Genomic DNA, 57,671 nt, shown 5'->3' on the forward strand with positions numbered 1-57,671 from the left:
TCATGCCACCACCCATCATGCCGCCATGCATGGAAGCACCGGAAAATGGAATACTGCGTAAAGTCAATTCAGTACCCACAGGCTTATCACTGAAATCAACCCATAATTCGCGCCTTTCTGCAGGTGCCAACATGATATAAGGTAGGGTCTTCGGAGCTGATATCAGTCCACCATCGGTTCCAATAAGTGTCACTGGAGAACCATCATCCCAGGCCAGTTTGTAAATTCTGGAATTAGACCCATTTAATAAACGTAAGCGGTAAGAACGGTTTTCAACCGGCAGAACAAAATCAGGCTCACCGTTAATCATGATTCTATTGCCTAAAAACCCGTGCATACGCTGCATCATGTGATTCGAATAATGTAGCTGGTTATTACTGTCAAAACTACGATCTTGAATAACAAGCGGCACATCATAAGCGCCTTTAGGCAAACTGAGCGCCTGTTCCTCCGGGTCATTGACAATAATCAACCCCGCGAGCCCAGAATAAACCTGTTTAGCCGTCACGCTATGGGTATGCGAATGATACCAGTAGGTACCCGCTCGATTAAGAATTTCGAACTCATAAATGAAGGAATCGCCATGATGGATGGCATACATCGGATTACCGTCCATTTTGGAAGGAACATGCAGACCATGCCAGTGCAAAATCGTTTCGGCGGGTAAATTGTTTCTTAGATATATCCTGACTTTCTGTCCAGTCTGCAAATGCAGTGTGGGCGCAAGATAAGAACCGGGCAGATTCTCCAATGATTGCTGCGAACCTTTTAATACCTGCCCAAACACTTTCCAGACTCGGGTTTCAGGCCCCTTGAAAATGGGGATGCTCACCGGTTCTAGCTTGAATTCGATTTCTACATCAGGATGAAAATCAGGTGATGGCCTGTTACTGACGACCGGGTTCATCGCTTGCGTTAACCCCGGAAAAGCCGCTGCAGCGGTAGTGATACCTGCATACTGTAAAAAATGGCGGCGCTGAATATTGATCATGCGGCTCATAGGACTCTCCTTCTTAGACTATATAAGCTTATAATTATATGCCTAAATAGAAATATCTCTAGCACTTTATGCTTTACCGCGTCTAAAACAAAACCTGACTCCGTGCTTTCAAACCGGTCTTAGTACCTTCTCCGGCCGACAGAACAATACGATTTGTTCGAAGAATGTTTCCCAATAATCGCCGCCGCTTTGGCCTTTGATCTGGCGATCGGCCAGCGCACAGTTCAGCAAAATGGTTTCCATGTGCGCTTGGGACAAGCGCTGAATGGCAGATTGATAGAGACTTTGCTTTGATTCCCAGATTTGCAGTTGGCGGAACAAATGGCTACGGTTAGCGCTTTGCTGCCATCCCTGTTTGAGCTGCAACAGGATTCGCGCTTCCCGACTGATCGCCCATAATACGACCGGCGCGGCGACGGCTTCAGCCTTTAATCCTGCCAGAATCCGGGTTGCTTTGTTAAGCTGTCCGGCCACCAACGCCTCAGCCAGTTTAAAAACATCAAAGCGGGCATGGTCCACAACCTGTTGTTCCAGTTGTTGTCGGGTCACGCCTTCCGAGCCATGCAGGATATACAGCTTTTCAATTTCCTGCGCGGCCGCCAGCATATTACCTTCAATCCGAATAGCCAGCCATTGCAGCGCCTCGTCATTGAGTTTCAGCCCACGTTTGATGCTGCGTGTTTTCAACCATTGCACTAATTCCCGCCCCTGTAATGGCCAGACCTGAATCACCGCGCCGACCTTATCCAACGCTTGAAACCAACGCGATTTCTGTGCCGCTGAAGCGATTTTTCCCGCCGTAATCAGTAACACTGTCTCTTGAGGAAGGGCTTGGCAATAGGCTTCCAGCGCCTTGCCGCCGGTCACACCGGGTTTTCCGGATGGCAGACGCAAATCAATCAGCTTTTTATCGGCAAAAATGGATAACGAGGCGGCCTGTTCGTGCAACAAAGCCCAATTGAATTGCTCGTTTTCGACCGTCAGTACTTCACGCTGAGAAAACCCGGCCTGTTTGGCCGCCGCGCGAACGATGTCGGCGGCTTCGCCACTTTGTAACGGTTCATCACCGCAAATAAAATAGACCGGTAATAATTGGCGATTGATAGCTGCCTGGAGTTGATCGGGCTTGAGTCGCATGCGGTCTATTTTAAAATGGCTTGCGCCTGCGACAGAATCCGCTCGGCCGCCTGCCGGTAGAGCTCCTGCCGAATCACATTTTCTTCATTGCTTTTGGCCAGAATTTCCACTTGATCATTAAAATAAGTTCGATGCAATTCGGCCACCAACGGTTTATCGACTAGCGGCTTGCCTTTTGCATTCAACAGCTGATAGCGCAGCCGATAGGTCAATTCAAATTCATTGGCCCGCCCTGTCGAATCCAGTGATAATACACGCCGCTGCATATCTTCTTGTTGCAATTGAATGACTAGGCTGGCAGCAGAGGGCCGCGCGACCAACTTGGCCCCGCTACCCCGCAACAGTTGTTTCATGGCATTCTGAAGATTAGTAGATGCCGACTGCATCGCGACTCGTTCCAATTGCTCAGGCAGGTCGATACTACCACGTAAGTGATAGCCACAAGCCGTCAACCCGAATAGCATAACAAAAATAAACGCAGAAAATGTGTGGAGCTTTTGCATGGTTTTAAACCACAATGTTGACGAGTTTTTTCGGCACCACGATCACCTTTCTGATGGTTTTTCCGTCGATATACGACTGAATTTTGGCATCAGCCAAGGCCATTTCCTCAATCGCTTCACGACTAGCGGAAACCGGCGCCTGCAACTTGCTGCGTAACTTACCATTGACCTGAATCACCATCTCAAGGCTGTCTTGCTGTAACGCCGATTCATCGACCTTAGGCCAAGGTGCGACCACAATATCATCCGAGTGACCGAGCTGTTCCCACAATACCTGACAGACATGTGGCACAACAGGCGACAGCATCAGCACGATATTTTCCAGCGCTTCCTGTCGAATAGCTCGACCGTTATCGGAATCATCCTCGAATTTTGCCAACGCATTAAGCAGTTCCATATTAGCCGCAATGGCCGTATTAAAAATAAACCGCCGTCCCATATCATCGGTCACTTTCTGCACCGTCTGGTGCAGGCGCCGACGCATTGCTTTTTGACCATCGCTCAATTGGCCTTTATCCATATGCTCAGTCGGCAGACCTTGCGAGACATGTAGATAAACCTGACGCCACAATCGTTTCATAAAACGGAATGCACCTTCAACACCGGAATCCGACCATTCCAGCGATTGCTCTGGCGGTGCGGCGAACATGATAAATAATCTGACGGTATCGGCACCATAGCGGTCAATCAATTCCTGTGGATCAACGGTATTACCTTTGGATTTTGACATTTTGGCGCCATCTTTCAACACCATGCCTTGCGTCAACAAGTTTTTAAAGGGCTCATCAACCTTAACTAACCCTTCATCCCGCAATAGTTTGGTATAAAAACGCGCATACAATAAATGTAAAATCGCATGCTCGATACCGCCAATATAATGATCAACCGGCAGCCAGTAATTGACGGCTTCAGACAGCATGGCCTCATCGCTTGCGCCCGCATAGCGGGCAAAATACCAGGATGATTCCATGAAGGTGTCAAAGGTATCGGTATCACGTCGCGCAGGCTTGCCGCATTCAGGACAATCGACATGGGGAAACGTTGGATGTGCCGCTAAGGGTGATTGCGAACCATCGAGCACCACATCACGCGGTAATTCTACGGGCAAGTCCTGATCCGGCACCGCCACCGTGCCGCAATCATCACAATAAATCACCGGCACCGGCGCGCCCCAGTAACGCTGCCGGGATACCCCCCAGTCACGGAGGCGATAATTGGTTTTACGCTGCCCTTTGCCGGCTTTTTCCAGATAATCAGCAATCGCATCGACGGCTTGTTCAGATGTCAACCCGTCAAACGGGCCGGAGTTTTTCAAGATGCCTTTTGCAGTAAACGCCTGCTCTGCAATCGAGTCATCACCACCCTCGGCCGAAAAAATCACCTGTTTCAGAGGAATATTGTATTTTTTGGCAAATTCATAATCACGCTGATCATGCGCTGGCACCGACATCACCGCACCCGTGCCGTATGTCATCAGGACAAAATTGGCGATCCACACAGTAACCGGCTCACCCGTAATTGGATGAATCGCTTTAAAACCGGAATCAATACCTTTCTTTTCCATGGTTTCCAGCGCTGCTTCGGAGGTTTCCATGACCTTACACTCATCTAGAAAGGCCTGAATAGCCGGATTGTTTTCAGCTGCCGCCAAAGCCAATGGGTGTTCTGCCGCCACCGCTACATAGGTAACGCCCATTACAGTATCGGGGCGCGTGGTATAAATTCGGATAGGCTCATCTGTGCCTTCAACACTAAAGTCCATTTCCACACCTTGCGACTTGCCAATCCAGTTCGCCTGCATGGTTTTAACCTGCTCCGGCCAGCCGTCAAGCTTATCAAGATCGGCCAGCAACTCATCGGCATAGGCGGTGATTTTAAGAAACCATTGCGAAATTTCTTTTTTTACAACCTGGGTATCACAGCGCCAGCAACAGCCATCAATGACCTGTTCATTGGCCAGTACCGTCTGATCGTGAGGACACCAGTTAACCGGCGAGGTTTTCTTATAAACCAAGCCTTTTTCCAATAATCTGAGAAAAAACCATTGCTCCCAACGATAATAGGATGGATCACAAGTCGCCAACTCCCGTTCCCAATCGTAGCCAAAGCCTAAGCGTTGTAACTGCGCACGCATATAGTTGATGTTACGATACGTCCAGTCGGCCGGATGTACCTTGTTTTTCATGGCTGCATTTTCCGCCGGCAAACCAAACGCATCCCACCCCATCGGCTGCATCACGTTTTTGCCCAGCATGCGCTGAAAACGACTGATCACATCGCCAATGGTGTAATTTCTGACATGCCCCATGTGCAAATTGCCACTAGGATAAGGAAACATGGACAGACAATAATATTTTTCCTTGTCTGAATCCTCAGTTGCCTTAAAAATGCCGGATTGCGCCCAATGTTGCTGAATTTTTTCTTCAATCGCTAAAGGTTTGTAATTTTCTTCCATCCTGCTCGTCATTTGCCGCTCAAAAGCGTTAGAATAACCTAGACAAGCCTAAATCCAAAGCGTCATTTTAAGGAGCCTGACATGACCGAAAACAAATTGATTGAAATTTATAACGCCATCGTCAAACACTTGCACGAGGCATTAGACAATACCGCACACTCATTGGCCGAAGCTCTCGAAATCGCCAAACAAAAGACCGCCGAATCAACAGGCGCCAGCCAGAAAGACCTGGACAAAACCGGCGATGCCGTCATGCGTGACATTGAACATGCGGCCCAGCACGAACAGCCGGTTCAAGATGAAGAATCACTGACTGAATGGCTGAAATTTGATATTGAATTACTGGAAAACTTCGCTTTTGACGCCTTTATGGAATTGGCTGATAAAACTCGCGTACAACTGGCCAAACTAGACTACGAAGCCAAACAATACCACCCCTATCAAAGTGGCGATGTCACAGGTCCTGGCTCATTTACCTGCAATCAATGTGGCAAGGTGATCGCCTTCAAACGCCCTAGCATCATCCCTGACTGCCCGAACTGCGGCGGCAAAACCTTCAGTCGTATTTGATATTAAAGGTCTAAAGTCTGATAATGCCTATTTTCAACCAATTGCTTTTAGAGGAATAACATGCGCAGGGTCATCTTCAATCAAAAAGGCGGCGTCGGAAAATCCACCATCACCTGTAATCTGGCCGCTATCGCCGCTGTTGAAGGCAAAAAAACACTGGTGATTGATCTGGATGTTCAATGTAACTCAACCCAATATCTGTTAGGCAGTCGTGTGGAAGATGCCGACAGAACCGTTGCCCACTTTTTCAAAGACTGCTTGGGTATCGCCCTGTTTGGCGGCGGTAAGGCCGGACTTGAAGACCTGATTCATGAATCGCCATTTCCTAATTTATATGTCCTGCCTGCACACCCCGACCTGGAAGCCTTGCAAAGCAGGCTGGATTCACGCTATAAAATTTTCAAACTGAAAGAAACACTAGAACAACTCGAAGGTTTTGACCAAGTCTATATCGACACACCTCCGATCCTGAATTTTTACAGCCAATCTGCCCTAATCGCCGCCGAAAAATGCCTGATTCCGTTTGACTGTGACACCTTTGCCCGTGACGCACTCTACACCATGCTGAATGCAGTCGCCGAAGTCAAAGCCGACCACAACCCCGATTTACAAGTAGAAGGCATTGTCGTCAATCAATTCCAGAAACAAGCTAATCTACCACGACAATTAGTGGAAGAACTCATTGAGGCCGGTCACCCCGTATTGGACAGCAAGATTTCGCCCTCGGTTAAAATCCGCGAATCCCATAGTCAGTCATCCCCACTCGTTCATTTTGCGCCTAACCACAAACTGACCGACGAATTTAAAGCCTTATACGCCGAAATTCACCGTTAAAACATACCTTCCGCCAAAAAACACCAGCGTTGATAGCCTTTCCGGGTTATCAACGCTTGGCTTATGCTTTTTTACAAAGCCAGTAAAAGTAAGCCAGCAACATCCATCACTTAAAACTCATACTGTTATATGCTACATTCGAAAACTTGTATTACCGTTTAAAAAAGGGCCTGTATGGATAATGAATATAGCGAGATCAAACAGGATGTTAGTCTACTGATACGTCAAATAAAAAAATATGAAGCGCAACTGAATGAATTAAAGCAACGCAGCGATATTCAAGAAGCCCTGAATGAAATGCTCAATATTTCCCTACTGCCGCTTCCACTCAATGAACAAATGCAACGAATTTTATTGCTGGTGCTGAATATTCCTTGGCTCACACTGGAAAAGAAGGGTTGTGTGTTTCTTGTCGATGAAATGGAACGCGGCCTCATCATGGTAGCCGACCATAATCTAAATACCTCTTTATTAACACTCTGCCGTCATATCCAGTTTGGCCAGTGCCTGTGCGGTAAAGCCGCCGAAACACAACAACTGATATTTCGAGATTGTATTGATCAGGATCACAATATACGGCCGGAAGGCATGGCACCACACGGCCATTACAATATGCCGATTATCTTGGGTGACAAAGTATTGGGGGTACTCAATCTTTATGTCAAACATGGTCACCATTCTTCAAAGCTGGAACGGAACTTCCTTGAAGCAACGGCTGCGGCCATGGCCAATATTATTGAGCGCAAAAAGTTTGAAGAACAGTTGCATGCGTTATCCCATAAAGATGAATTAACCGGCATTGCCAACCGCCGACAATTTATGCAGCAATTGGCCGAAGAAACAAAGCAGACGAATAATATTTTTGCCTTGTTATTTATTGATCTTGATTATTTCAAACAGATTAATGACAACTATGGCCATGACTATGGCGACCTGATTCTTATTCATGTCGCACGCCGAGCCCAAAAACCCCCTATGTCAACATACCTGTCGCCTAGGAAATTTTAAATCAGGAGACAAAAATGAGCGTATTTAGCCAAGAATTTAAAGTACAATCAGTAGAAAAAGCATTATCCAGAAGACCAGAACAATCGCTAAAGCAAATTGCAGTTACTTTAGGTGTGGGTTACTCCACACTTCAAAAATGGATTCGGTTAGCTAAGAAAAATCAACTCGAAAAAACAGAGTCAAACATGTCAAAAGAAAAAAGCCCTCAAGATTGGAATACAGTAGAACGTTTTGAAGCCATTGTTCATTGTCATCATCTCACCGATGATCAGGCTAGCGCCTATTGTCGTGAACAAGGCATCTACTTACATCATCTAAATACCTGGAAAGCGGAATTTTTGTCAGAATCTAAATCAACAGAATCCGTATATAAACAGGCGCAAACAAAACTCAAACAAGAAAACAAGCGTTTGCATAAGGAGCTAAACCGCAAAGAGAAAGCGTTATCAGAAACAGCGGCTTTACTGGTGTTATCAAAAAGTGCCAAGCGATCTGGGGGAAAAGGCGGCCGATTAATCGCCTACTCAGATCGCCAACACTACAGCGCACTCATTGATGAAGCCGTTGACAATGGAGCGCGGCAGAAATTAGCCTGTGAACTGGTGGGTATATCAGCTCGAACCTATCAGCGTTGGAACCGGGGAGAAGGACTCTCAGAAGACCTACGACTGCACAATACAGCGCCTGTGCACAATCAATTATCCGAGGCCATCAAGCAAGAAATCATCACCGTGATTAATAAACCGGAATACAGCGCTTTAACGCCGCATCAAATCGTTCCGAGGTTATTGGATTTGGGCTGCTATCTCGCATCAGAATCAACCTTTTATCGTGTCATGAAAGCCCACAACCAGCTTAAGCACAGAGCTAAAGGAGCCGCAGGTCAGCATAATAAACCGCAGTCACTCAAAGCCACACAGGCCAATCAAATCTACTCGTGGGATATTACGTATTTATTAAGCCCCGTCAAAGGGCAGTATTTTTACCTCTACATGGTGATGGACATCTATAGTCGGAAAATCGTAGGCTGGCAAGTTCATGATGCCGAATCAAGCGCACACGCTGCTGATTTGATCGAAGATATCGCTCGCCGGGAAAACATCGACAAAAAGCAATTGGTGATACATTCTGACAACGGCAGTCCGATGAAAGGCGCAACATTAAGGGCCAAATTGGTCGATTTAGACATTGCCACGTCGTTCAGCAGACCTCGTGTCAGTAATGATAATCCTTATTCAGAATCGTTATTTAAAACAGTCAAATATCATCATACCTTTCCAGAAAACCCTTTTAAAACATTAAGCGAAGCCAGGAACTGGGTTGACTTTCGTTTGTTGGTTCAACAATGAACATCAACACAGTGCGCTCAAGTTTGTAACACCCAACCAACGCCATAACGGCTTAGACAGCGCCGTACTCGAAAAAGAAAACGAGTCATCGAGCAAGCAAAAAGAGACAATCCAGAGCGATGGAATGGACGACAAACACGAAATTTAACGCCCATTGGCCATGTTTATCTTAATCCGGATAAGGAAAATTTCAACACAACAGAATGTCAAGCAGCTTAATAAAATTCATTTCGTAAATTATTGCAAAAAATGCGACAGGTTGGTTGACATTTAGCGAAAATGTTTACAAAAAGCCGACCTGCTTGCCCGGCTAGGAGGCGATGAATTTGTAGTCCTGTTAAAAACCTTTTCTTCCCCTGAACAGGTTTTTGCATTTGCTAAAGCGATGATTCAGACCTTGTCAAAGCCCTACCACATCAAAGGAACCGTATTATCGATTGGCGCCAGTATCGGTATCAGCTTGTATCCACAACATGGTTCAGAAATAGAAGAGTTGCTTAAGAAAGCTGATAATGCGCTCTATACGGCTAAAGAAAAACGCGGTGAAGTTGTTATTTATACCTAAATCTGACTCCGGGTTTATGACCTATCTTAATCTCTGCATACCGATAACAAAGCCTAATATTAAGGTTAGCGCTATCATAATCTTCTCATTACCAATATTGGCAAAAGGCGTCATCCCAGTGCGCGGTGTAAAGCGTTGGGTCAATACCGCTTCTTTAAAGACTGGCAATTGCGCAACAATTTTTCCGTTAGGTGCTACAACACCGGTGATACCGGTATTGGTCACGCGCAATAAATAACGTCCTGTTTCCAGCGCTCTAGCGCGAGCGATTTGCATATGTTGCTGAGCTTCTATGGAATGACCGAACCAGGCATCGTTGGTGACATTGACCAGAAAGGTCGCAGCCGGCAAGGTGGGTAAAAATACAGAGGCGAATGCGTCTTCGTAACAAATCGAACTGGCGAAAGGATAACCTTTAACCTGAATGAGTGGCTGCAATCGCCCCCCCGGTGAAAATTTACCTAAATGCAGCCCTAATGCATCTAAAACCCAACCTGAAAGCGGTTGTAAGGGTAAATATTCACCAAACGGCAGTAAATGATTTTTATTATACGCCCCGCTATTCTCACCTAGAGCAATAAGCTTATTGTAATTTTGTCCTGTTTTCAGATTGCGGTCGGGCAAACCAGCGACAAGGGTAACCTGATTCTGTTTAGCCCATTCTGCCAAAGGCCGTAAATAAAAATCTTCGACTTGGGATTGATAAGCCGGAATCGCAGTTTCCGGCCAAATAATTAAATCTGATTCAGCATGTTGTTGTGTCAGCTCTCGATAGCGGCGCAATGTCTTGACTCGAACATCGGATTGCCACTTTTTATCCTGCGGAATATTGCCTTGAATCAAACTGACAGTCAGAGACCTTGCTGCCTCATGCGTCCAGTCAAATTGACGTAATACAAGAGCATTTATCCAGATAAACAATAAAAAACCCAACAACAGGCTCTGTTTACGCATATCCCGCATGATTTCAACCACCAATCCGGCTGACAACAGCAATAAACCACCAGCGCCATAACTGCCAAAAACCGGCACAAAACCTGCCAAAGGCCCATCTAATTGGCTATAGCCCACTTGTAGCCAGGGAAAGCCATTCAATAACCATTCGCCACGGAAATATTCAATCATAATCCAGACGATGGCAAAAATGAGGCTAACCAAAACCGGTACCGCTATTTTTTGCGTCAAATGATTAAACAGCCAAGCCGTCAACGCCGGAAACAAGGCCCAGAAACAGACGAATGCCCCGGTTAAAAGCAGTGCCCCAAAAACACTGCTACCACCATAATCATGAATACTGACATAAACCCAGGAAACACCACTGCCAAACAAACCCAGACCGAACAGATAACCGCGCAGAAAAGCCCGGCCAGGTGTAACATCTTTCCAACTAAAATAAGCAAAGGCTATGACAAGCAGCGCTAAGTAACCCAGTTCAAACGGCGCAAACGCCAGCGTTAACAGACAGCCTGCAATCAATGAAAAAATATGCCACGGCCATTCCGATGTTAATGTTATGCGCATCAGTTCTTCGTTATGAAAAAGCGGAAGCGTCCCCACAGTAAGATAACTGGAGGGACGATAAGAGATTAGCCCTGCCTTACTATCGCCGTGTCAGACAATGACGTATGGATAGCAAAGCCGGATTAAAGATTATGGTAGCCGGTTTCTTCGTGCTGGGTAATATCCAGACCCTCGGTTTCTTCTTCTGCTGTGACCCGCAGACCGATCAAGCTATCTAATACTTTTAATATCACATAACTAAAAACAGCACTCCAGATTATGGTCACCACAACGGCTAGCGCCTGCACTCCGACCTGTTCGGAAATACTGACGTCGCCAAGCCCCAAGCCGCCAAAGCTTTCTGCCGCAAACACACCCGTTAGAATTGAGCCAAAAATACCGCCAATGCCATGTACCGGAAACACATCCAATGAGTCATCAATTTTCAAGCGGCGTTTGACATACTGAGTAGCGTAAAAACAAACAAAACCAGCCGTCATTCCAATAACCAGTCCACCGACCGGTCCAACAAATCCTGAAGCAGGCGTTATCGTCCCCAGACCTGCAACCATACCCGTTACAATTCCTAATACACTCGGTTTTCCAAAACGCAGCCATTCGATCGTCATCCAGGTCAATGAGCCGGCCGCCGCCGCAATATGCGTCACCAGTATTGCCATACCGGCTGAGCCATCGGCCGTCAAAGCGCTGCCGCCATTAAAGCCAAACCAGCCAACCCACAACATACCCGCCCCGGTAACCACCATAGTCATATTATGCGGCGGCATGGCTGTGGTCGGAAATCCACGTCGATTACCCAACACTAATGCAGCAACCAAGGCTGCGACACCGGCATTAACATGAATGACGATACCACCTGCAAAATCCTTCACGCCCATATCGGCCAACCAACCACCACCCCAAATCCAATGGCAAACCGGCACATAAACCAGCAATAACCAAAGACCACTAAACCACAGCATGGCAGAGAACCGCATACGCTCAGCAAAACCACCGACAATCAATGCCGGGGTAATAATGGCGAAGGTCATCTGAAACATAAAAAATACGGTTTCAGGAATATCGCCCGCTAAGGTTTCGGTACCCAAATCCAACATCAACACTTTTGCAGCACCACCCAAAAACTTTTGCCAATCGCCACCATCGGCAAAAATAAAACTGTATGCTCCCAACAGCCAGAGCAAAGATACCATGCAAGTAATCGCAAAACATTGCATCAACACCGATAAGACATTTTTACTTCTGACCAGACCACCATAGAAAAGCGACAGGCCAGGTATAGTCATAAACAAGACCAGTGCTGTCGAGGTCAGGATCCAACTGGTATTCGCCTGATTGAGGTCGTCGCCAAATACGATACCCGGCATCATCGCCAGTGAAACAAGTATTAAGCCTGTTTTTAATTGTTTAAATAGCGTCTTCACCAGATTCCCCTGTCCGAATTCGAATAATTTGTTCCAGATTGGTCACAAAAATCTTGCCATCACCGATTTTTCCGGTGTTAGCCGCATCAATAATCGCTTCTATCGCTTGCTGTAACATAGCATCGGAAACTGCGATTTCCAGCTTCACTTTAGGCAAAAAATCCACGACATATTCAGCACCGCGATAAAGTTCGGTGTGGCCTTTCTGGCGTCCAAAACCCTTGACTTCTGTTGCTGTCAGACCGGAAATACCCAAATCAGACAATGCTTCCCTAACATCATCTAGCTTGAATGGTTTTATGATTGCGGTTATTAATTTCATTTTTCCCTCGCATTTGGATCTGTATTAGAAAATACGCTTCTGTGCAATTATACCTTAAACCCGCGTTGCTTCACGATAACGGAAAACCCAAATCATAGCCGGTCAAAATTTCGTGCATTACGAATCGTTTCATAGGCTTTACGGATTTTCTGGGTTTTCTCTTTTGCTAATGTCATCATTTCTTCCGGCAATCCTTTAGCAACTAATTTGTCCGGATGATGTTGACTCATCAGCTTACGATAAGCCCGTTTAACTTCCGCATCACTCGCATCCCTTTTCAACCCCAATACGGCATAGGCATCCGCCAACGCTGTCTGTGCACCGCGACCAAAAGGTTGTTGTTGGTGGTGCTGCTGTTGATAAAACCGCTGTTGTGCCTGAAACTGCATTTTCAAGGCTTCATATTCAAAGCGGGAAATTTTTAAATAATCACAAATTTTATGTAGCACGGCATCTTCGGCCTGATTGATCTGACCATCGGCAAACGCCGCCTGGATCTGGATTTCGATAAACATGTTCAATAAATTTCCCCGCCTACGACATTCCCGAGAAAACTGCTCCAACACATCATAAATCGGAAAATCAGCCTGCTTTCCCTGTCGAAACAAGTCAATCGCCATTTTCCGCATTTTTGTATCTAGCTGCATTTGCGCCATAACGGCTTCAGCCAGTTTGATTTCAGAGGGTGTCACGCGTCCATCGGCTTTGGCAATATGCCCCATTACTGAAAATGTGGCGGTAAAAAATGCCATTTGTACGCGTTGCTGACCTGAAAAACCAAATACATTACCCAAGTCAGGACTGTCCAAGCCCGCATCGAAATGATGTCCTACAGCAGCACCCAGAACTGCACCTAAAGGACCGCCTAACATAAACCCGAAAGTGCCACCGAGAGCTTTTCCCAGCCACCCCATTATGCAGCCTCCTTGATATTATTGTGTTGATTCATGTATTGTCTCGCTTACCGCCTTAAGAAGTCCATCCTGCCCATAAAACTTTGCTGTTAGCCCAATCTTGCCATTGCCGCGCCATACATGCAACCAATTGATTAGTATGATAAAAAACACACCATTCTTTAGGTTTGTCGTACCATAAAACTATTTATGTAATATTCATCAAGAGCTTATTATTTGTTGAGGGCAAAGCTGGGTTAAAATATCGAATCATTTTAGCAAATAGTAACAGACTCATGAGCGCACCCGATTCACTTTATCAATCCGACCTTCCTACATTAAAACTTCTGGCTCGAGGCAAAGTACGTGATATTTATGCTATTGATGCTAAACACCTGCTGATTGTCACCACCGACCGTATGTCGGCATTCGATGTCATTTTACCGGATCCAATTCCTGGCAAAGGTCGCGTCCTGACCGAGGTTTCTAATTTCTGGTTCAACAAGACTCGACACATTATTCCCAACCATCTGGCCGATGATTTAAACCTTGAACAGGTCATTCCCGACCCCGACCAACGTCAGCAAATTGAAGGCCGTGCCATTATTGTGAAAAAACTCAAACCCCTGCCGGTAGAAGCCATCGTCCGCGGCTATTTGATTGGTTCAGGCTGGAAAGATTATCAAAAAACCGGCTCGGTGTGTGGTATCCCATTACCGGAAGGCTTGCAATTAGCTCAACAACTGCCTGAAGCGATTTACACCCCATCAACCAAAGCTGAAATCGGCGACCATGATGTCAATATTCCATTTGCCGACACAATTCCATTATTAGGCCAGGAAATGGCCGAAAAAATCCGCGATATCAGCATTCAGATTTATACGCTCGCCGCCGATTACGCCCGTCAACGTGGCATTATTATCGCCGATACCAAATTTGAATTTGGCGTAGACGAAAACGGCGAACTGTATCTTATCGATGAAGCTTTGACCCCCGATTCATCACGCTTCTGGCCCGCCGATCAATACCGTGTCGGCATCAGCCCGCCAAGCTTTGACAAGCAATATCTGCGTGATTACCTGGAATCTCTGGATTGGGACAAAACCCCACCTGGGCCTCACTTGCCCGAAGCCGTTCAACGCCAATGTGCTGAAAAGTATCAGGAAGCCAAACAGATTTTGCTAGCCCAGCCTTGACATAAATAAATCACAGCTCAAGATTACCGGATGCCAGTTTAGCCCGGCTTTGCTGTCAATAAATATAAGCGACTGATAAAAAGGACATAGATAGTTTTGGAGCACACAGCATAAGGCCTTAGCAAAGCTGGGCTAGGCGAGTAACGCATTACAACAGGCCCTGTTCGGCAAAGGAATAGGGTCTGCCATCACCGATAATAAAATGATCCAACACCCGAATATCAAACAAGGCCAACGCCTGTTTCAGTTTTTCGGTAATCTGTCTGTCGGCCATACTCGGCTCGGTCATACCAGAAGGATGGTTATGTGCAAAAATAACGGCCGCCGCATTATGTGCCAACGCCTGTTTGACCACTTCGCGCGGATAAACCGCCGCGCCATCGATCGTACCTCTGAATAATTCTTCAAAGCGCAAAACCCGGTGACGATTATCCAAAAATAAGCAACAAAACACCTCATAACTGTAACCGCGCAATTGGCTGGCCAAAAACTGCCGTGTTTCTTGCGGACTGGTCAACACATCGCCTTGCATCAAGGTCTCTTCAAAATGCCGCTTGGCCATTTGCAAAACAGCTTGTAATTGGGCATATTTGGCTGCACCTAAGCCATTGGCCTGACAGAAGCGTTGCCGATCTGCACTTAACAACGCTTTTAAGGAGCCGAAATCATCCAGCAAATCCCGCGCCAAATCGACGGCAGATTTGCCTTTCACTCCAGTGCGTAAAAAAATAGCCAATAATTCCGCATCGCTCAATGCCTCTGCACCTTTCTGTAATAATTTTTCCCGCGGCCGCTCATCGACCGGCCAATCCCTGATCGCCATAATATTCCTGCTGCCTGTATTCTGATAAACTAAGCTTGAAATATAGTCGGAAACTGCCTATCTGTGAAACCTAATAACACCTCACTTCAAAAAATTCTGCTTGGCGTATCAGGCGGCATCGCCTGCTATAAAAGCTGTGCTTTAGTCCGTTTGCTAAAACAGCAACATATCGATGTCCGCGTGGTACTGACTGAAGCGGCCAGCCATTTTGTTACGCCACTGACATTTCAAGCGCTGACTGGACACCCTGTCCACCAACATCTTCTCGATGCGGATGAAGAAAACGCTATGGGGCATATTCGTTTAGCAAAATGGGCCGACCACCTACTGATTGCACCGGCAACAAGCAATATTATCGCTAAATTCAGCCATGGTATCGCCGATGACTTACTCACCACCCTGTATCTGGCGGCCGATTGCCCGGTAACCATAGCCCCGGCGATGAATCAAGCCATGTGGAAAAAGCCGGTCTGCCAAGACAATATCCGTCGCCTGCGCCAACATGGCGTCAATATCATCGGACCGGACAATGGCCAACAGGCTTGTGGCGACATAGGGCCTGGCCGAATGTCTGAACCCGAACAGATTTGCCAGTACCTTCTAGCACAAGAAAATCTGTATCTTAAAGACAAAAAAATTCTCATCAGCGCAGGGCCAACTCGCGAAGCCATAGACCCTGTTCGCTATATCAGCAATCGCAGTTCTGGAAAAATGGGCTATGCTTTAGCACAGGCCGCCGAAAAAGCAGGTGCCGAAGTCACGCTGGTGAGCGGACCAACCCACTTAGCACCACCTGAAAGGATACAGATGATTGCGGTAGAATCAGCGGAACAAATGGCCCAGGCAATCATACCGATTGCCAGCCAATTTGATGTGTATATTGGTGCGGCCGCCGTCGCCGATTATCGGCCCATTCGCGTCGAAGATAGAAAAATTAAAAAACAGGGTACAAACACCCATATTGAACTGAAACAAAATCCGGATATTATCGCCGCCGTTGCCAAACTGACGCCACGGCCGTTTGTCGTCGGGTTTGCAGCAGAAACGCATGACCTGGAAAACTATGCCAAAAATAAATTAAGCGATAAAAACCTGGATTTGATCGCCGCCAATATAGTCGGCCAATCGCGCGGTGGTTTCGATAGCGATGAAAATGCATTGCGTGTTTTCTGGCCAGGCGGCCAACATACTTTTCCCATGACGGATAAACGCCACTTGGCAGATCAACTACTGCAACTGATAGCAACTAAACTCGATGAATAAAATACAATTAAAACTCTTAGATGCACGACTGGGCAAGGAAATCCCCTTACCGGCTTATGCCACCCCTGGCTCTGCCGGTCTGGATTTAAGAGCTTGCCTGGAGCAGGATACAATCATCAACCCTGGCGAAACCATTCTGGTTCCCACAGGACTTGCCATTCATATCGCAGACCCCAAGCTTGCCGCCGTATTGCTGCCACGTTCAGGACTTGGCCACAAACAAGGCATCGTCCTTGGTAACCTGGTCGGTCTGATTGATTCCGATTATCAGGGGCAGGTCTATATTTCCTGTTGGAACCGTAGTCAACAACCTTTCACTATTCACATTGGTGAACGCCTGGCGCAAATGGTGTTTATTCCCGTTGTTCAGGTGGAATTTGAAACGGTATCGGAGTTTGATCAGAGTCACCGGGGTGAAGGTGGTTTTGGTCATACCGGACGCAACTAAAAATGGCGATTAACGACGAAAGGGAGTAAAAAATGGCGCGTATTTTTATTATTTTATCCAGCCTGGCATTGATGGCCGTACTTCTAGCCGGCGGCATCACCTACTGGTTTTCAGTAGCGGAAGTTAAAAAAGCACAGTCTGAACAAGTCAAAAACATGGCGCAAGGATTGGCCATTGCAGTGTCTGAACGCCTTAATATGCTGCAAAAAATGGTCGATAATGCCGCCACTCTCCCTGATGTGACCGAGTCCCTGGCCAATCGTAATAAAGACCTCATCCAATATAATGAACGCATGTTGGAAACCTTGATTCCATATAGCCTGAAAGTGCGTTTGCTCACACCCGATGTCAATAATACAGATGACTCCGCCATACCCCATATGAGCTTTGCCGATCTTGAAATGGTTCAGGCATCCTTAGCCCAAAAACAAAAGCCCTTGATTCAAGGCCAGGGCGAACATCGACACCTCGCCATCACCAGCGCAGTTCAGCACAATAATCAAACCGTCGGCGTGTTATTAGCCAGCATTGAACCTAACATCCTAAATGACATTGTCAGACAAATTTCATTACCTTATGGACATCTTGAAATCAAACAGGAAAGACTGACTCTAGCCAGTGCTGGTCAGGCTATCTCTGATAACCAAATCGCCAACGACAGTTTACCCATAGCTGGGAGCGATTGGAAAATAGCGATCTGGACGCCAAGTGATACAAGTGTCGGTTATTCGACTCTTGTCTTTGCTGCAATCCTTATTTCAGGACTTATCGCCTGCCTTGCCTTCTTCATTGGTTATAGAAAACTGGTCGAATATCTGCGCCGTGATCAAAGCACCATCATCAAAGCAGCAAAAGACATGATGGCCGGAAAAATCAGTGGCAACTATCCTGTTATTCTCGATGAAATGAGTCCTATCATCACGACCCTGGCACAATATAAACGTGCACTGGGTCATGACGAATCAGACCTTAGCCAATTAGCTTCAAGCGATAGTGATCTTGATGATAGCTTTTTTGATGAAGGTCTCGATACAGGCTTCCTTAATCTTGATCAAGGTATTGAAATTGAAGAAATTTCGTCACCTTCTGGAAATTCTTCATCGCCTGTATCAGCAACATTTGAATCATCATCGCCTGTAAAATTAAGCACACAACCATCCACCCCCCCTTTTAATCAACACAATGTATTTACACATATTTTCAGAGCTTACGATATCCGCGGGATTGTCGATGAAGAATTGACGACCGACCTGGCCTATAAAATAGGCCAGGCTATCGGTAGCGAAGCCAAACAACAACGAATAAAGACTCTGGTGATTGGACGTGACGGTCGCCTGTCCAGCCGAAAACTGGCCGCCTCCCTGGTAGAAGGAATTTTATCGACGGGGCGTAATATCCTCGATATCGGCCTGGTGCCAACCCCGGTTTTATACTTTGTCGCCCATCACAGTGAAGGCCGCTCAGGTGTCATGATCACCGGCAGCCATAATCCACCTGAATACAATGGCGTCAAAATAGTTTTAAATGGCGAAACACTGGCAACCGACAAAATTCAGCGGTTAAAACACCGCATCGAAGATAATGACCTTGAAACCGGCGAACGCGGTTCGGTAGAAGAAAACACCCGCTTCAATAACGAGTATATCGGTATTATCAGCGATGATATTCATATTGCTCGGCCAATGAAAGTTGTTCTCGATTGTGGCAATGGCGCGGCCAGTGACTTAGCCCCGATTTTGCTGCGTACCATTGGCTGTGATGTCATTGAGCTTTATTGCGAAGTCGATGGTCATTTTCCGAACCACCATCCCGACCCAAGCAAACCCGAAAACTTACGAGATCTGATTGCAACCGTGAAACATCATGAAGCCGATATCGGCATTGCGCTGGATGGCGATGGCGATCGCCTGGGCGTCGTCGATTCGGCCGGTAATATTATTTGGCCGGATCGACAAATGATGCTGTTTGCCAAAGACATTTTGAGCAACAAACCGGGTGCTGAAATTATTTTTGATGTCAAATGTAGCCGTCACCTCAGCGACATCATCAGTAAATTAGGCGGCCGCCCACTGATGTGGAAAACAGGCCATTCACTGTTAAAAGCCAAGCTCAAACAAACAGGTGCCGCACTGGCCGGCGAAATGAGTGGTCATATTTTCTTCAATGAGCGCTGGTTTGGCTTTGATGATGGTCTTTATGCGGCCGCCCGGCTCATTGAAATATTATCGACAGATACGCGCCCGAGTCAGGCGGTTTTTGCAGACTTTCCGGATAGTTTCAATACACCTGAAATTACAATTGATGTCGCAGAAGGTGAAAACTTCCGACTGATCGAGCAATTATTTGCCGAGGCTAATTTTCCAGGAGGAAATATTCTGAGTATTGATGGATTACGTGTCGATTTTGATGATGGCTGGGGGCTGGTACGCGCCTCAAACACCACACCGGCATTAGTGTTGCGATTTGAAGCCGACAGTGAAGACGCCTTAAAGCGCATTCAAGCACAATTTAAAGCCTTGTTGCTGAAAATAAAACCCGACCTCAATATTCCGTTTTAATTTATAATTTCATACTTTGAATTTGGCGCTTGGCCTTGCTGATTGGGTTACGCGAGCCCATGTTGTTCTTATTGTCACAGGCCGTAGGATGGGTTTCGCAGGCGCTTTATCCATCCTACAAAAACAACAGATTTAACCCATTACCCTTATCTCTATTTTAAAAAAACTTCACGCAATGAAAAAAAACGCAGCCCACCAAATCGCACATATTTTAACCGAAGCACTGCCATATATTCAGAAATTCCAGAATAAAACGATTGTGATTAAATATGGCGGCAATGCAATGGTCGATGAGTCGCTAAAACAAGGCTTTGCCCGTGATATTGTTTTAATGAAACTGGTTGGTCTCAACCCTGTTGTCGTACATGGCGGAGGCCCTCAAATTGGTAATGTTTTGGAGAAAATAGGCAAATCAACTGAATTTGTCGATGGCATGCGTGTGACCGATAGTGAAACCATGGATGTGGTTGAAATGGTATTAGGTGGACTGGTCAATAAACAAATCGTTAATTTGATCAACCAACAAGGCGGAAAAGCGATCGGTTTGACCGGTAAGGACGGTAATTTTATTCATGCCAGGAAAATCCAGCGTAAATCACTTGACCCTGAATTTAAATCTTCGGAAATCATTGACCTTGGTCATGTCGGCGAAGTCAGCAGCATTGATCCATCCGTGGTTGACATGCTGGTACACAGCGATTTTATCCCGGTCATTGCCCCCATAGGCGTGGGCGAGGATGGTTTCTCCTATAACATCAATGCCGACTTAGTGGCCGGTAAAGTCGCCGAAACCTTAGGCGCAGAAAAGCTCATATTATTGACCAACACGGCGGGCATACTAGACAAGAAAAACCAATTATTGACCGGCCTGTCTGTACAAGATATTGATACCTTAATCGAAGATGGCACCATAAATGGAGGAATGATTCCCAAAACGCTCTGTGCAACCGATGCCCTGAAAGCAGGCGTCAATACCGTTCATATCATTGACGGACGCGTCGAACATGCCGTTTTATTGGAATTATTTACCGATGAAGGCGTCGGAACCTTGCTAAAACGACGCTAACATAGGAATTTTAGCCGCTCACATTAGCAATAAAAGTAATTGAAAGGCCTTTCAACGCTGTCATTGGCAAAAAAACTACCGAGAGTTGAGTAATGCGAACCTTACGTCTACCGAGGCAAGCGCTGCTCTATAAAATCGTTGAATGACTGACGAATTTGCTTCACTTTTGGACTGATGCATAACTCCATACCAATCGTCGAACGTTTACAGCGAATATCCAAAAAGATTTGTTCCCGTTGCTTATCCAATTTCAATTTTGAAACCGACAAACTTAAATCAAGATCATTGTGGGGGGTATCCGACATGATAAGCCGGTCGGTATCGATATCCAGCTTAGTCGTAGAATACATTTTCACAAACAAGCGTGAAATCTGCCAGGCTTTATCGCAGCGTTTTTTACTCTCGCAAATATACAAGCCCAACTCTTTTGCCGACTGCCTTTCGGCCACCCGGTCAATTAACTTATCCATATCAGCTGTTTTGGATTGCGTCAGATATTTAAACCGCGCAATATCCATTTTGAATTCTTTTTCAGCCTGTTTGCGCTTTTCCAAATGCCTGCTGATTTCGGCATCTAACAACTTGAGTTGTTGCCTGGAATCTGCAATGGCCTTTACCAGGTTTTTCGGCACCTTGCGGTTTTCCCGCTCATAACGGGCCGCTTTATGCAATTGCTGCTGCAATTGCTTTTCCAACCTAAGCTTGTTGCCTTCAGCGACCTTTCTTTGCGCATCCAATGCCTGAAGCTTTCCTTTCAATGCCATCTCCATATCATCCAGACTACGAAAAGTGCTCAGCAAGACCTTGTCATGGGTGCGCTGTTTTTCGATCAACTTTTGTTGCTCTCTACGCAATTTTTGCAGACGTTTTTCAAGTTCAATCTGTTCCTTGCTTTTTGCTGCCTCAACCACATCCAACACACGTATCGATTCACTCAAAGCCTCGCGTTTATGCTTAATTTGGTCAGGTGGTACCTGGTCAGAAAAAAACACACGGCCTTGATCATCCACCCAACGATACATTTTTTTGGCATAAACAGATTGTTCTGTCCCCAAAAGAATCACTAAAAAAAGCATAAAAAAATTAAATGCTCGAAGCTTTTTCATCTCGTTGCTAAGAAACCGCTTAAGTTGTAAGTAAAAAGACCCCTGGAAGACAATCAGAAGTTATAAAATTATCGTGCTGCACTTCATAAGTCTCAGGTTTAAATATTGTCTTCCGATTATCGCTCAATAATATTGAAGTAATCTTAAAGAACTATAGCTGAAAAATCAGGCAACGACTCTGCATATTATTCAACTCATTACGCTAAGTAGTTACAAAACCAGTTTATTTCACCCAATCAAACTGGCCAGTTGATGTAACGGCGGCAAAATAATCATTTTCAGCAACTGCAAAAAAATCAAGGCAACCAGCGGCGATAAATCGATGCCGCCTAAATCAGGGGTCATACGTCGAAAAAACCGCAATACTGGCTCGCTGAGGCTGTATAAAATTGATGTTGCTGCATTATGATGCCCTATTGCAATCCAGCTCAATATAGCTCTGGCAAAAATCATAAAGATAAAAATATTGATGAACAAACTCATCAACTGCGTCAGCGAAATAATCATCAATGCCGGTAAACCGACCATCACACCTTTGATTGCAAAAATGCTGAAATCAGAAAACATCTGCAACAACATCAACAACAGTAAAGCCGAGGTATCCACTTTACCTAAAGGCGGTACGATACGGCGTAGCAACCTTAGGGGCGGATGGGTGATTTTCACGATAACCTGGGAAACCGGATTGTAAAAATCCGCATGACTCCATTGCAATAAAAAACGCAATGCAACCGCCAGAATATACAGCGAAAAAATCGTATCGATTAAAAAAATCAGCGGATCAGATAGATACGTTGACCCCATTATTCTTCTCCCAATTCTTTAGATAGTTCAACCGACCGGTCTCGCGCTGCATGCAATGCCTTTGAAACCAACTGTTTAAATTCACCTTGCTCAAAGACCTCCAGTGCTTTTTGCGTCGTACCGCCCGGCGATGTCACACGCTGTCGTAATTGCGCCGGTGTGTCAGACGACTCCAAGGCTATTTTTGCGGCTCCCAAGGCGGTTTGTTGCACCAGAATTCGGGCTGTTTTTTCATTCAAGCCCAATTCCACCGCCGCCCATTCCATCGCTTCCATCAGCAAAAAGAAATAAGCCGGGCCACTCCCAGAAACTGCCGTCACCGCATCTAGCTCCGACTCATGTTCGACCCACAGGGTTATACCAACGGCACGCAAAATATTCTCAGCCAATTGTTTTGCGTCCTCACTCACATATTCATTCGCATGCAATGCCGTTACAGCAGACATAACTAAAGCCGGTGTGTTTGGCATTGAGCGCACGATGGCAACATGCTCACCTAACCAATGACTTAAACTTTTCTGACAGACACCAGCTGCAATCGAAACCACCAAACTCTGTCTTTGTTGCACAATCGCAGAAATCTCTTGCGCCGCTTCTCGTAATACCTGCGGTTTTACCGCCAATACGATAACATCAACGGCTTGCGCTAATTGTGTATTTTCTGTTGTGGTATTGACATTTAAATTAGCTGCAAGCTTCTGTAATACCTCTTCACGAACATCCGACACCCAAATATTTTGTGCAGAAAAGCCACTCTGAATAAGCCCGGTCATTAAACAGGCGGCCATATTCCCACCACCGACAAAACCAATTTTTTCTGTTTTCATAGCATCCTCTTATTCCTTTCTTTCTGATACACCTGACATCAACCTGATCCACACTCTAGTCGCTAGGAGGTTGTCGGGTTTAGGGATTTCCCACTGTCGCAGTAGAATTTTCCTAAATCCGACAGCCTCCCAGTATGTGACTTATTCGATTCAGCTTTGAACCGTCATCCCTTTTGCAGCCGATAAATGACGGATTCTGAATCCTGAAAGCAATAATACCATCAGATAAACCAAAGCACCTAAAGCAATCCAAACAAACAATTGTACAACCCGGTCATATACTGACCAACCCAGCCACCACCGGCTATCGACAAACTTATAGAGAAAGACAGCCATCACCTCATTAGCCAGAATAATTCTCAAAATGAATAATCGCCACGCAGGCCCAGGCTGATAAATACGTTTTTTTAACAACGTCCCTAATAATAAAGAAGCATTAAAAAAGGCGCCCAACGAGGTTGCCAAAGCGAGTCCCGCATGCGCCAATGGAAAAACCAGCGCCACATTTAGTCCCATATTAGCAATCATGGCATAAATACCAAATTTAACCGGTGTTTTGGTGTCTTTGCGAGAGGTAAAGCCGGGAACCAGAATTTTAACCAGAATGAAACCCAGTAACCCCAAGGCATACGCCTTTAAACTGTGGCCTGCCATAATGACATCGTCTGCGCCAAATTCTTCGTATTGAAACAAGGTAGTCAACATCGGTTCTGCCAACAACATCAAACCAAGTGAGGCAGGCATACCGATCAATAAAACCAGCCGCAAGCCCCAGTCCAAAGACTGGGAAAAACCTTGTGCATTCTTAGCGGCATGATTTTTCGACAATTCAGGCAAAATGACGGTCGCCAAGGCAATTCCAAACACACCTAAAGGAAATTCAACCAACCGATCAGAATAATACAACCATGACACACTGCCCGAGGGCAAAAACGAAGCAATCAGAGTATCCAATAACAGATTGATTTGCGTAATCGAAACACCAAAAATCGCAGGCAACATCAGCGCCATGATTTTTCTGACACCTTTATCACCAAATCCCCAACGCAGCCTCGGCACAAGCCCCAATCGCCACAAAGCTGGAAACTGAAACAACAACTGCACCAAGCCTGCGGCAAAAACCCCCCAAGCCAGGGCGACCACAGGTTCGGCCATTAACGGTGACAACCAGATAGCCGCCGCAATCATGCATAGATTTAAAAAAACCGGGGTAAATGCCGGTACCGCAAATTTACCATGAGAATTTAAGATTCCACCGGCAAAAGCCACCGAAGAAATAAAGAACAGATACGGAAATGTGATTCTTAGCATCTGAACGGCCAAATCGTATTGTTTTTCCTCCCATAAAAACCCCGGCGCGAACAACGTAATCAAAACCGGCGCAGCAATCATGCCAACAATCGAAACCAGCATTAAAACCAGCGCTAATGAACCGGCCGTGCGATCCAAAAAAGCACGTAACGCAGCGTTACTACCCTGCTCTTTATAATCAGATAATACGGGCACGAAGGCTTGGGCGAAGGCACCTTCGGCAAACAAACGCCGTAGAAAATTAGGTATTTTGAAGGCAACAAAAAAAGCATCGGTTCCTGCATTAACACCAAATATCCGTGCTAACAGCATATCTCGTATAAACCCTAAAATACGCGATAACATTGTCATAACACTGACAATCGCTGTCGATTTGAACAATTTTTTACTCAAAAAAACTCCTTACAATCTAATAACACCGGTCTTTTCGCTTTATCACATCAATTTTAATTGACAATAATACCATTTAAAAAGATAATAGCGGGTTCTTAATAACATAGATTTTTTATAGATTCACTATGGCCAATTCACCACAAGCTAAAAAAAGAGCACGTCAGGCAGAAAAAAGACGCGTTCGCAATGCTGGACAGCGCAGCCGGATGCGTACATTTATCAAAAAAGTTATCGCGGCGGTAGACGCGGGTGATAAAGAACAAGCACAAGCCGCGTTTAAATCAGCCGTTCCCATTATTGATTCAGCCGTTACTAAAGGCTTGATTCATAAAAATAACGCTGCACGCAAAAAAAGCCGCTTAAATGCAAAAATAAAGGCATTAAGCTAAAAACACTAAAAATAAAAGACAGGCATTAAGCCTGTCTTTTATTTTAGCCTTATAATCGCCGCATACTTCACAAAAGCACCAGATTATCTCGGTGAATCAACTCCTCATCATCGGCGTAACCTAATATTTTCTCAAACTCCAAGCTACTTTTACCGGCAATTTTTCTGACTTCCTCAGCATTATAATTGACCAGCCCACGCGCAACTTCCTGATTCCGCTTATCAACACAACTGACCAAATCTCCCCGAACAAAATCACCAGAAACATCTCTGACACCGACTGCAAGCAAGCTTTTCCCTTTATTTTTAAGCGATTTGACTGCCCCATCATCCAGTTCCAACACACCTTTTCGCTGCAATTGCCCGGCCAACCATTGTTTTCTAGCCGCATATTTTGCAACATCCGGCACCAAATATGTTCCTAAGGTTTCACCAGCCACAATCCGACCAATCACATCTGCGGGCTTACCCGATACAATAACCGTCGCCGCACCAGAGCGTGCTGCCAGCCGTGCCGCGCGAATTTTGGTAAACATACCGCCCCGCCCCAGACCGCTGCGACTACCACCCGCCACCTGGTCCAGAACAGGATCATTCACACTGGCCTGATCAATCAATTGTGCGGAGGCGTTAATACTCGGATCACTATCGAACAAACCTGCTTGGTCGGTCAAGATAATCAACAGATCCGCCTCAACCAAATTCGCAACCATAGCCGCCAAAGTATCATTATCCCCAAAACGGATTTCATCGGTCGCTACAGCATCATTTTCATTGACGACAGGAACGACATTCAGCCCCAATAACGTCAATAATGTACTGCGCGCGTTCAAATAGCGCTTACGATCCGACAAATCATCATGCGTCAACAGAACCTGAGCGGTGAGCAAGCCATGCTTCTGAAATTTATTTTCAAAATTCCGAATCAACCCCATCTGCCCAACAGAAGCTGCAGCCTGTAATTCATGCAATGTCGATGGCCGCGCAGAAAACCCCAAGCGACTCATACCCTCTGCCACAGAGCCTGACGACACCAAAACCACATCACGGCCTTCATGCCGCAGCGCCGCCATTTGCGACACCCAACCCGCAATAGCAGGAACATTCAAGCCCTGCCCATTATCGGTCAGCAAAGAACTGCCAATTTTAACGACTATCCTTTTAGCCTTGCTAAACTCAGCCCTGCTCATCCTCATCGTCCTTTTCCTGTTTTGCCTCAAGCTGACGCCGCTGCTCCAAGTGCTGCATGATGTCATACATCAACCTATCCAATCCTTGTTTCTTTAATGCCGAAATCTGATAAACCGGCCCCTGCCAATCCAATTCCTTAACAATTTCCGCGCATTTCTCCTCAACCTCATCTTCCGGTAAGCGATCTATTTTATTCAATATCAGCCAGCGTGGCTTTTGCGCCAGCTCATCACTCCATTTCTCAACTTCATGAATAATTTTTCTGGCTGCCTCAACCGGCGTTTCGCTGCTTTCATACGGCATGACATCGATTAAATGCAATAACAAACCCGTCCGCGATAGATGTTTCAAAAACTGCAATCCCAGTCCTGCACCTTCTGCTGCCCCTTCAATCACCCCGGGAATATCCGCAATCACAAAACTACGCAAATCATCAACCCGAACGACCCCTAAATTGGGGTGCAATGTCGTAAATGGGTAATCCGCCACCTTAGGCCTTGCAGAAGACACTGCACGAATCAAGCTGGATTTTCCGGCATTTGGCATACCCAACAAACCGACATCGGCGATAACCTTTAATTCCAGCTTTAAAACCCTCTGCTCCCCAGGTGAACCTTTACTAAATTGGCGCGGCGCTCGATTTACACTACTTTTGAAGCGGGTGTTTCCCAAACCATGAAAACCACCTTTCGCGACCAATAATTTTTCACCCGGATGAGTCAAGTCCCCTAATTTCTCTCCTGTTTCCGCCACATAAACAATCGTCCCCAAGGGCACCGGAATAATGCAATCTTCGCCTTTTTTGCCGGTACAATTCCGCCCCATACCATTTTGCCCCCGCTGCGCCCTATGCACAGAATGGTAACGAAAATCAGCCAGAGTGTTTACATTTTCAACAGCAAGCAGATAAACGCTTCCGCCATCACCACCATCACCACCATCGGGCCCACCCATCGGAATGTATTTTTCACGCCGAAACGTGGCAACGCCATTGCCGCCATCGCCCGCTTCGACACGAATTTCCGCTTCATCTACAAATCGCATATCTCTATTTTTCCTGACCTAACGAGGTGCGCCAATCAAAACACGCTTACCTCCACACCGCACAAACAAAAAAGCCCCGTCGAGGACGGGGCTTTTAAATCATTCTTTACTCAGCGACGGTTATGCTGATTGAATACTGATATATTTGCGGTTTTTTGGACCTTTAACTTCAAAAACCACTTTTCCATCCGCTGTAGCGAATAAGGTATGATCTTTACCCAATCCTACATTTTCACCGGCATGAAATTTTGTTCCCCGCTGTCTTACCAGAATATTTCCAGCTTTGACAACTTGACCACCATAACGCTTAACACCTAAGCGCTTGGCATTAGAATCACGTCCGTTTCGGGTACTACCACCCGCTTTTTTATGAGCCATTTTTGTACCCCTTTATGTTACGCAGAAATACCGGTAATTTTTACTTCAGTAAAATACTGACGATGCCCCATTTGTTTCATATGGTGCTTACGTCTTTTGAATTTGATAATTTTAATCTTTTTATGTCTGCCTTGAGAAACGACTTCCGCAGTCACTTTTCCACCATCAACATAAGGCTGACCAATTTTGACTGCATCGTCTGATTGCACTAACAGTACCTTATCAAACTCAACGCTGTCACCCGTTCCCAGTTCAAGTTTTTCTATTTTTAAGGTGGTGCCTTCCTCAACCCGATACTGTTTGCCACCTGTTTGAATTACTGCATACATCAGTGCACGCTCCGTCAAGCATAAATCTGTTAAAAGTAAACCGCGTATTATATTCACCAAACGACCAAACGTCAAACAAATACGCGCCACATATCTCGACAGCCATTTACACGCCGCAGGATTTTGATTTCATCGCCTATTTAACAAGGATAACAAACCGCTTTCTGGCTCTAACATATAACTTGGCGGCGGTAAAATAACACAACAAAATGATTGACACCACCTTATCGATTAAATAGGATGGCTGGCTATTTAGCTCATCTCTTCGCTTCTTTGGATATTGACACAAAAAATGGTAGCAACAGACGCCCCCGGTTCGACCGATTCAATCGATTTTGAGGCCATAAAGAATCTGACAACCTCAGAAACACGCGCCGTTGATCAGCTTATTCTCGATGAATTAAGCTCTGATGTCGTACTGATCAATCAGATGGGGCATTATATTATCGGCAGTGGCGGCAAAAGACTCCGCCCCATGTTGTTGCTATTGGCCGCAAAAGCATTAGGCGAAACAAGCCAACATCATTTAGTCATGGCGGCTGTCATCGAATTTATTCATACCGCAACATTATTACATGATGATGTCGTTGATGAATCGGATCTCAGGCGCGGTAAAGACTCCGCCAATGCCGTCTGGGGCAATGCCGCCAGCGTTCTGGTTGGAGACTATCTCTATTCCAGCGCTTTTGAAATGATGGTTCGTACTGACAACATGCGGGTCATGGAAATATTGTCAAAAACCACGACATCCATTGCTGAAGGCGAGGTTTTGCAACTATTAAATTGCAACAACCCGGAGACAAGCGAAGAAAAATATCTACAGGTCATCACACGTAAAACAGCCATTCTGTTCAGCGCCGCAACGCGCCTGGCAGCGGTTATTTCCAAGGCTTCGCCTGAAATCGAAGATGCCCTGGCCGAGTATGGCCAACAACTGGGCGTGGCCTTCCAATTGATTGATGATGCACTGGACTACAAAGCCAGCCAGGAAGAATTAGGCAAGAACCTCGGTGATGACCTGGCTGAAGGCAAACCGACACTGCCTTTGATTTACGCCATTGAACACGGCACAAAGGCACAGGCAGAAGTCATCACCAACGCCATCAAACAAGGCTCTCGCAACGCATTTATCGAAGTTTATGAAATCGTCAAAGATACCCACGCGATCGAATACACCGAAAAATGTGCTGATGCCGCCGCACAAAAAGCCATTGATGCGATCACCATCCTGCCAGACTCTGAATACAAAACTGCATTACAACAATTAGCCCATTTTTCGGTTCAAAGAGACCACTGATCAGCTCATCACAGGCTTTGAAACTTAATCAAAGTCATTATTGTTGACAAATCTCGATTACTCGCGGCCTAAATGCTGTCTGATTTTCCAGGATAAGCCTCCGAGCCGCTGCATTTTTCGCTGAACAGCGGCGTTAAAGACTGTTTCGGTCGCCAAAACATGTACAGTCTGCTTCGCCCGTGTAACAGCCGTATAAAGTAATTCTTTACTCAATACAGGATTCATTTCATCCGGCAGTACCACAAGAACCTCTTCAAATTCAGATCCCTGACTCTTGTGAATCGTCATCGCATAACAGGTCTGACACAGAGGCATCCGCGCAGGTAACACATGCTGTATCCTGCCATCCGCCCTGACGAAAAACACCATCAACTGACCATCGTCATCTAGCAAACACAAGCCAATATCACCATTAAATAACTGCATACGCGCATTATTCTCGACCACCATAACCGGACGCCCCGCATACCATTGCCGACGCAAATCGATCACCCCTTCACGATGCCATGTTTTTTCGATTCGAGAATTCATATCCTGAACCGATAGCGGGCCATAACGGTTCGCACACAACACCTGAAAGCGATTGAATGCCTGTAAAATTTCGCTAGCATCGGCATCCTGCTTAACTAATCGCCAATAACTCTCATATTTCTCCTGCACGAAGACATCAACATCCTGTTGCAACAAACTTACGAAATCCAAGTTTTGCAGCGCGTGCCAGGCCTCTCTCGCCTGCTGACACTTAATCGCCTCAGCCAATGCTTTAATATCACCCTGAAAACGATGCGACTTGAGCAATTCCTGGGTGTGCTCCGGTAAAGCCTCGGTTAAATCGGCCAATACCGATCCGGCCTCAACTGAAGACAGCTGCTCTTTATCACCCAATAAAATCAATTTTGCCCCTGGCTTCAATGCATCGACCAGTTTACTCATCAATGCCAAATCGACCATTGATACTTCATCGACCACCACCACATCGTACGGCAACGGATTGTCGGCATGATGCCAAAAATAAGGCGTAGGCGGGCGACTGCCCAGTAAATGATGCAAGGTTGAGACCTGCTCAGGGATCAATTGCTTGATCGCTTCTGCACACGGCAAAAAAGGCTTGCTGCCCACTACCGACTCCTGCAGCCGCATCGCCGCTTTTCCAGTGGGGGCGGCCAAAGCAATAGCCAAATCAGCGCGCTGCTCCAACAACAAAGCCAAAATTTTGACAACCGTTGTCGTCTTTCCCGTCCCAGGCCCACCACTGATTATAGTTAGCGCATGCTTCAAAGCATTTTCTGCGGCTATTTTTTGCCAATCAATCTCATCAATTAACGCCGGAAAATAGCGCTCAAGTATTGCATCCTCCGGTACAACATCTTGCTGCTCCCGAGTCAAACCCACCAATTGCTCTGCCAAGCGCTGCTCATAAGCCCAGTATCGCTGCATATACAGGCGATTTTGCTCTAAAATCAGCGCTTTTGGTTTTTCCTTATCAACCAACCCTGATCGTTCAACCAGTTTTATTGCTTCATCATTCAGTTGAATACAGCTATGCCCATCCGCTTGAGCGGCCGACAACCGCTGTAAAATCAACCGGAGCTTTTGCTTGTTTTCCCCAGCCAACTCAGTAAAGCGCAACAAAAACGCCGCAAACGCCCGATCCAGGCGGCGACACCCTGGCTCTAGCTGATGAATCGTTTCGATACTTAACTCGGTTTCCATAACCCTCTCCTTTGCCTCTCCCCGTTATTTTATACCGCCACCCCCCGAATATTCGATTGAATCGGGTATAATGGGCGTTTTTCCCGATTTTCCAGACACAATGAGTACAGTTAACAGCGAAAAACTTTCCAGTGCCCGTTTTAGCGAAGCCACCGACGAATTTGTCGAAATATTCACCGCTTCGGTAGACTTTGACCAGCGCATGGCACAAGAAGATATTGAAGGTTCTTTAGCACACGCCAGAATGTTACATAAAATCGGCATTCTCACCCAACAAGAACTTGAAGATATTATTACCGGCCTGAATCAAATCAGCCAGGAAATCCGCAACGGCGAGTTCAACTGGTCGATCAAACAGGAAGACGTGCACATGAACATCGAAGCGCGCCTGACTGATCTAATCGGCACCGCAGGTAAAAAACTGCATACCGGCCGCTCCCGTAACGACCAGGTCGCCACCGATATTCGCTTGTATTTACGCAAGGAAATTGACCTGATAAAACAACAACTCACCCGTCTGCAAAGCGCCTTGTTAGACCTGGCCGAACAGGAAGCAAGCACAGTCATGCCAGGCTTCACCCATCTTCAGGTTGCTCAGCCGGTCACCTTTGGACATCATTTAATGGCCTGGTTTGAAATGCTCAAACGAGATCGTGAACGCCTTGACGATTGCCTGAAGCGCATCAACATCATGCCGCTGGGTGCTGCGGCTCTGGCCGGCACCAGCTATCCCATTGACCGCTTCATGACGGCTGAACTGCTGGGTTTCAGCCGGCCTTCGGCCAATTCACTGGATTCGGTCAGCGACCGCGATTTCGCGATTGAATTTACCGCTGCCGCCAGCCTGATCATGATGCATTTATCCCGTTTCTCCGAAGAACTGGTACTCTGGTCCAGCGCCCAGTTCGATTTTATTGATATGCCGGATGCTTTTTGCACTGGCTCTTCAATTATGCCACAAAAGAAAAACCCGGATGTGCCTGAACTGGTGCGCGGCAAATCCGGCCGCGTCACCGGCCATTTGATTTCATTGCTAATGCTGATGAAAAGCCAACCATTAGCCTATAACAAAGATAATCAAGAAGACAAAGAACCTTTATTTGATACCGTCGATACCTTATTAAATTGCCTGCGCGCCTTTGCCGACATGATGCCACACATCAAAACCAAAAAAGACACCATGCGTCAGGCCGCCCGCAAAGGTTTTGCCACTGCCACTGATTTGGCCGATTATCTGGTACGCAAGGGTATGCCGTTTCGAGATGCCCACGAAGTTGTCGGGCAGGCGGTTAAATTAGGCCTGGATAGCAATCGCGACCTGGCCGATCTGACACTGACGGAATTAAAACAGTTTTCTGACCTGATCGAGCAGGACGTATTCGATATTCTGACGCTGGAAGGCTCGGTTGCCGCTCGCAAGCACATCGGCGGTACCGCACCTGAAACGGTCAGAGCCGCCATTAAAACGGCCAGGGCTGAACTGGTTTCAGATGAATAAAACGGTTATCGACCTGCTCCGTCACGGTGAAGTCCAGGGCGGTGCTTGTTTTCGCGGCAGCCAGGACGACCCACTGACCGAAGCCGGCTGGCAGCAAATGCAACAACAAACCCAGACACATCATTGGCAGGCCATCATCAGCTCGCCGCTTAAACGCTGCCGGCTGTTTGCCGAACACCTCAGCCAAGAGCAGCAAATACCCCTTCAAATTGAGGACAATCTACGCGAAATCCATTTTGGTGACTGGGAAGGAAAAAGCAGTGAGGAGATTAACCAACTCTCGCCACAGTTACTGCAACAGTTTTACCAAAACCCGATGGAATACCACCCACCTGCGGCAGAGCCATTATTGGATTTCCAGCAGCGTGTCACCCAAAGCTGGCACAGCTTGCTAAACAACTACAGTGGCCAGCACATTCTACTCATCACCCATGCTGGCGTGATCCGGCTGTTGTTTTCTATGATTTTTAAACTGCCTTATCCACAATGTTTTCAGTTTGAAATCCCAGCGGCCAACTTGACCCGTTTCAGTCATTTTAAAAGCGATGAAAACCCCTTCACGCAACTTAATTTCCATCAGCCACCGCCACCCTCAAACAAAAAACTTCCTTAACTGATGTTACGCAGTCGCTCTCGTGCTCTCGTTCCCACGTTTAACGTGGGAATGCATAGCGGGACGCTCCTGCGTCCCGTGACGCACAACGTCACAGAAGGCATTCCCACGCGGGAGCGTGGGAACGAGAAAAACGGGGATTTTAATGCTGCCTTTCAAGTTTATAAATTTCAAGCCTTTGTTTCTAAACAACTTTATTTTTTCGATACCCCGTGAACGGTTACGCGCAACATCAGTTACTAATCAATTTCTAGTTGCATGGCACTACAATGGCAATGCTGCGTTAATCTAAAGCTCACGCTCAAAACGCAGCAGCAGCTCACAAGCAACATCGTGTATTTTGCGGCGCTGATCCCGCGCTTGTTGCCTGAGCTTTTCAAACGCAGCCTTTTCATTCAATCGACATTCCGACATCAAGAAACCGATTGCCATGCTGACCATACGGCTTTGTGTCAAGGCTTTTTCCAGATGCCCGCATTCTGTTTCAACTTCTTTAAGTTGATGAAATTTATTCAAAGCCGTTTCAATGCTCAATTTTAATTGGTGCAAACTACAGGGCTTTAACAAATAACTAACATAACCACATTTCAACGCCGCCTCGACAATGTTTTCATCCGAATAAGCGGATAAAAAAATCACCGGCAATTGTTGGTGTTTAATCAGTTTTTTCGCCAACTCGATGCCATCGATAGTCGGCATTCTAATATCCAGCAAAGCAATATCGAAATTTTCTTCCTGAGCAATCGCCAAGGCTTTTTCAGATTCTGCCACCAAACAGACCTGATAACCCAACATCTCCAGTCCCTTGCCCATCGAGCTTAAAATCAAGCGGTCATCATCGACAAACAGTATTTTCTTTTTCACAGTCACATCAATCAAATCATCTGAGTCATTCCAACAAAACTGTGAAGCGGGGGCTGGGCTTCATTCATCGAATGGAAAGGGAAGGTATGGTAACGACAAAACTAAACACCGTAAAGTATAATCATTATCATATAAGAGTGCTTGTTATGCCGGTTTATTTCCCCAACAAAGCGCATTGGAAAATGTCAATTGTGTCACCACACGGTGATTGTCAACATTGCGATAAGACAGTTTTATCTCATCCGGCAGCAGTGTTTTAACCAAAGACAGTCCGGTACCCAAACCTTTCCCTGATTCAAAATCAAAATCTTTCGGTAATTGGGCAGTGTGATTGACAATGGTCAGGCAGGCTTTTTTATCTGGTTCAACCGTCAATTTAACATCGATTGGCATCCTGCCATCGCCATCATGCTTGATGGCATTTAAAATCAATTCATTCACCACCAACGAGGTAGGAACCGCCTGCTCCCGATCTAAGGCATACGGCTTGCCCGGTGGAATCTCCAGATTGACGGGTTTGTTGGACAGAGTATTAACCGAGCTTGAAAAATTGGCCGACGATTCCACCAAATCGCATAAAAAAATACGCCCGTCTTCATGCTGGCTTTTCAGGCCAAAGGTAATCGCCAATGAACTGACCTGAAACAGACTTCGATGCAACACATCCTGCACCGCCGGCTGTTCCATAATACTGATTTCCAACAGACTCATTACCGCCTGGAGATGGTTTTTGATTTGGTGATGCACCTCCCGGATCAAGGCATTGCGATGCAAATTTCTCTGTGCATTCCTTTTCTGGACAGTATCACTTTTAATCAGTTGACACAAATAGCTGACCGGTTGCCCTGACTCAGCCGCGATAACCTGGATGTCATACCCCACAGTCACACTTTTACCTTCCAGACTGGTCAATTGCACATCACCTGTCAAGACTTTGGGCGGAAACACCGACCAATTCTGTGTATGCAATTCTTCCCGTGCCAAAAAACAACACAATGATCGCCCAGGCCATTCCTCTGGCGGACAAGCCAACAAGCGTTGACCATAGGCATTCACAGCCAAAATCTCCCCTTGCTCAGAAAGTAGCATAAACCCCGACAATTCAGAGTCGAACAATGCCTGCCACAAACTGCGCATCCCATCGGGAAGAATCGCACTCCCTACCTTACTAAGTTGATTGTTTTTCATAGGATTTCACCATAGTTTACGACTGCCGAAGACAAAGATAGAACAACACAATGTCCCTTAATGTCATTCATTGATTTCTTCAACAGGCAAAACCTGCCTTCCATGACGCACCATAAGAATGAGTATTGTTGATTTTTCCAGTTTATAGATGATGCGATAATTGCCCCAAATAATCTCTCGAAAATTGTTATTTTTGATTTCAGGAACAATACACCCACGCTCTGGAAACTTGGATAATATTTCAACCAAACGAAAAATCTTATTCACCCACTTTTCTGCAGCAGCCGGCTTGTCCCAGGCTATATACTCTGCAATTTCGGATACCCGCTCAATGGCTAGTGGCGACCAAATTAACTTCATTTCGCCAGCCCAGTGAGAATTCTGTTTTTTGCCTCTTTATGCCTAACTCCCTTCTCTTCATTCAATTGTGCAATAATTTTGTACAAAATTGCGTTTATTATAGCGTACCCTTTATGCTTATCTTTCGAAATAGACAACCTAAGTTATCCGCATAAATTGTAAAGACTGTCCATCAAAAACGCGGGGTGCAGAATGACCGTGCGAGTCGCTATCATAATCTAATCTCCCGTTAACCAATTGAAAAAAAAAAAATAGCGAGACTCTTTCACCTTGAAAAATAAGATAATCTGCCTATACTGCAGTATAACAAACGGTTGTCATGATTCACTGAAAGACGTTACGCAACATCTTTCAGTGCTCCCATGCGGAAGCGTGAAAACGAAAGTAATAGACAATCGCTTTTCTTTGTACCCAGCCCCCGTACAAATCTCCACACCGGCTTGTAAACTTCCGGTTGTGTTACTCATCGCTTTAAAAACAATCGCTTGAATCTTATACGGGGACGTTTATGTCGATTCGCCAAAAATTATTCTTAGGCTTTGCCACGATACTATTGCTGTTTATCCTGGTATCAGGTGCCACTTTCTTCAAAACCAATCATGTAACCGACACGGAAAACCGTTTGTTCCAGCTACGCTTTCCCACTCTGCTGGCAGGACAACAATTGACAGACGGCATTCATTTATCCTTAGCCGGCTTGCGCGGTTACATGATCTTAGGCAAAAACCCCAAGGCTGCCGCCAAGTTCAAGGCCGAACGCCAACAGGGATGGCAGCAGATTGACCAGGCCATACAACAACTGGATGATTTTGCCCGCCAGTGGACAGATCCTGACAATGTGACACGTCTGCAACAAATCAAAAAATTACTACAGCGATTCCGAACCACACAACAACAGGTTGAGGATATTGTTCATACACCTGCCAATATTCCGGCATTACAGCTGCTCAATGAAAAAGCCGCGCCTATAGCCGAGCAACTGCTTACCGCTCTGACCGGTATGATTGATGAAGAATCGAGACTGGAGGCGACACCAGCACGCAAGCGCTTGTTGAAACAACTGGCCGACAGTCGCGGCAGCTTCGCCGGCGGCATGGCCGATCTACGCGCCTATCTATTGACCGGTAACGCCGATTATCAACAAAGTTTCACCAAAAAATGGCAGATAAACAATCAACGTCTAAAGCAAATCGCCAAACACGCTGATTTGTTTAACCACAAACAACAACAATTCTGGCGGCAATATCAGCAATCCCATCAGGCCTTCTCTCCACTCCCTGCACAGATTTTCAAGTTACGCCAGCAACCAGACTGGAACCTGGCCAACACTTGGCTGGGCACCCGTGCCGCGCCGACAGCCGATGCTATTTTGACAACCCTTCAAAACATGACGCAATCCCAACAACAATTGGCCCGGCAAGACCTGGACAGCCTACAAACCGCATCATCACAGCTACAGTGGACTGTCTTGGCCGGCGTTTTATTGGCACTGTTAGTCGGCATTGGTGTCGCGCTTTGGGTTTCCAATAGCATCACGCAGCCGTTACATCGTATTTTAATGCGTGCCAAAGCCATCAGTGAAGGTGATTTGAGTCAGCCCGACCTGCCTGTCAATGGCAAGGATGAATTGGCTGAACTGACCCGCACCACCAATCAGATGAATCATAATCTGAAAAAAGTAATCGATCAGTTGGCTAAAACAGCCCAGAAAATTAGCCAATCTTCAACCTCTTTAACCGATACCCCCTATGTCAACATACCTGTCGCCTAGGAAATTTTAAATCAGGAGACAAAAATGAGCGTATTTAGCCAAGAATTTAAAGTACAATCAGTAGAAAAAGCATTATCCAGATGACCGAACAAGCCAATGAGGAAACCGATGAAGGCAAACAAATGGTGCTCAATGCCACCCACGCCATTCAACATCTCACCGATCAAATCAAAAACACCGCTTCTGTCATTCAGCAATTGCAACTGGACAGTGACAATATCAATACCGTCTTGGAAGTTATCCGGGGTGTGGCAGAACAAACCAATTTGTTGGCTTTAAATGCGGCGATCGAAGCGGCGCGTGCCGGTGAACAGGGACGTGGCTTTGCCGTCGTGGCCGATGAAGTCAGAACGCTGGCGGGCAAAACACAGGAATCCACCGAAGAAATCAATCAGGTTATCGACAAGTTACAAAATGGCGTGCGCAATGCCGTCTCGGTTATGGAACAAAGCCAGGCCGATGCTTTGCAAGTCGTCGAACAGGCCGAAAAAGCCAGTGAATCCTTACAGGATATTTCTAGCGCCGTCAGCCGCATCAGTGAAATGAACAATCAGATTGCGACAGCTGCGGAACAACAAAGCGCCACCGCCGAAGAAATCAACCAGAATGTCTTAAATGTCAAACAAGAAGCCGAAAAAACCAGTAGCCGCGCACGCCAAGCGACAACAGCCCATCAGCAACTGGCTGAACTGGCTGCAGAACTGCAAACACTGTTTGCGCAATTCAAAATACGTTGATATGCCGTTTTCAAGCCTTAACTTCAGCTTCGCTATTTTTTGTATGAAGAGAGATAACATGCCCAGAGGCATTTACGATGAACAATCAAAATTTCAGCCCATATCAGGCCATGACCGTTAATTTACAACTTTATAAAGTGATGTTTGAAACATCTTCCGAAGCCATGGTCATTACCGATGATCAGGCACGCATTGTCGATATTAACCCGGCTTTTTGCAAAATCACCGGTTACAAGAAAGAAGAAGTGCTTGGGAAAAACCCGAAGATTCTTTCTTCCGGCCTTCAGGATCGTCATTTTTACCAGCAAATGTGGGAACAGATCAACAGCCATCATTACTGGCAAGGGGAACTGTGGAACAAACGTAAAAACGGTGAGATTTTCCCAGTCTGGCAAACCATCAACCAGGTTATTTCCAATAACACTGTCAAGCATTATATTTCGGTATTCAGTGATATTTCCAAATTCAAGGAAGCCGAAGAAAAATTATGGAAACTGGCGCATTTTGATTCGTTGACGGGACTGGCCAATCGTAATTTATTGGACATAAAATTACGTCAGCAATTCGCCAATGCTGACCAGAAGCCGCACTATAACGCACTGTTGTTTATTGACCTGGACGATTTCAAGCGCATTAATGATTCATTAGGCCATAAAGTCGGCGATCAGTTTTTGATCCAGGTGGCACAACGCTTGAAGCAGCTGTTCCGTAGCGATGACATTATTGCCCGAATCGGTGGTGATGAATTTGTGGTGTTATTGAACAATATGGCCGACAATCAGCGTGAAACCGTCGATCAGGTCAGCCGAATCGCGATTAAATTGCTGGACTCCATGAAATTGCCGATTGAAATCGCCTCACATCAACTGCATCTATCATGCAGCATCGGGATTACCTTGTTCAATGATGACAGTAAAAACAGCGATCAAGTCTTGAAAGAGGCGGACACTGCCATGTACGAAGCCAAACACAATGGCAAGAACAATTTCAGTTTCTTTTATGACCAGCTGCAACAAGAAGCCGATAAACGCCTGACCCTGGAAAAAGAACTCTATGAAGCCTTGCAGCAAGATCAATTCGAGGTGCTTTATCAGCTGCAGTTCAACAGCAACCAACAAATCATGGGCTGCGAAGCGCTGATCCGCTGGCGACATCCTGAAAAGGGCCTGATTTCACCGGCCGATTTTATCCCGATTGCCGAACAAACCGGCTTGATTACCGACATCGGCGAGCAGGTCTTGATCAAGGCCTGTCGGCAATGGGTAAGCTGGCAACATGCAGGTCTCCATATCCCCCACCTGTCAATCAATATCAGCTCGCGCCAGTTTATTGATAATGACTTCACCGAAAAAATCAAAGCCATTATCCAATGCACAGGTGTCGATGCCAATTGTATTACCCTGGAAATCACCGAATCTTTACTGTTTTATCATATCCAAAGCAGTATCGAGAAAATTAACCAGTTGCGCGAACTGGGATTACGTTTTTCAATTGACGATTTTGGTACCGGTTATTCCTCATTATCCTATTTAAGCCGCCTGCCGATTGATCAACTTAAAATTGACCGCTCTTTTGTCCTCAACCTGAATAAAAGTGCGCCAGACCTGGCGATTGTCGATACGATTATCGCCATGGCCAAGCATTTGCATTTGGAAGTTGTCGCTGAAGGCGTGGAAACCGAAGTCCAATTACAGCAACTACAGCAATGTGGCTGTGATTGTTTTCAAGGTTTTTATTTCGCCCGACCGCAACCTGCCCAAGATATCTTCCACCCTCTGGAGTCAACATCATGAATAATTTTGACTTTTACAAACTCATGCAATTATCCAAAAATCCAGATTTGTTCGAACAAGAACGCCAAAAAATTTTACAGGATTTTTTCGACCAATATCAAAACGATAAAGAATATCAAGCCTTTTTACGCCAAATTCAAGACAGAATTGAATCCAAGCATGAACTCTTAAAACAATACATCCAGACCAAGGACCAAGCATGACGAAGCACTCAAGTGAGACACCATTCTTGTACCCATCACACCAAAAAAGCCTGGCACCTACCGAAATAAGCACCAAGCTTTTTATCGCGCTAAAGGCATTTAGGCCATTACATCCAGCTTACTACCCACTGCGCCTGTAGCGACAGCGGGTGTTTTCTGAGTTTTAGCGGCAGCATTTACCCTATCGTCACGATCACCATCGGTATCTGGCTGATTACCTTCAAGCGCTTCCGCCGTCCGTGTCGGCACAGGTGTATTCGGCGTTACCAGTGTACTTGCAACGGATGAAACATCCATAGCTAATCTCCTCTTGTTAAGAAAACCGGATCCGAGACGTCTCGAATCCAGAAACAAGCAACATTTAAAACGTGCATCTCTTTTATCGGACAGACGCGGAAATTCTTTAACCCAGCTTTGCCGTCAATAGACGATAAGATATTACAAACAAAGAATAAATTGTTTTACGACGACACGACAAACCTAAAAAATATCTCACTTTAATTTACCAAACTCAACAACACCCCGGCTGCCACTGCAGAACCGATAACGCCTGCGACATTAGGTCCCATTGCATGCATCAACAGGAAGTTATGCGGATTAGATTCTAACCCTAACTTATTGGCAACCCGCGCCGCCATCGGTACAGCCGAAACTCCAGCGGCACCAATCAAAGGATTGATAGGGGTTTTACTGTATTTATTCATAACTTTCGCCATCAAGACACCACAGGCTGTACCAATACAAAACGCAATCGCACCCAACGCCAAAATCCCAAGTGTTTTAAAGGTTAAAAAGGCTTCCGCACTCAGCTTTGACCCCACCGACAAGCCTAGAAAAATGGTCACAATATTGATCAACTCATTCTGTGCCGTCTTACTCAAACGTTCAACCACGCCGCAGGTATTCATCAGGTTCCCTAAACAAAACATGCCAACTAATGGCGCTGCCGAAGGCAACAGAAAGGCTGTCAAAAACAACAGCATCAACGGAAACAGTATTTTTTCCGCTTGACTGACGCTGCGTAATTGCTGCATCTCAATGGCACGCTCTGCTTCTGTCGTCAATGCGCGCATAATGGGCGGTTGAATCAGCGGCACCAACGCCATGTAGGAATAAGCAGCCACCGCAATCGCGCCTAACAGTTCTGGCGACAATTTAGAGGCCACATAGATTGCGGTAGGCCCATCAGCCCCGCCAATAATCGCAATCGCTGCAGCATCTTTAAATGAAAACTCCAGCCCTGGAATGACATTTAAGGCTAAAGCGCCCAACAGTGTGGCAAAAATACCAAACTGGGCCGCCGCGCCTAAAAACAAGGTTTTGGGATTAGCCAACATCGGACCAAAATCGGTCATCGCGCCAACCCCCATAAAAATCAATAGCGGGAAAATGCCAGATTTAATGCCAAAATATAAATAATGCAAAATACCGCCTTCACCACCCATTTCGGCAACAGGGATATTGACTAATATGGCACCAAAGCCAATCGGCAAGAGCAATAAAGGTTCGAAGCCTTTTTTAATTGCCAGATATAACAGCAAAAATCCCACGGCCATCATCGCGACCTGGCCGCCAGAAATACTATACAAGCCGGTACTTTCCCAAAGTAGTGTCAAATTTTCCATAGTTTTCCCCTGCCTTATAAAATAATCAGGGTATCACCTACGGACACCGCATCGCCTTCTTTAACATTCACAGCGGATACCATTCCCGCCGCTTTTGCCCGCACTTCGGTCTCCATTTTCATCGCTTCCATAATAACAACCACATCACCGGCATTCACGTTGTCACCCACATTAACATTGACTTTTAAAATAGTACCCGCCATGGGTGCGGTTACCGCTTCGCCAGTACTTGCAGCGGGCGCGGCTGTTGCTGCCGGCGCACTCAACACCTGCCCTGCTCCTGCAGGCTGTACCTGAATATCGGCATCCCCCGGGCCAACCACGACGTTATAATTTGTACCATTCACATTGACCGTATAGTTTTCAACCGGCAACTTGCCTGCCGATTGGCGTGCAAACGCCTCTGGGTTTGGGGCTGCTTCAAATGCCTCTGGATTCCCTCGGTTTTTCAGGAATTTCCAACCCACTTGTGCAAACAAAGCATAGATCAGCGCATCGTCTTCCACCGGCTCAGACAACTTCACCCCTTCTTCTGCCGCTTTTTCGATGACCTCGGTAATCAATTTCTCCATTTCCGGTTCCAGCAAATCGGCCGGCCGACAGGTAATGGGCTCCTGCCCTTCCAATACCCGCGCCTGTAATTCTTTATTGACCGGCGCCGGCGTCTTGCCATATTCACCCTTCAATACACCGGCCGTTTCTTTACTGATTGTTTTATAACGCTCTCCAGATAAAACATTCATCACCGCCTGGGTTCCGACAATTTGTGAGGTCGGCGTAACCAATGGCAAATAACCTAAATCTTCCCGCACCCGTGGAATTTCTTTCAACACCTCGGCAAATTTATCTTCTGCCCCCTGCTCTCTCAGCTGACTTTCCATATTGGTCAACATACCACCAGGCACCTGAGAAATCAGGATACGGCTATCAACTCCTTTCAGGCTGCCTTCAAATTGAGCATATTTCTTGCGGACTTCACGAAAATGATCAGCCAAAGGTTCAAACTTCTCGAGCACTAAACCGGTATCACGCGGCTGACCTTTCAAACTGGCAACAATGGTTTCGGTAGGGCTGTGGCCATAGGTCATACTCAAAGATGAAATTGCCGTATCGACATTATCCACACCGGCATCTATGGCCTTGATCAGCGTGCCGACGCTCAAGCCCGTCGTGGCATGACAATGTAAATGAATCGGAATATCAACCGCTTTTTTCAGCTGTGAAACCAGATCGTAAGCATCATAAGGCGTCAACAGCCCTGCCATGTCTTTAATACAAATAGAATGCGCACCAAGATCTTCAATTTCACGCCCCTGCTCCACCCATTTTTCAATGGTATGTACCGGACTAATCGTGTAAGAGATAGTCCCTTGCGCATGGGCATCGGTATTCAGCACAGCCTTTATCGCGCGCTCGATATTGCGCATGTCATTCATGGCATCAAAAATACGAAAAACATCAATGCCATTGACAACACAACGCTCGACAAATTTATCAACCACATCATCCGCATAATGCCGATAGCCTAAAATGTTTTGCCCCCGAAAAAGCATTTGTTGCGGCGTATTTGGCATCGCCTTCTTCAGAAGACGCAATCTTTCCCAAGGATCTTCCCCCAAATAACGTATACAGGCATCAAAAGTAGCGCCACCCCAAGATTCAATCGACCAGTATCCAATCTGATCCAGTTGTTCACAAACCGGCAACATGTCTTCAATGCGTAGGCGTGTTGCCAAAATTGATTGATGTGCATCCCGCAGCACAACTTCAGTTATACCTAATGGTTTTGCCATTTTTTTCTCCTGGGTCTTTTTTTAGACCATGCTTAAAATACCTTGTGGGTAATATTTCTTAAACTCTTTGGGCCACTTAAAACCCCTTAAGCTAAGATAAATGTTTATCCTGATATTGCCGCACTGCGAGGGTAATCGCAGTGACAACATCAGCCTGCACGGTAACAGGCTTAGGTTTTGGATATTTGGGTTCAATTACAGGCTCTGGCAGAAACTTTTCTACCACTTTGCGCAGTCCGGTCACGGCAAATACCAACAGTGCCAAAAACATAAAAACAATCGACATGCCAGCGATCATCAATTCCGCGCCTTGTATTAACATTTCACGCATAACATAGTTTCCAATGTGTAAAATTCTCCGCATTATGCCTAAATTTTATGGACTAGACAATGCTTATTCCGCCCAGATGAGCGCATTTAAACATATAATCAACAACTTATATAAATATGCAATTTTGCCTTTGAAGGGCATTTTCGTGTAAAGTACACGATTGTTCAATTCATACTCTAATGATAAATCCTTTGTTTTTTTAGGGATTTAACGAAACACATGACTTCAAGTATCTTAACTGCCGCTCTTTTTATGGTTGCCTTAGGCACAGCCCTGGCCATCATACTCGCTATCGCAAACAAAAAACTGTTTGTAAGAGAAGATCCGCGGATTGATGAAGTGGATGAAATGTTGCCGCAGGCACAATGCGGCGCATGTGGTGAACCCGGCTGCAGACCCTTTGCAGAAGCCGTCGTTGCCGGCCGGAAAAATCCATCTGACTGTACCGTCAATACCCCCGAAGGCAATGCCCAAATTGCTGAATACCTTGGCGTGGACATGAAGCCAAAAGAAAAAGTCGTCGCCAGGTTAGCGTGTGCCGGCGGCACCCATGTCGCCTACACCCGAGCAAAATATGAAGGGATGAAGTCTTGTCAAGCCGCTGCAACTGTAGCCGGTGGCGGCAAAGGCTGCAGCTGGGGCTGCTTAGGTCTTGCCGATTGCGCAGAAGTCTGTGATTTTGATGCTATTTTCATGGATGAGCATGGCCTGCCGATTGTGGTTGAGGATAAATGCACGGCATGCAATGATTGTGTCGTCGTCTGTCCGAAAGATTTGTTTTCCTTACATCCTGTCAGTCATAAACTTTTCGTCGCCTGCAAAAGCCTGGCTGAAGGCGATGATGCGCTGGCTGAATGTGAAGTGGCCTGCACCGGTTGTGAAAAATGTGCCGTTGATGCCCCTCCGGGCCTTATCGAAATCAAAAACAATCTGGCCGTGATAAACTATGAACTCTATGATCAGATCGATGTTGATAGAACACCGATAGAACGTTGCCCGACCGGGGCCATCGTTTGGATAGACAGCAAATTAGGAACCACCCGTTCCAGCGTGGGCAAAGAAGCACAGCGTTCACATCGCAATGAGCCGCTACCATTAGGCTGACCTGAAATCACAATCTCAATTAAACCTTAATTCTTTTGAGGAATCGCATGGCTTTGTTTGGTAAAGCAAAAGAAACAACAGAATTCAAATATCCTGGCATTCGAGTCGCAATGGATGGCAGCTCAGCCGTATTTCATTGTGAAAAGCACGCCAGCGACGCGGCTGGCGCCTTCCCTATCACGCCCGCGAGCAATATGGGCGAACAATGGGCAGAGGCGGCAAACAACGGCTTTTTGAATATTTCCGAACGACCCCTGATTTTTATCCAGCCCGAAGGTGAACATGCCGCGGCCGGCATGACCGCTGGATTATCGTTAAGTGGCTTACGCGCCAGTAATTTTTCGGCTTCCCAGGGCATTGCCTATATGCATGAGTCCCTGTATGCCGCAGTCGGAAAAAGACTGCCTTATATCCTCAATATCGCCACCCGCTCAATTACAAAATCGACCCTGAATGTGCATTGCGGCCACGATGATTACCATTGCATGGACGATACTGGCTTTATTCAGCTATTTGGGAATAGCGGCCAAGCTGTCGCGGATCTGAATATCATTGGCCGTAAAATTGCTGAACTGGCATTAAACCCAGTTGCCGTCGCGCAAGATGGCTTTTTAACCTCACATTTAATCGAACCTTTAAACCTACCCGAACGTGAGCTCATTGAAGAATTTCTGGGCCGCCCGGATGACATCATCCCAACCCCAACCCCGGCCCAGCGCATCCTGTATGGTGAAAACCGTCGCCGCATCCCGATGAACTGGGACGTCGACAAACCGATGATGACAGGAACCGTCACCAATCAAGACGCTTACATGCAAACGACAGCGGCACAGCGCCCCTATTTCTTCGATCATGTTGCACAGTTTGCCGACCAATGCATGGATGAATGGTATGCATTAACAGGCCGCCGCTATCACCGTGTCACCGTGAGTGGCGTCAAGGATGCCGATTATTTGATTATCGGCCAGGGCAGCATTACCGTAACTGCACAAGCTGTCGTCGATTATTTGCAAGAAACGCGCGGCCTGAAGTGTGCCGTTGCCGATATGACCATGTTCCGCCCTTTCCCCGGCGATCTGATCAGCAAGCTGCTGAAAAACAAAAAAGCGGTATTAGTGCTAGAACGTACCGACCAGCCTCTGGCCGAAGATTTGCCGTTAATGCGGGAAATCCGCGCAACGTTAAGCAAATGTCTGGAAAATGGCCGCAGCAAAAGCGTGACTCCTTTCCCTGAGTATGAAAGTTACACCAAAATGGAACAGGCTCCGGAACTGTTTTCCGGCTGTTTTGGCCTCGGCAGCCGCGATTTACAACCCGGCGATTTAATTGCCGCTATCAACAATATGCTGCCGGATGGCGAAAAACGTACCTTTTTCTACTTAGGCATCGATTTTATCCGCGAAACAGCCTATTCGCCGCAACAGGAAATTCATAACCAACAAATCGAACAGGCTTATCCCGGCATCCGTCAGCTAGCCTTAAAACGTCAGGAAAACCCGGATCTGCTGCCTGAAAACAGCCTGATCATGCGCATGCATTCAATCGGCGGCTGGGGTGCGGTAACTACCGGCAAAAACCTGGCGATGACACTGTTTGACCTGACCGATTTCAACATCAAGGCCAACCCAAAATATGGTTCCGAGAAAAAAGGCCATCCGACCACCTATTATCTCGCAGTATCGGAACAACCGATTCATCTAAACTGTGAATATCAGCATGTCGATGTGGTGATGTCCCCCGACCCCAATGTATTCAGCCACACCAATCCATTACTGGGTCTGAAAGAAGGCGGTACCTTTATTATCCAAAGTGCGCTGGAGTCGCCTGAAGCCGTCTGGCGCTCGTTCCCTAAAGCGGCGCAACAATTTATGGTCGATCGCAACATCAAGGTATTTTATATCGATGCCTTCAAGATCGCGCGGGAAGAAGCCTCTGACCCCGAACTACAGTTCCGCATGCAAGGCATCGCCTTTCAGGGTGCATTTTTCAAAGCCTCACCATTTGCTGAAAAAGCCGGCAAAACCCAACAACAGGTTTTAGATGCCGTCCATCAAACGCTGAAAAATAAATTTGGTGATAAAGGTGACACTGTTGTCGAAGATAATTTCCGTACCGTAAAACGCGGCTTCGAAGAAGCCCACCCGCTGCCGCATGAAGAAATGACGGTTGGCGACATTCACGAAAGTGCAAAAATAAAAGACGTGGTTGCGCCAATCCTGCTGCGCAAACGCCCAGCCAACGATGATAATTTATCGGATATTCATCGTTTCTGGAATCAGGTCGGCTTCAACTACAAAACCGGTCATGGCAACGATAACCTGGCCGACCCTTATGCGGCAACCGGCATCATGCCAGCCGCTACCGGCGTCTTTCGTGACATGAGCAGCATCCGCCACGAACATCCGGTCTGGATTCCGGAAAACTGTACCGCCTGTGGCGACTGTTTCTCGCTATGTCCTGACAGTGCTATTCCAGGCTTAATCAACACCGTCGGCGAAGTTTTTGAAACCAATATCAAACGCATCGAACGCCAGGGCCGTAAGGTGAAGCACCTACGTCGAGCTGTGCGTAGTGTAGAACGTAAATACCATGAGCTGACCCGAGAAAAATCGGAAGGCACTAACTTAACGCCGATTTTTGCCAAAGCGATTGGCGAAACTATTAAGGAATATCCTGAGGATGTTCGTGACGAAGTCGCGCAAGAATTCGACTGGTTCAAAGACACCATGGGCGAGTTTAAATTTGCCTTGACCCGTCCTTATCATGACCAGATGAACAAGCGCCAGCCCAATAGTGGCGGCCTCTATTCCATCACCATTAACCCTTACACCTGTAAAGGCTGTATGGAATGCGTGAAAGAATGTGAAGATGGTGCGCTTGAACCTGCTCCGCAAACCCATGAAAGCCTGCAAAAGCTCTATTCTGAATGGGAATACTGGCTGGATCTGCCGACATCCAATCCGAAATTCAATCGCATCGATGATATTGATGAAAAAATCGGTGCGCTGCATACCTTGCTGCAAGACAAAAGCAACTATGGCTCAATGGTCTGCGGCGATGGCGCCTGCGCGGGCTGTGGTGAAAAGTCGGTTATTCACCTGTTCACCTCGACCGTAACCGCATTGATGCAGCCGCGGGTTAAAAAGCATCTGCAACATATCGACCAACTCATCAACGATATGGAAAAACATATCCGCTTGAAACTGGCCGAAAAACTGGACATCGGCGATGTCGATGCCATTGAAGATGCCATTGCCCAGAATCAGAATGTCGACTTGACGCTAACCAAACTGAGCACCAAACTAGAGCAAGGCAAACCGCATCAACCTATTGATAAAGACTGGCTGCAGTGGACCACCCAACTGGTCGCCAAACTGAAACATTTAAAATGGCAATATGTCGAAGGCGTTACCGGCAATGGTCGCGCCGCTTTAGGCATCAGCAACAGTACCGGCTGCACCAGCGTCTGGGGGTCGACCTTTCCGTACAACCCCTATCCGTTTCCATGGACCAATCATTTATTCCAGGATGCGCCATCGGTCGCTATGGGCCTGTTTGAAGGCCATATGCGCACCATGGCTGAGGGCTTCAAAGCCATTCGTATGGCGGAGCTTGAGATTGCCGGAAAATATGATAAAGACGAACACGACCGTTTCTTTACCTATTTCGACTGGAATCAGTTTACGGAAGAAGAATACAAGTTGTGCCCACCACTAGTGTGCATCGGTGGCGACGGTGCCATGTACGACATCGGTTTTCAAAACCTGTCGCGTGCCTTAATGTCGGGCACACCGTTAAAAATTCTGGTATTGGATACACAAGTGTATTCCAACACCGGCGGTCAGGCCAGCACGGCCAGCTTCCTGTCGCAGATTTCTGATATGGCATCTTATGGCAAGCAGAAAAAAGGCAAGCAGGAAAAACGCAAGGAAATGAGCCTGATTGCGATGGCCCATCGCACCAGTTTTGTTCTGCAAGGCGCCCAATCCAATCTGAGCCATCTGCTGGAAGGCTATATCGATGGCCTCAATTATCGGGGACCGGCCATTTTCAATATCTATTCGGTTTGCCAGCCTGAACATGGTGTCGGCGATGACATGGCGACACGCCAAAGTAAAATGGCCGTGGAATCACGCGCCTATCCGCTGATGCATTTTGACCCTAACAAAGGTCAGGGCTGGAAACAGTGCCTCTCTATCAAAGGTAATCCGGCCATTGACGACGATTGGACCGAATACACCCTGAATTACACTGATGAATACGGTAATGAAGAAAGTATGGTGCTGCCATTCACCTTTGCCGACTGGGCATTGACCGAAGGCCGTTTTCGTAAACATTTCAGCATTGTGCCGCAGGATCAGTGGAATGATGACATGGTTTTACTGCATGAATTCATCAATCTGGATGCAGATAATCAGCGCGATAAGATCCCTTTCATCTGGGCGATCGACCCACAAGACAACACGCTCATCCGCGTGCTGGTGGGTACTGAAATCGTCAATTCAACCGTGGAGCGCCGCGAATTCTGGCGTCTGTTAAAATCATTGGTCGGCGAAGATGAGGATAAAATTGATCCCCAACAGATTGCCGAGCAAGCCAAAAATGAAGCCGCGCAAAAACTCATTGCCGGATTGATGAATCTGGTTGCCGGTAGCGATCAGGCCGACTTGCTCAAAGCTATCTCCGCAGCGCCACCGGCTACGACAACGCCGGCACCAGCCCCTGCGGCCGCTCAACCCTCGGCAACAGATCCGGCGGCAACATCGGACACCAGTGATGCACCAGCCCCTGCGTTTGAGCCAGCCTGGATAGAAACGCCCGATTGCACCAGCTGCGATGAATGTATCGACACTAACCCAGCTATCTTCAAATACAATGAAGAGAAAAAGGCCTATGTTGCCGACCCTACCGCAGGTAGCTATGAAGATATCGTCAAAGCGGCGGAAAAATGTCCAGTTGACATCATTCACCCTGGCACACCGTGGAATCCGAATGAACCGAATCTGGATAAATTGATTAAACGGGCGGCTAAGTATCAGTAATCATGGGTTTACTTGATTTTTTTATCCGCAAGACATTTCCCCATGGCATTCACCCACCGGAATACAAATCGATAACGCAGCATAAAAAAACGCTGCGTTTGCCTTTTCCGGAGCGGGTCATCCTGCCGCTAGCGCAGCATATCGGTGCACCAGCGATTCCCATCGTGCATAAAGGTCAATATGTAGTGCGCGGTGAAGTAATTGCCGAACCGGCTGAAAATGCTTTATCGGTGCCGATTCATGCATCGGTCAGCGGCAGCGTGCGCGAAATTGATTTAATGCCAGGGCCTAAAGGCAGTAAAGTCATGTCGATTGTCATCGACACCGATCCCAGCTCACCACAAATTCCAGTCTCGGGAGAATATCAGGATTACACCCGGATGACGCCCGAACAAATCATCAATGAGGTCAAGCAAACCGGCCTAGTCGGTTTAGGCGGCGCGGGTTTTCCAAGCTATGCCAAAATGTTACTGCCCAAAGACCGCAGCATTCATACCATTATCGTCAATGGCTGTGAATGTGAGCCGTTTTTAACCACTGACCACCGCATTATGCTGGAAAAAGTGGATGATTTGATTCGTGGCATTCAAATTGCGATGAAAGCTGTCTCCGCCGAGCGCAGCATCATCGGCATCGAAGACAACAAACTGGAAGTACTGGAGGCTATTTCGCCGCGCCTGCCTGCAGATGGCCGAATTCAGGTTGAAGCAGTAGAAACCAAATACCCGCAAGGGGCTGAAAAAATGTTGGTCAAATCCTTGCTGGGTGTCGAAATACCCTCGCGCGGATTGCCTTCGGAAATCGGCCTGGCTGTCTTCAATGTTGCCACATTGGCGGAAATGGGCCGCTTGCTGCCAAACCGGCAAGGACTGGTTGAACGGATCATCACCGTCACCGGTGATGATCTGGCAAAACCTGGCAACTATGTGGTCCCGGTTGGCACACCACTGCAGGATATTTTGGACCAAGCCGATTTCACCGGCCAGGAAGCGGAAATTATCCTGGGCGGTCCGATGATGGGATTGCCTGTCGCCTCATTGGAAACACCGGTGACCAAAAGCACTGGCGGCGTCTTGATTCTGGATCAACATGCCTATAAGCCCAAAGATATTTTACCTTGCATAAAATGTTCATTGTGCCTGCAAGCCTGTCCAATCAACCTGAATCCATCTGAGTTAGGGCTTTTGGCCGACAAACGCCGTTATGACGTGATGGAGGAACAGTATCATTTGAATGATTGTTTTGAATGCGGCGCATGCAGCTATGTCTGCCCATCCAATATTCCACTGGTGCAATATTTCAAGATTGCCAAAACCCTGAACCGGGAACGACATATTCAAAATGGCTAAACACCCACTTATCGATCTTCGTCCGTCGCCCTATATTCACAGTCCGTTGACAGTGGAAAAAATCATGCGCAACGTGGTTTATGCATTGTTGCCGCTGGTTGTCTTTTCCGTCTGGCAATTTGGTATCAGTGCCTTGGCCTTGATCATCGTCACGACTCTGGCCTGTCTGGGAACAGAATCCTTGTTTTGTCGTTTGTCCGGCAAAGCCAATACGCTCAAAGACTATAGCGCGACCATCACCGGCTTGTTACTGGCGATGACGTTGCCGCCAGGGTTTCCCTTATGGATGGGGGCGGTTGCCGGCTTTGTCGCCATCGCCATGGGAAAAACCCTGTTCGGTGGTATCGGTTTTAATGTCTTCAATCCGGCTTTGGTTGGCCGCGCCTTCGTACAGGCTGCATTTCCCGTTGCCATTACCACCTGGACACCTGCGTTGGCACCGAATCGCTTTGTCGAATTCATTCCCTCTACACTGGCGCTGCCTTTTATGAAGCCCGCCGCTACGGCCGAATGGAGCGCACATATCGTCGATGGTTTCAGTGGCGCGACACCGCTGGCTTTGATGAAATTCCAGGGCATCATGACCGACAGTCAATCCCTGTTTTTGGGGTTAACCGAAGGCTCGACTGGTGAAACCTCAGCCTTATTGATTTTGTTATGTGGGTTCTATCTGATGTGGCGCAAAATGCTGGACTGGCGCATTCCGGCTTCTGTCATCTTCGGCACCGCCGCAACCGCTGCCGTATTTTATTTTTACGACCCCAGCCATTATCCGAGCCCTGCATTCATGATTTTTTCCGGCGGCCTGATGTTCGGCGCAGTCTTTATGGCCAGCGACATGGTCGCCTCACCGGTGACACCACTGGGCATCTTTATTTTTGGCCTGCTGGTGGGGTTTTTAACCGTCATCATCCGTTTGTTTGGCGGGCTGACAGAAGCTGTTATGTATGCCATTTTATTCGGTAACGCCGCCACACCACTGATTGAACGTTACACTCAACCCAGTATTTATGGCGCACGTAAAAAAGAGGACTCCTGATGGCTCAACAACCTGAGGTACCCGAACTGCCCTCCAGCACCCGCCTAATCGCCACCTTGTCGGTGGTTGCCATGTTATCGGGCTTGCTAGTGGTGCTGGTTTATGAATACACCAAACCGATTATTAGCGAAAATCAGCGCATCGCCACCGAGCGCGCCATTTTCAAGATTCTGCCCAATGCCGTCAAATACCTAACCTTCAAGGTAGACAACGGGCAGTTAATAGCCACCGATGGTAAAGCCAATGGCGAACTGATTTATGCCGGTTACGATGCCAACAATACGCTTGTTGGTGTAGCGCTACCCGCCCAGGCACAAGGTTACCAGGATACAGTTAAAATATTGTATGCCTACAACCCTTACACAGGCTGTATCACCGGCTTCGATGTCTTAAAAAGCACTGAAACACCAGGCTTTGGCACTCAAATCAGCACGAATGCGGAATTTTTAGCCAACTTCAACTGTCTCAGCGCAAAAGTTGACCCCGCTTCGGGTGCTTTATTGCATGATATAAAAACGGTTCGGCATGGCAGTAAAAAACACCCCTTTGAAATCGACGCCATCGCAGGCTCAACCATTACATCAAACGCTGTTGGCCGAATGCTGAACCAGAGTGCCCATAAATTTCATCCTGTCATCACCAAAAACCTGACGTCACTGGAAAATGCAGCCCGCAAAAACGAGGTAAACCATGAAACAAAATGAACAAGTTCCTATCAGCCTTCAAGATTTTACCGCCGGCTTATGGAAAGAAAATCCGGTATTTGTCATGATGTTAGGACTATGCCCAGTTCTGGCAGTCACCAACACGGTTGAAAATGCGCTGGGTATGGGTATTGCCACACTGTTTGTCCTCGTCTGCTCTAATGCGCTGGTCTCGGCCTTACGCCACTTTATCCCCAAACAAGTCCGGATTACGACTTATATCGTCATTATCGCCACCTTCGTGACCTTGGTAGATTATATTATTCAGGCTATCAGTCTGGATTTGTACAACAAACTCGGTGCCTTTATTCAGCTGATTGTGGTGAACTGTCTGATTCTGGGCCGTGCGGAAGCCTTCGCCTCCAAAAACAGCTTTGGCCGCTCTGTGGTGAGTGCAACCGGTATGGGGCTGGGCTTTACCCTGGCACTGATTATGCTGGGCGGCGTCCGCGAATTACTCGGTGCCGGCCAATTACTCGGCTACCCCGTTTTCAGCGACCAGTTTGAACCCTGGGTAGTGATGATTCTGCCTCCAGGCGGCTTTATCGTCCTCGGCTGCTGGCTACTGTTGATCAACTATGTCAAACAACGCAGAAGCACATCAGCCATTAAGCAAGAGCTTGCCGCTTCTCACTGCACTGTGCCTCAACGACACTAAGGTTGACTCATGAATCCTGAATCTTTAAGCTTTATTTTTCTCAGCGCTTTTCTGATTAACAACTTTGTCTTGGCCATGTTTTTAGGCTTATGCCCTTTCGTCGGCGTGTCCGCTAAACGCGACACGGCCTTTAATATGAGCCTGGCCACCGCCTTCGTGATGTTTATCAGTTCCTTATGCGCTTATGGCATCAACTGGATTCTAACCAGCTATCAGCTGGAATTTTTGCGCCTGATCAGCTATATCGCCATTATCGCCTCGGCCGTACAACTGGTAGAGATGGTGCTAAAAAAATTCAGCCCGACGCTGTTTCGCGCCCTCGGTATTTTTTTACCCTTGATCACAACGAACTGTGCAATTTTAGGTGTAGCCCTGTTTCAAACAGCTCGCCAATATGATTTTTTTCAGTCGATTGCATTCAGCCTTGGTGCCGGCGCAGGTTTTGCCTTGGCTATCATGCTGATGGCTGGCTTACGCGAGAAACTGGAGTTATCCAAACTGCCCAACATTACTCAAGCTGCAGCCCTGAGCATGATGCTAGCCGGTATCTTATCAATGACGTTCATGGGCTTCGCCGGCCTCGGTGGGCAAATCTAACCGGAGAGAACAATGCTTAACTTTTTGATTGCCATGGGAATTATTTTCATCCTGATGAGCGGCTGGATTCTAATACAACAGACTGCCCGCAAATACGCCGCCAAACACCCCGAATTCGGCCCCGCCAAAGAAGAAGGCCTAGGCTGCGGAAAAAATTGTGGCTGTGGTGCGGGGCAGTGTGATAAATCGTCGTAAACCGTAAGCTAATCCAAAACGAACAATAAATGGCTAATTTTAAAACGCATGTCAACGGTGCCGCACTGGCAAGCACTGGCGGAAGTCTATTAGCCTTAAAACTCCATATCGTTGACTGGATGGCGGTTCCCTGGCTCATTCTGGCTGGAGTAGTCGGCGGCTTGCTACCTGACATCGACTCAGATAACAGCAAACAGTTAAAGTGGTTGTTTTCATTGATTGGACTGCTTGTCGCCATCATGGTGTTTACGACCGACAATGCCATAAAACACATTCATATCCCTTGGCTGTTCAATGATTTTTCATGCAATCTGTTAACGGCATTTCCATTTGACAGTGTTAAAAAAATTGGCAACGTCCGTTTTCAGCTATCATCCTTGCTGTTTGCCATTTTAAGCTATGTGACGGTTCGTTTTCCGGTTCTTTATCTGTTTAAATCACAAACCGTTCATCGCGGAGCATTTCACTCGCTGCTCAGCGCCCTGCTTTTTAGCCTGATAACCACGAGTTTGTCTTATCAGGTCATGCACGTCAATGCCTATAATGCTTGGTTACAAGGCTGTTTTGTCGGCTTTGGCTTTATCGTGCATTTGTTGTTAGATGAAATGTATAGCGTCGATTTAGCGAATGCCAAGCTTAAGCGCTCGTTCGGTACAGCTTTCAAACTTTTTAGCTATAACAATAAGTTTTCCTCAATCGGACTGCTCATTGCGACTATTGTGACCTACATCGTCTACTGCCCCTCTATACAGCCTTTACTGACAACGGGCTAGCGCACATCCCTGTGTTGCTTGCTTCCAAATAACGGATTAAGTGTCGCCGTTTTCCGCTCTTACAGCTTCTAAGGCTTCCTGAAGCTTTTTTTCATCTTTATGTGACAATGAGGTATGAATGACTTTGCCGCCTGTTCCTTTCAGCTCATCCAATAATTTATCCAGTACAATCTTGCGTGCCAGAACAAACAAGGCGGATTGCCCCTCTTCCAGATTAGCGGACAGCTCTTTCATAAAATCATCATTGATGCCAATATCAGACAATGCCCCGGCGACGGCACCCGATGCACTACCAACAACCAGCCCCATTAAAGGATTGAGAAATAACAAACCAATCAATATTCCCCAGAACCCACCACTGACAGCCCCAATGGCAGTGGGCGAATACATTTGTCTGAGTTTTATTTTTCCATCTTTGTCTTTGTAAGCCACAACCGCATCTTCCAGCTCAACCAGATATTCCTTTTGCATTTTCAATAGTTTCAACCGAACCTCTTCGGCTTTATAAACATCATCGTAGGTTACAACAATTAATTCTGACATTAGGGGCTGTTGCCGTTTTGAAAATCCCCCTTGAAATTCAATAACTCCGCCACATAGATTGTTTATTTTGACTCAAAAACAAGCAAACTATGCCCCGACAAATGCTTACGGATGAACTTTGGGAGAAACTGAAGATAATTATGTTGAAAATGGGAATTTATGACAAACCTTGTCTTCGAAAAACAGTCGAAGGTATTTTTTATCGCTTGCGAGTAGGTTGTCCCTGGAGAGATTTACCCACGGCTTTTGGTAATTGGAATGCGGTATATAAACGATTCAATGACTGGTCTCGTAAAGAAAAACTGATGGGTATTTTTAACGCCTTGGTTGTTGATCCAGACCTGGAATGGGAATTTATTGATGGGAGTATTGTGAAAGCACATCAGCATAGTAGTGGTGCGGCCTGTGAACAAGAAACAGCGATAGGGAAATCTGTCGCCGGGAACACCAGTAAAATTCATATGGCCGTTGATGCCTGTGGTCTTCCTATTCATTTCTCAGTGACAGGCGGCGAAGTTCATGACTGTAAAGAAGCACCGAAATTAGTTGCAGAGCTCCCAAAAGGTGACTATATAGTTGCTGACAGAGGCTATGACAGTGAAGCATTACGTCTTCAAATTAAAGACAAAGGGGCTGTTCCTGTTATCCCAAGAAAAAAGAATTCAACTCGGGGAAATGATGAAATGGATTGGTGTCTCTACAAATATCGCCATCTCGTTGAAAATGTGTTTGCAAGACTTAAGCATTTCAGAGCGATCGCCACGCGATATGACAAACTCAAACGAAATTTTGAAGGCTCTATCGCTCTGGCTTGCGCCTTTTTATGGTTACCTATGTGAAATGGCAACAGCCCCTAGTTTTCTCCTTAATATAAATAAATTGAAGAGGCCTTTTTCATTCTGCAGAAAGCCTCTCCTGCTTGCGGATTCCTAAAATCCTGAACCTAAACGGCAGGTCATTAAGGGATATGAGGTGAAGTTCGCGTATTTTCAAGCAAAAAACGGAATTAACTCAGCCTTACCATTGCCGTAGCATCCAACTAACGTATTATGTCCTGATGTTACGCAGCAGCTCTTCAATCACATTTACATATAATCTTCCTTTCATCATTACTGTGAAAGAAAAAGTCATCTCTGGCCTCTATCTTTTATCGACACTTCAGACTACTGAGAACA

At 46.6% G+C, this 57,671-nt stretch carries 54 protein-coding genes and 1 pseudogene; 29 read left to right on the top strand and 26 right to left on the bottom strand.

The window, feature by feature from the left end:
• From JEU20_RS04480 to leuS, 4 genes are all read right to left on the bottom strand, one after another.
• On the bottom strand, window positions 1-1,000 hold a 1,000-nt coding region (locus JEU20_RS04480; RefSeq protein ID WP_198243835.1), incomplete at its 3' end, for a multicopper oxidase domain-containing protein.
• Window positions 1,001-1,108: 108 nt separating this feature from the next.
• A complete protein-coding gene (gene holA / locus JEU20_RS04485; RefSeq protein ID WP_198243836.1) occupies window positions 1,109-2,137 on the bottom strand; it encodes a DNA polymerase III subunit delta in 1,029 nt (342 codons plus the stop codon).
• Window positions 2,138-2,142: 5 nt separating this feature from the next.
• Window positions 2,143-2,640 carry an LPS-assembly lipoprotein LptE gene (locus JEU20_RS04490; protein WP_198243837.1) on the bottom strand — a complete coding sequence of 166 codons (498 nt, stop codon included), beginning with the start codon at window positions 2,638-2,640 and terminating at the stop codon, window positions 2,143-2,145.
• 4 nt (window positions 2,641-2,644) lie between these two features.
• Window positions 2,645-5,095, bottom strand: a complete 2,451-nt coding sequence (gene leuS / locus JEU20_RS04495; RefSeq protein WP_198245876.1) for a leucine--tRNA ligase — start codon at window positions 5,093-5,095, stop codon at window positions 2,645-2,647.
• 81 nt (window positions 5,096-5,176) lie between these two features.
• Between leuS and JEU20_RS04500 the strand changes: the two genes are divergently transcribed.
• From JEU20_RS04500 to JEU20_RS04520, 6 genes and pseudogenes are all read left to right on the top strand, one after another.
• Window positions 5,177-5,665: a zinc ribbon-containing protein gene (locus JEU20_RS04500; RefSeq protein WP_198243838.1), complete on the top strand. Its 489-nt coding sequence runs from the start codon at window positions 5,177-5,179 to the stop codon at window positions 5,663-5,665.
• A 60-nt stretch (window positions 5,666-5,725) separates the two neighbouring features.
• Window positions 5,726-6,499, top strand: coding sequence for a ParA family protein (locus tag JEU20_RS04505; protein ID WP_198243839.1), 774 nt, complete (start codon window positions 5,726-5,728; stop codon window positions 6,497-6,499).
• 174 nt (window positions 6,500-6,673) lie between these two features.
• On the top strand, window positions 6,674-7,507 hold the full coding sequence (locus tag JEU20_RS04510) for a sensor domain-containing diguanylate cyclase (protein ID WP_198243840.1): 834 nt from the start codon (window positions 6,674-6,676) through the stop codon (window positions 7,505-7,507).
• A gap of 14 nt (window positions 7,508-7,521) precedes the next feature.
• Entirely contained in the window at window positions 7,522-8,856 is a 1,335-nt protein-coding gene (locus tag JEU20_RS04515) for an IS3 family transposase (RefSeq protein WP_425356676.1), read from the top strand.
• Window positions 8,828-9,004, top strand: a complete 177-nt coding sequence (locus JEU20_RS15810; RefSeq protein WP_425356677.1) for a hypothetical protein — start codon at window positions 8,828-8,830, stop codon at window positions 9,002-9,004. The genes JEU20_RS04515 and JEU20_RS15810 overlap by 29 nt, the downstream gene beginning before the upstream one ends.
• A gap of 141 nt (window positions 9,005-9,145) precedes the next feature.
• A pseudogene (locus JEU20_RS04520) lies at window positions 9,146-9,421 on the top strand (diguanylate cyclase domain-containing protein); the annotation flags it as partial.
• Between the two features lie 21 nt (window positions 9,422-9,442).
• On the opposite strand, the gene lnt reads toward JEU20_RS04520, so the two are convergent.
• The 4 genes from lnt to djlA form a co-directional block, all read right to left on the bottom strand.
• Window positions 9,443-10,942: an apolipoprotein N-acyltransferase gene (gene lnt / locus JEU20_RS04525; RefSeq protein ID WP_198243841.1), complete on the bottom strand. Its 1,500-nt coding sequence runs from the start codon at window positions 10,940-10,942 to the stop codon at window positions 9,443-9,445.
• Between the two features lie 122 nt (window positions 10,943-11,064).
• Window positions 11,065-12,312 carry an ammonium transporter gene (locus JEU20_RS04530; protein WP_198245880.1) on the bottom strand — a complete coding sequence of 416 codons (1,248 nt, stop codon included), beginning with the start codon at window positions 12,310-12,312 and terminating at the stop codon, window positions 11,065-11,067.
• 37 nt (window positions 12,313-12,349) lie between these two features.
• Window positions 12,350-12,688, bottom strand: a complete 339-nt coding sequence (locus JEU20_RS04535) for a P-II family nitrogen regulator (protein WP_198243842.1) — start codon at window positions 12,686-12,688, stop codon at window positions 12,350-12,352.
• A 92-nt stretch (window positions 12,689-12,780) separates the two neighbouring features.
• Window positions 12,781-13,602, bottom strand: coding sequence for a co-chaperone DjlA (djlA, locus tag JEU20_RS04540; RefSeq protein ID WP_198243843.1), 822 nt, complete (start codon window positions 13,600-13,602; stop codon window positions 12,781-12,783).
• Between the two features lie 275 nt (window positions 13,603-13,877).
• Between djlA and JEU20_RS04545 the strand changes: the two genes are divergently transcribed.
• Window positions 13,878-14,777 (top strand): phosphoribosylaminoimidazolesuccinocarboxamide synthase, encoded by a 900-nt coding sequence (locus JEU20_RS04545; protein WP_198243844.1) that lies wholly within the window; start codon window positions 13,878-13,880, stop codon window positions 14,775-14,777.
• A 148-nt stretch (window positions 14,778-14,925) separates the two neighbouring features.
• Here JEU20_RS04545 and radC read toward each other — a convergent pair whose 3' ends face one another.
• Window positions 14,926-15,600, bottom strand: coding sequence for a RadC family protein (radC, locus tag JEU20_RS04550; RefSeq protein WP_198243845.1), 675 nt, complete (start codon window positions 15,598-15,600; stop codon window positions 14,926-14,928).
• Between the two features lie 63 nt (window positions 15,601-15,663).
• Between radC and coaBC the strand changes: the two genes are divergently transcribed.
• From coaBC to argB, 4 genes are all read left to right on the top strand, one after another.
• A complete protein-coding gene (gene coaBC, locus JEU20_RS04555) occupies window positions 15,664-16,863 on the top strand; it encodes a bifunctional phosphopantothenoylcysteine decarboxylase/phosphopantothenate--cysteine ligase CoaBC (RefSeq protein WP_198243846.1) in 1,200 nt (399 codons plus the stop codon).
• Complete coding sequence (gene dut, locus JEU20_RS04560) at window positions 16,856-17,311, top strand: dUTP diphosphatase (RefSeq protein ID WP_198243847.1); 456 nt, start codon at window positions 16,856-16,858, stop codon at window positions 17,309-17,311. The genes coaBC and dut overlap by 8 nt, the downstream gene beginning before the upstream one ends.
• A gap of 32 nt (window positions 17,312-17,343) precedes the next feature.
• On the top strand, window positions 17,344-19,869 hold the full coding sequence (locus tag JEU20_RS15465; protein WP_198243848.1) for a phosphomannomutase/phosphoglucomutase: 2,526 nt from the start codon (window positions 17,344-17,346) through the stop codon (window positions 19,867-19,869).
• Window positions 19,870-20,044: 175 nt separating this feature from the next.
• The gene (gene argB / locus JEU20_RS04570; RefSeq protein WP_198243849.1) at window positions 20,045-20,935 is read left to right on the top strand and encodes an acetylglutamate kinase; all 891 of its coding nucleotides are present in this window, start codon (window positions 20,045-20,047) and stop codon (window positions 20,933-20,935) included.
• A gap of 107 nt (window positions 20,936-21,042) precedes the next feature.
• Here the strand turns inward: argB and JEU20_RS04575 are convergent, their stop codons facing one another.
• From JEU20_RS04575 to murJ, 4 genes are all read right to left on the bottom strand, one after another.
• Window positions 21,043-22,041, bottom strand: coding sequence for a DUF4124 domain-containing protein (locus JEU20_RS04575; RefSeq protein ID WP_245395106.1), 999 nt, complete (start codon window positions 22,039-22,041; stop codon window positions 21,043-21,045).
• Window positions 22,042-22,269: 228 nt separating this feature from the next.
• Window positions 22,270-22,845, bottom strand: a complete 576-nt coding sequence (locus tag JEU20_RS04580) for a YggT family protein (RefSeq protein WP_198243851.1) — start codon at window positions 22,843-22,845, stop codon at window positions 22,270-22,272.
• A complete protein-coding gene (proC, locus tag JEU20_RS04585) occupies window positions 22,845-23,672 on the bottom strand; it encodes a pyrroline-5-carboxylate reductase (RefSeq protein WP_198243852.1) in 828 nt (275 codons plus the stop codon). Before proC ends, JEU20_RS04580 begins: the two co-directional genes overlap by 1 nt.
• A 150-nt stretch (window positions 23,673-23,822) precedes the next feature.
• Entirely contained in the window at window positions 23,823-25,376 is a 1,554-nt protein-coding gene (murJ, locus tag JEU20_RS04590) for a murein biosynthesis integral membrane protein MurJ (RefSeq protein WP_198243853.1), read from the bottom strand.
• 125 nt (window positions 25,377-25,501) lie between these two features.
• Between murJ and rpsT the strand changes: the two genes are divergently transcribed.
• Window positions 25,502-25,765, top strand: coding sequence for a 30S ribosomal protein S20 (rpsT, locus tag JEU20_RS04595; RefSeq protein WP_198243854.1), 264 nt, complete (start codon window positions 25,502-25,504; stop codon window positions 25,763-25,765).
• A gap of 67 nt (window positions 25,766-25,832) precedes the next feature.
• Here rpsT and proB read toward each other — a convergent pair whose 3' ends face one another.
• From proB to rplU, 4 genes are all read right to left on the bottom strand, one after another.
• Window positions 25,833-26,954 carry a glutamate 5-kinase gene (gene proB, locus JEU20_RS04600; RefSeq protein WP_198243855.1) on the bottom strand — a complete coding sequence of 374 codons (1,122 nt, stop codon included), beginning with the start codon at window positions 26,952-26,954 and terminating at the stop codon, window positions 25,833-25,835.
• On the bottom strand, window positions 26,941-27,999 hold the full coding sequence (cgtA, locus tag JEU20_RS04605) for an Obg family GTPase CgtA (protein WP_198243856.1): 1,059 nt from the start codon (window positions 27,997-27,999) through the stop codon (window positions 26,941-26,943). Before cgtA ends, proB begins: the two co-directional genes overlap by 14 nt.
• A 120-nt stretch (window positions 28,000-28,119) precedes the next feature.
• The gene (gene rpmA / locus JEU20_RS04610) at window positions 28,120-28,377 is read right to left on the bottom strand and encodes a 50S ribosomal protein L27 (RefSeq protein WP_198243857.1); all 258 of its coding nucleotides are present in this window, start codon (window positions 28,375-28,377) and stop codon (window positions 28,120-28,122) included.
• 17 nt (window positions 28,378-28,394) lie between these two features.
• Window positions 28,395-28,706, bottom strand: a complete 312-nt coding sequence (gene rplU / locus JEU20_RS04615; RefSeq protein WP_198245882.1) for a 50S ribosomal protein L21 — start codon at window positions 28,704-28,706, stop codon at window positions 28,395-28,397.
• Window positions 28,707-28,998: 292 nt separating this feature from the next.
• Between rplU and ispB the strand changes: the two genes are divergently transcribed.
• Entirely contained in the window at window positions 28,999-30,003 is a 1,005-nt protein-coding gene (ispB, locus tag JEU20_RS04620) for an octaprenyl diphosphate synthase (protein ID WP_198243858.1), read from the top strand.
• A gap of 57 nt (window positions 30,004-30,060) precedes the next feature.
• Here ispB and recD read toward each other — a convergent pair whose 3' ends face one another.
• Window positions 30,061-31,716: an exodeoxyribonuclease V subunit alpha gene (gene recD, locus JEU20_RS04625; protein WP_198243859.1), complete on the bottom strand. Its 1,656-nt coding sequence runs from the start codon at window positions 31,714-31,716 to the stop codon at window positions 30,061-30,063.
• Between the two features lie 100 nt (window positions 31,717-31,816).
• Between recD and argH the strand changes: the two genes are divergently transcribed.
• Window positions 31,817-33,214, top strand: coding sequence for an argininosuccinate lyase (gene argH / locus JEU20_RS04630; RefSeq protein ID WP_198243860.1), 1,398 nt, complete (start codon window positions 31,817-31,819; stop codon window positions 33,212-33,214).
• Complete coding sequence (locus JEU20_RS04635) at window positions 33,207-33,827, top strand: histidine phosphatase family protein (protein WP_198243861.1); 621 nt, start codon at window positions 33,207-33,209, stop codon at window positions 33,825-33,827. The genes argH and JEU20_RS04635 overlap by 8 nt, the downstream gene beginning before the upstream one ends.
• Before the next feature lie 288 nt (window positions 33,828-34,115).
• On the opposite strand, the gene JEU20_RS04640 is transcribed toward JEU20_RS04635, so the two are convergent.
• From JEU20_RS04640 to JEU20_RS04650, 3 genes are all read right to left on the bottom strand, one after another.
• Entirely contained in the window at window positions 34,116-34,691 is a 576-nt protein-coding gene (locus tag JEU20_RS04640; protein WP_198243862.1) for an ANTAR domain-containing response regulator, read from the bottom strand.
• A gap of 144 nt (window positions 34,692-34,835) precedes the next feature.
• Window positions 34,836-35,879 (bottom strand): sensor histidine kinase, encoded by a 1,044-nt coding sequence (locus tag JEU20_RS04645; protein WP_198243863.1) that lies wholly within the window; start codon window positions 35,877-35,879, stop codon window positions 34,836-34,838.
• A 63-nt stretch (window positions 35,880-35,942) separates the two neighbouring features.
• Entirely contained in the window at window positions 35,943-36,239 is a 297-nt protein-coding gene (locus JEU20_RS04650) for a type II toxin-antitoxin system RelE/ParE family toxin (protein WP_198243864.1), read from the bottom strand.
• A 508-nt stretch (window positions 36,240-36,747) separates the two neighbouring features.
• Between JEU20_RS04650 and JEU20_RS04655 the strand changes: the two genes are divergently transcribed.
• The 4 genes from JEU20_RS04655 (at window position 36,748) to JEU20_RS04670 (ending at window position 40,743) form a co-directional block, all read left to right on the top strand.
• Window positions 36,748-38,010 carry an MCP four helix bundle domain-containing protein gene (locus tag JEU20_RS04655; RefSeq protein ID WP_198243865.1) on the top strand — a complete coding sequence of 421 codons (1,263 nt, stop codon included), beginning with the start codon at window positions 36,748-36,750 and terminating at the stop codon, window positions 38,008-38,010.
• 80 nt (window positions 38,011-38,090) lie between these two features.
• Window positions 38,091-38,747 (top strand): methyl-accepting chemotaxis protein, encoded by a 657-nt coding sequence (locus JEU20_RS04660; protein ID WP_198243866.1) that lies wholly within the window; start codon window positions 38,091-38,093, stop codon window positions 38,745-38,747.
• Between the two features lie 77 nt (window positions 38,748-38,824).
• Window positions 38,825-40,540 carry a putative bifunctional diguanylate cyclase/phosphodiesterase gene (locus JEU20_RS04665; protein ID WP_198243867.1) on the top strand — a complete coding sequence of 572 codons (1,716 nt, stop codon included), beginning with the start codon at window positions 38,825-38,827 and terminating at the stop codon, window positions 40,538-40,540.
• The gene (locus JEU20_RS04670; protein ID WP_198243868.1) at window positions 40,537-40,743 is read left to right on the top strand and encodes a hypothetical protein; all 207 of its coding nucleotides are present in this window, start codon (window positions 40,537-40,539) and stop codon (window positions 40,741-40,743) included. Before JEU20_RS04665 ends, JEU20_RS04670 begins: the two co-directional genes overlap by 4 nt.
• A gap of 99 nt (window positions 40,744-40,842) precedes the next feature.
• On the opposite strand, the gene JEU20_RS04675 is transcribed toward JEU20_RS04670, so the two are convergent.
• From JEU20_RS04675 to JEU20_RS04690, 4 genes are all read right to left on the bottom strand, one after another.
• Window positions 40,843-41,040 (bottom strand): hypothetical protein, encoded by a 198-nt coding sequence (locus JEU20_RS04675; RefSeq protein ID WP_198243869.1) that lies wholly within the window; start codon window positions 41,038-41,040, stop codon window positions 40,843-40,845.
• 200 nt (window positions 41,041-41,240) lie between these two features.
• Window positions 41,241-42,368: a sodium ion-translocating decarboxylase subunit beta gene (locus tag JEU20_RS04680; protein WP_198243870.1), complete on the bottom strand. Its 1,128-nt coding sequence runs from the start codon at window positions 42,366-42,368 to the stop codon at window positions 41,241-41,243.
• Window positions 42,369-42,382: 14 nt separating this feature from the next.
• Window positions 42,383-44,161, bottom strand: a complete 1,779-nt coding sequence (gene oadA / locus JEU20_RS04685; protein ID WP_198243871.1) for a sodium-extruding oxaloacetate decarboxylase subunit alpha — start codon at window positions 44,159-44,161, stop codon at window positions 42,383-42,385.
• Window positions 44,162-44,252: 91 nt separating this feature from the next.
• Window positions 44,253-44,492, bottom strand: coding sequence for an OadG family protein (locus JEU20_RS04690; protein ID WP_198243872.1), 240 nt, complete (start codon window positions 44,490-44,492; stop codon window positions 44,253-44,255).
• Between the two features lie 219 nt (window positions 44,493-44,711).
• On the opposite strand from JEU20_RS04690, the gene JEU20_RS04695 reads away from it, so the two are divergent.
• Genes JEU20_RS04695 through JEU20_RS04735 form a run of 9 tightly spaced genes read left to right on the top strand, consistent with a single transcriptional unit; the run spans window position 44,712 to window position 55,953 of the window.
• Window positions 44,712-45,596 carry an RnfABCDGE type electron transport complex subunit B gene (locus JEU20_RS04695; RefSeq protein WP_198243873.1) on the top strand — a complete coding sequence of 295 codons (885 nt, stop codon included), beginning with the start codon at window positions 44,712-44,714 and terminating at the stop codon, window positions 45,594-45,596.
• A gap of 47 nt (window positions 45,597-45,643) precedes the next feature.
• A complete protein-coding gene (locus JEU20_RS04700; RefSeq protein WP_198243874.1) occupies window positions 45,644-50,638 on the top strand; it encodes a 2-oxoacid:acceptor oxidoreductase family protein in 4,995 nt (1,664 codons plus the stop codon).
• 2 nt (window positions 50,639-50,640) lie between these two features.
• Window positions 50,641-51,987, top strand: coding sequence for an electron transport complex subunit RsxC (gene rsxC, locus JEU20_RS04705; RefSeq protein WP_198243875.1), 1,347 nt, complete (start codon window positions 50,641-50,643; stop codon window positions 51,985-51,987).
• Window positions 51,980-53,026 carry an RnfABCDGE type electron transport complex subunit D gene (locus JEU20_RS04710; RefSeq protein WP_198243876.1) on the top strand — a complete coding sequence of 349 codons (1,047 nt, stop codon included), beginning with the start codon at window positions 51,980-51,982 and terminating at the stop codon, window positions 53,024-53,026. Before rsxC ends, JEU20_RS04710 begins: the two co-directional genes overlap by 8 nt.
• Window positions 53,026-53,730 (top strand): RnfABCDGE type electron transport complex subunit G, encoded by a 705-nt coding sequence (locus tag JEU20_RS04715; RefSeq protein WP_198243877.1) that lies wholly within the window; start codon window positions 53,026-53,028, stop codon window positions 53,728-53,730. Before JEU20_RS04710 ends, JEU20_RS04715 begins: the two co-directional genes overlap by 1 nt.
• Window positions 53,717-54,388, top strand: a complete 672-nt coding sequence (rsxE, locus tag JEU20_RS04720; RefSeq protein WP_198243878.1) for an electron transport complex subunit RsxE — start codon at window positions 53,717-53,719, stop codon at window positions 54,386-54,388. Before JEU20_RS04715 ends, rsxE begins: the two co-directional genes overlap by 14 nt.
• Window positions 54,389-54,397: 9 nt before the next feature.
• Window positions 54,398-54,985 (top strand): electron transport complex protein RnfA, encoded by a 588-nt coding sequence (locus JEU20_RS04725; protein ID WP_198243879.1) that lies wholly within the window; start codon window positions 54,398-54,400, stop codon window positions 54,983-54,985.
• Between the two features lie 12 nt (window positions 54,986-54,997).
• A complete protein-coding gene (locus tag JEU20_RS04730; protein ID WP_198243880.1) occupies window positions 54,998-55,180 on the top strand; it encodes a hypothetical protein in 183 nt (60 codons plus the stop codon).
• Window positions 55,181-55,209: 29 nt separating this feature from the next.
• On the top strand, window positions 55,210-55,953 hold the full coding sequence (locus JEU20_RS04735; RefSeq protein ID WP_198243881.1) for a metal-dependent hydrolase: 744 nt from the start codon (window positions 55,210-55,212) through the stop codon (window positions 55,951-55,953).
• Window positions 55,954-55,989: 36 nt separating this feature from the next.
• On the opposite strand, the gene JEU20_RS04740 is transcribed toward JEU20_RS04735, so the two are convergent.
• Entirely contained in the window at window positions 55,990-56,496 is a 507-nt protein-coding gene (locus JEU20_RS04740) for a DUF1269 domain-containing protein (RefSeq protein ID WP_198243882.1), read from the bottom strand.
• A gap of 89 nt (window positions 56,497-56,585) precedes the next feature.
• Between JEU20_RS04740 and JEU20_RS04745 the strand changes: the two genes are divergently transcribed.
• On the top strand, window positions 56,586-57,335 hold the full coding sequence (locus tag JEU20_RS04745) for an IS5 family transposase (RefSeq protein WP_198243554.1): 750 nt from the start codon (window positions 56,586-56,588) through the stop codon (window positions 57,333-57,335).
• The last annotated feature ends 336 nt before the right edge of the window (window positions 57,336-57,671 follow it).

This window comes from methane-oxidizing endosymbiont of Gigantopelta aegis, from assembly GCF_016097405.1.
Lineage (GTDB): Bacteria > Pseudomonadota > Gammaproteobacteria > Methylococcales > Methylomonadaceae > Methylomarinum.

Bases quoted from the DNA above. Each gene is read 5' to 3' on its own strand.
- holA (WP_198243836.1), bottom strand. From the start codon at position 2,137: ATGCGACTCAAGCCCGATCAACTCCAGGCAGCTATCAATCGCCAATTA.
- JEU20_RS04490 (WP_198243837.1), bottom strand. From the start codon at position 2,640: ATGCAAAAGCTCCACACATTTTCTGCGTTTATTTTTGTTATGCTATTC.
- leuS (WP_198245876.1), bottom strand. From the start codon at position 5,095: ATGGAAGAAAATTACAAACCTTTAGCGATTGAAGAAAAAATTCAGCAA.
- JEU20_RS04500 (WP_198243838.1), top strand. From the start codon at position 5,177: ATGACCGAAAACAAATTGATTGAAATTTATAACGCCATCGTCAAACAC.
- JEU20_RS04505 (WP_198243839.1), top strand. From the start codon at position 5,726: ATGCGCAGGGTCATCTTCAATCAAAAAGGCGGCGTCGGAAAATCCACC.
- JEU20_RS04510 (WP_198243840.1), top strand. From the start codon at position 6,674: ATGGATAATGAATATAGCGAGATCAAACAGGATGTTAGTCTACTGATA.
- JEU20_RS04515 (WP_425356676.1), top strand. From the start codon at position 7,522: ATGAGCGTATTTAGCCAAGAATTTAAAGTACAATCAGTAGAAAAAGCA.
- lnt (WP_198243841.1), bottom strand. From the start codon at position 10,942: ATGCGCATAACATTAACATCGGAATGGCCGTGGCATATTTTTTCATTG.
- JEU20_RS04530 (WP_198245880.1), bottom strand. From the start codon at position 12,312: ATGATGCCGGGTATCGTATTTGGCGACGACCTCAATCAGGCGAATACC.
- JEU20_RS04535 (WP_198243842.1), bottom strand. From the start codon at position 12,688: ATGAAATTAATAACCGCAATCATAAAACCATTCAAGCTAGATGATGTT.
- djlA (WP_198243843.1), bottom strand. From the start codon at position 13,602: ATGGGGTGGCTGGGAAAAGCTCTCGGTGGCACTTTCGGGTTTATGTTA.
- JEU20_RS04545 (WP_198243844.1), top strand. From the start codon at position 13,878: ATGAGCGCACCCGATTCACTTTATCAATCCGACCTTCCTACATTAAAA.
- radC (WP_198243845.1), bottom strand. From the start codon at position 15,600: ATGGCGATCAGGGATTGGCCGGTCGATGAGCGGCCGCGGGAAAAATTA.
- dut (WP_198243847.1), top strand. From the start codon at position 16,856: ATGAATAAAATACAATTAAAACTCTTAGATGCACGACTGGGCAAGGAA.
- JEU20_RS15465 (WP_198243848.1), top strand. From the start codon at position 17,344: ATGGCGCGTATTTTTATTATTTTATCCAGCCTGGCATTGATGGCCGTA.
- argB (WP_198243849.1), top strand. From the start codon at position 20,045: ATGAAAAAAAACGCAGCCCACCAAATCGCACATATTTTAACCGAAGCA.
- JEU20_RS04575 (WP_245395106.1), bottom strand. From the start codon at position 22,041: ATGAAAAAGCTTCGAGCATTTAATTTTTTTATGCTTTTTTTAGTGATT.
- JEU20_RS04580 (WP_198243851.1), bottom strand. From the start codon at position 22,845: ATGGGGTCAACGTATCTATCTGATCCGCTGATTTTTTTAATCGATACG.
- proC (WP_198243852.1), bottom strand. From the start codon at position 23,672: ATGAAAACAGAAAAAATTGGTTTTGTCGGTGGTGGGAATATGGCCGCC.
- rpsT (WP_198243854.1), top strand. From the start codon at position 25,502: ATGGCCAATTCACCACAAGCTAAAAAAAGAGCACGTCAGGCAGAAAAA.
- proB (WP_198243855.1), bottom strand. From the start codon at position 26,954: ATGAGCAGGGCTGAGTTTAGCAAGGCTAAAAGGATAGTCGTTAAAATT.
- cgtA (WP_198243856.1), bottom strand. From the start codon at position 27,999: ATGCGATTTGTAGATGAAGCGGAAATTCGTGTCGAAGCGGGCGATGGC.
- rpmA (WP_198243857.1), bottom strand. From the start codon at position 28,377: ATGGCTCATAAAAAAGCGGGTGGTAGTACCCGAAACGGACGTGATTCT.
- rplU (WP_198245882.1), bottom strand. From the start codon at position 28,706: ATGTATGCAGTAATTCAAACAGGTGGCAAACAGTATCGGGTTGAGGAA.
- ispB (WP_198243858.1), top strand. From the start codon at position 28,999: ATGGTAGCAACAGACGCCCCCGGTTCGACCGATTCAATCGATTTTGAG.
- recD (WP_198243859.1), bottom strand. From the start codon at position 31,716: ATGGAAACCGAGTTAAGTATCGAAACGATTCATCAGCTAGAGCCAGGG.
- argH (WP_198243860.1), top strand. From the start codon at position 31,817: ATGAGTACAGTTAACAGCGAAAAACTTTCCAGTGCCCGTTTTAGCGAA.
- JEU20_RS04635 (WP_198243861.1), top strand. From the start codon at position 33,207: ATGAATAAAACGGTTATCGACCTGCTCCGTCACGGTGAAGTCCAGGGC.
- JEU20_RS04645 (WP_198243863.1), bottom strand. From the start codon at position 35,879: ATGAAAAACAATCAACTTAGTAAGGTAGGGAGTGCGATTCTTCCCGAT.
- JEU20_RS04650 (WP_198243864.1), bottom strand. From the start codon at position 36,239: ATGAAGTTAATTTGGTCGCCACTAGCCATTGAGCGGGTATCCGAAATT.
- JEU20_RS04655 (WP_198243865.1), top strand. From the start codon at position 36,748: ATGTCGATTCGCCAAAAATTATTCTTAGGCTTTGCCACGATACTATTG.
- JEU20_RS04660 (WP_198243866.1), top strand. From the start codon at position 38,091: ATGACCGAACAAGCCAATGAGGAAACCGATGAAGGCAAACAAATGGTG.
- JEU20_RS04665 (WP_198243867.1), top strand. From the start codon at position 38,825: ATGAACAATCAAAATTTCAGCCCATATCAGGCCATGACCGTTAATTTA.
- JEU20_RS04670 (WP_198243868.1), top strand. From the start codon at position 40,537: ATGAATAATTTTGACTTTTACAAACTCATGCAATTATCCAAAAATCCA.
- JEU20_RS04675 (WP_198243869.1), bottom strand. From the start codon at position 41,040: ATGGATGTTTCATCCGTTGCAAGTACACTGGTAACGCCGAATACACCT.
- JEU20_RS04680 (WP_198243870.1), bottom strand. From the start codon at position 42,368: ATGGAAAATTTGACACTACTTTGGGAAAGTACCGGCTTGTATAGTATT.
- oadA (WP_198243871.1), bottom strand. From the start codon at position 44,161: ATGGCAAAACCATTAGGTATAACTGAAGTTGTGCTGCGGGATGCACAT.
- JEU20_RS04690 (WP_198243872.1), bottom strand. From the start codon at position 44,492: ATGCGTGAAATGTTAATACAAGGCGCGGAATTGATGATCGCTGGCATG.
- JEU20_RS04695 (WP_198243873.1), top strand. From the start codon at position 44,712: ATGACTTCAAGTATCTTAACTGCCGCTCTTTTTATGGTTGCCTTAGGC.
- JEU20_RS04700 (WP_198243874.1), top strand. From the start codon at position 45,644: ATGGCTTTGTTTGGTAAAGCAAAAGAAACAACAGAATTCAAATATCCT.
- rsxC (WP_198243875.1), top strand. From the start codon at position 50,641: ATGGGTTTACTTGATTTTTTTATCCGCAAGACATTTCCCCATGGCATT.
- JEU20_RS04710 (WP_198243876.1), top strand. From the start codon at position 51,980: ATGGCTAAACACCCACTTATCGATCTTCGTCCGTCGCCCTATATTCAC.
- JEU20_RS04715 (WP_198243877.1), top strand. From the start codon at position 53,026: ATGGCTCAACAACCTGAGGTACCCGAACTGCCCTCCAGCACCCGCCTA.
- rsxE (WP_198243878.1), top strand. From the start codon at position 53,717: ATGAAACAAAATGAACAAGTTCCTATCAGCCTTCAAGATTTTACCGCC.
- JEU20_RS04725 (WP_198243879.1), top strand. From the start codon at position 54,398: ATGAATCCTGAATCTTTAAGCTTTATTTTTCTCAGCGCTTTTCTGATT.
- JEU20_RS04730 (WP_198243880.1), top strand. From the start codon at position 54,998: ATGCTTAACTTTTTGATTGCCATGGGAATTATTTTCATCCTGATGAGC.
- JEU20_RS04735 (WP_198243881.1), top strand. From the start codon at position 55,210: ATGGCTAATTTTAAAACGCATGTCAACGGTGCCGCACTGGCAAGCACT.
- JEU20_RS04740 (WP_198243882.1), bottom strand. From the start codon at position 56,496: ATGTCAGAATTAATTGTTGTAACCTACGATGATGTTTATAAAGCCGAA.
- JEU20_RS04745 (WP_198243554.1), top strand. From the start codon at position 56,586: ATGCCCCGACAAATGCTTACGGATGAACTTTGGGAGAAACTGAAGATA.